We start from the raw sequence: 57,671 nt of genomic DNA, 5'->3' as shown, positions 1-57,671 counted from the left end.
CGAGTTGGAGGACAAGCTCGACAAACTAAAGGCAGCCATCTTCACGCTAGTGGATACCCCCAACGCGATCGAAGCTACAGTCCTCAACCACTGCCGTCGACGCATCGATCGGGCTCTCAAGAAAGTAGATCTTAGCAATGCAGCAACAACCGCCGATCTTGCGCAGACATTTGCGCAGCGGGTGGCGGGGGTTGACGTAGTCGCTATCGCAGCGGCTGCGGAGGCGCATCTCCGACTTGCGATACAGACTCGTGATCTGCCGTCGCTCCTGACCATTTACTCGAATAAGGGCGGCTTGGTGAGCCTTGCCGCATCCCATCTGAAGCGAACTTCAAAAGCTGAATTTGAAAACTGGCTCGCCCGAGTGCTTAGGAACGATCAAGCTCCCGCCGTGAAAGCCGCTATCCAATCGGTCCTTCCGGCGCTGCAGGCCAGCTAGTGGCCACCGCCACCTAAGGTTCGGTTGGGGAGTTGGCACAGACTGAAGCCTTCCCATCGGCAACCCGATCTCTGGGGGCTCGACAGGTGTTCCAGCGCGGTGATACAGAATCCACTGAAAGCGGCGTCCACTTTCTTTGATTTTATTGCTATTTTCGCGCTGAGCGCCCGGTCCTCTCCTGGGCACCACTCTTTCTCTCAAGCAGGAGAAAGAGTCATGATCTCGCAAGGTCTTACGGCGCACTCGCCTTCACGGGGCGGCTCTGCATCCGCCCGTTGCGATGATCCATCCCTCCACTACCAAGTAGGGATTTTTCCGGCTCGATTGTCGAGCGTCGGCGCAAGCTGCGCCAGGTCGTACGACCGGGCCGAGGCACGATACGCCAGCCCCGATCGCTACGCCTTCGAGCAACCCGATGAATCCTTGTCAGGACGACAGAGCTGCGCTGGATCACGGCCTGACATAGGTCCAGCCTCGCTCCTGTAATTCCATCACATGGACGACGCCGGATTTCACCACCGTCGCCTCGGGAATAAGGGAAATTTCCTTGTTCTCCGCCTTGCTCATATTGCCCTGGGTATTGCCGCAGGCTTTGAAGGAGATCGCCGGGGTGCTCGCCGCGATGGCCTTGATGCGCGCTTTCACCGGAGACGTGTCGTCGCGCAGCATGTTCAGGCCGGGCCCGAAGGTCACGATTTCGACCTCCACTTTCTCGCCACGCTCCTGATAGTACTGCGCGACGTTGGTTGCGTTGTTGAGCGCCAAATTCATCGTCCCGGCTTCATTCGTATTCACCTGCAGGACGAGCCGGTGCGCCTTCTTTTCAACAGAAGGTCGCTTGGATGTTTGCACCGAGGTTTGCTTCACGCCCTCCGCTGCCGCGGGTGCAAAGGCGATGAATAGCGCGACACCAGCCACCAGAGTGGAGCCGACAACGTCTTTAAAGCTGATCGTCATTGTCTTTCGCCCATGAGTTTGAGGACTATCCGGGACCCGGTTTGGCGGCCTGGCGCGGCCAGTTGCAGGCGGCGGCCACCTTGCTGCGCACCGCCTTCAGGCCGCGAAGGGAGAAATGCCCGTCATGGACGGCGCCGGATCGGGCGGAGAGGCGGATCGCCAGCTCGCCCTCTTCGGGGAGCGACTGCAGCAAACTCACAACATCGCCCCTGAACGCGATGCCCGTCCCAAGCGAAGCCCTGCCGGCTGCAACCCGCACGGGCTGCCCGCTATTGAGACGGTAGGACAGGTCGTAATCAGTGTCGCCGCTGGCGAGGGCCGGCCCCCCGACCACCATCTCCGTCCGGCCGCCCCGGCAGAGAACCGAGAGCTGCGCCAGGGCCCTACCAGCGTTGTCGCGGGACAACGCGGTGGCGGTGACGATCGGCGCATAGTCCACCGGCGACGTCGTCTCGCTGATGACCCAGTCGTCGCCGGCTCGCGTAAGCTTATCCAAGCAGACCACTCGCTCCGCCTGCTCGAGCTGCGAGCAGGCGCGGGACCGGGTCATGGGATCGGCAGCGCTCTGGGCGAGAGCGGTCTGGCTCACCACCGCGAACGCTACTGTCACCATGATCATTCTCATCGTAACGCTCGCGGAGCGGAGGCCCGGCGGTCGAGCCACTCCTGCGCCGCGGCAAAACGGGTTAGACCGGGGACCGTCGCGGCGAGATTGATCGACTTCCATTTCTCGTCGAAGCCCGGCCCCTGAAGCCTCTCGATACGGCTGAACAGGAGGTCGACGAAGCGGGCGACGCGGTCGTAGCGGTTGGTCCGTTGGGCCCAATTGAACGCGACCAGCGCCGTCGGCACCGCAATCGTTGCCACCCGCTCATTGGGCTTGATGAGGCCGGGATATTCGCGGGCCTCCAGCATGGCGGGAAGATAGTAGTCTTCGAACTTGCTCTCGTATGGGACCGCAAGGAACTTGAAGCCGGGCTCGAAGCGTCCGCGCACGAAGGCGTCGACCGGCTTGGACGTGATGAAAACGACGGCGGCGATCTCACCCTTGCGCATCTGCTCGAGAGCGACCGGATGAGGAATGAACAGTTTCTCTGCAGTGATGCCGAGGCGGCTGAAAATCATGGGCCCCGAATAGGCGGCGGCCGTGCCCAGCGTATTGAAGTTCACTTTCTTGCCGTTCAGGTCCTGCAGGGTCTGTATCTCGGGTCGGACAAGGATATGCAGTTCCGAGGGGAAGAGATTCAGCACGTAAGTGATCTTCTGCCGGATCTGGGGGACCTGGATCCTGTATTCTTCCAGCGCATCGGTGTTGATGATCGCCGTATCGACACCACGCAGATAAAGCAGCGCATTCAGGTTTTCCGTAGCGCCACGGGTGACGATCGGCAGCACCAGCATGTTCGGCCCGTCATCGACGACGCGGGCCATCTCGGCCCCGAGACGCAGCGGCGCACCCTCGATCAATCCTGCAGCAAGACCGACCGTCCATGCGTTGATCTTCTCCTGTTCCGTCGCGGGCGCAGGTCCGCGCGACGGCACGGCAATACTGCGGGTGTTCGCCTGGGACGTCTGCGCCTGCAGACCGGTTGGCTGGAACGTCGGCGCAAGCGCCATCAACGCCGCCAGCAGGAGCCCGAATCGTCCCGGCAAAATCTTCATTCCCAACTCCACTTTTGAGCGTGAAATCCAAAGGCGGGGAGCATCGCCTTCGTCAGGCGCTACTGGAGCAGCGCGCCGACGCGATCCTTTGCCTCCTGAATGCCGCCGGCCTGCGCCTTCACGTAAAGCTCGCGGGCCTTCGTCACTTCACCGCGCGTGCCATAGGTTCCCCAGGCTGAAAGAATGCGGGGATCGTAGGTCTCCGCGAGCATGAAGCTCGCTCGTGCGCTGCCCATCTCGACCGCGCGCTCGAGCACGATCCGCGCAGAGCCGATATCCCCCTGGCCAAGCAGCGCACTGGCGCGAGCGATCAGCCGTATCGCCTCCTGGCTGGCATGCGCCTCCGCGACCACCGGCTGTTCCGCCTCGATGACCGCCGCCTCCTGCGGAGACCGGGCGTCCTGACTGATCGCCAAGGGTTCGGTCGCTGCGGGCCCGGAGACGCCCAACAGCGCCGCTCTCGATTCCAAGGTCATTGCCGCAACGCGATCGCGCTCCTGCTGCAGGGTTTGGCGCAGTTCCGCGATTGTCGTCTCTGCTGCCTGTCTGGACTGGCCTGCTTCGGCCTGCGCCTTGCGCAGTTGCGCGGCCAAAGCCTCGCTGCCCTGCCGCGCCATCGACACTTGGTTGGCCAGCGCGACACCGCGTGCGCGCTCCTCCTCAAGCGCTTGACGTTGTTCTGCTTTGGTTGTCGTCAAGGCCTGCCGCGCAGCCTCGACCTCGGCGAGGGCAGCCACCTTCTGCTGCTCCAGCTGGAGAGTTTGCGCAGTCCTCGCAGTTTCCGCCTGCTTGAACTGTGCGGCTTCGCTGACGGCCTTGCGCAGTTGCGCCGTCAGCGCCTCGCTGTCCTCGCGCGCGGCCGAAAGCTGGCTCGTCAGTGCCACACCACGCGCGCGCTCCTGCTCGAGCGCTTGACGATGTTGCCGCGTTGTCGTGGCCAGCGCCTGCCGCGCGGCCTCCGCCTCGGTTGCCAGAACAGCCGCCTTCTGCTGCTCCTGCTGGAGGCGCTGAGCACTCCGCACGGTCTCCGACTGCTTGAGCTGTGCGGTTTCGCCGACGACCTTGCGCAGCTGCGCCGCCAGGGCATCGGTTTCCTGCCGCGCCGCCGACAGCTGGTTCGCCAGCGCCGCGCCACGCGCGCGTTCCTGCTCGAGCATTTGGCGTTGTTGCGCCGTAGTCGCGCTCAGCTCCCTGCGGGCCGCTTCAGCTTCGGCCAGTGCTGCCGCCGTCCGCTGCTCCTGTTCGAGAGTTTGTGAGGTTTTGGCGGCATCCGCCTGCTTGTATTGTCCGGCTTCGGCCACCGCCTTGCGCAGCTGCGCCGCAAGCGCCTCGCCTTCCTGCCGTGACGCCGATAACTGGCTCGCCAATGCGGCACCGCTCACGCGTTCCTGCTCGATCGCTTGATTTTCGCGCGCGCGGGTTGCGCTCAGTTCCGTTCGCGCGGCTTCGGCTTCCTGCATGAGGGCGGCCGTTCTCTCGCGCTCCTGCGCCAATGCATGGTCATTCTCGGTCACCTGGGTGCGCAGCTGCGCGGTGAGATTTTCGATTACGCGCCGGGCCTCAGCAAGCTCCTGCGATATTGCGACGACCCGCTCTCCGTTCTGCGATCGCTGGATTGCGGGTTCCGAGGCTTCGGCAATCCCTGGTGCGCGCCCCTGCGCGCCGGCGGAATCGGCATTGCTCAGAGGGAGCGCCGTATTCGAGACCTGGCTCGGCGCCAAACCAGCCCGCGCAAACTGGGTGGGCTTCGGTTGGTCCAGGTCAGGGATCACAATGACAAGCAGCAGACCCGCCGCGGCGGCACCGCTCGCCAGCGCGATATAGCGGCGCCGACGTCTCGCACGCGCGGCCTGGGAGGATTTACCGCGTTGATCGCTCCTCGCAGGAGCTGGCTCTCGGGCGCCGGTGACTGCCGATATGTCAGCGCGATCGGGTTTGGCGAGCGGCTTTGCGCCATCCCACTGACCAACCCAGTGAGTGGCAGTATATGGCTCGGTCGCGTCACCCTTTCCGATGACGATTTGCCGGTCTTCCTGTGCGCTCTCTGTCACGTCGCGCATGTAACAGACGCCTGTTCAATTGGCGGCACCACGCCCTCGCAGCGATCGAGATGACCCCGGTTCGGAGGAGAACAGAAGGCGGGCATAGGGGCAGGCGATCGCACTAACGGGGTACTCCGCCTATGCTGCGCGCCCGTATGCGGCCCGGCGGCGAGTCCGCCCTTCTCCCAGGCGTCGAAGACGAGGAGTAGGCGGCTTCGGATGTGGCGACGATTCAGCGCGCTTGCTGCTGGATGAGATAGAAGGCTATCCGAACGTCCGCATGGACAAGGCCACCCGGCTTTCCCCGTGCAGCGATGACGGTCTCGGGTGGTCACAAGCGCCCGCTTCAATCCATCAGCAGCTTGGCATCCCGGTTGAATTTGCAGAGCGTCGGGCGACTGGCGCGTTCACATTTTCCTTAGAAAGAGTCGTAACTTCGCAGGGTCTCACGGCGCATTCGCCTTCACAGCGCGGCGATACATCCGCCCCTTGCGATGATCCATCCCTTCAGTGGGGATTCTCCGGCTCAATCATCATGCGCTAGCGCAAGATGAGCTGAGCGTGCGATCCCGGATTCTGATGGTACATCCTCCTGAATCGTCAGGGCGCGGATGCACCATCAGATTCCGGGTCCGCAGATCTAGCGCGCGAGCTTCGCGCGCATGTCCTTGACCTGGGCCGGCGTCACCGCCGGGGCGGCGTTGCCCCAGCTGTTGCGGACATAGCTGAGAACGCTCGCAACCTCGGCATCGCCCAGATTCCAGGCGAAGGACGGCATCGCCGGGGTCGTGGGCCTTGCCTTGGTACTTCCGGCCTGGCTGCCCTCGAGCACGACCCGGATCAGCGAGGTCGGGTCATCGCCGTTGACCACCGGCGCCTTGGCCAGTTTCGGGAACAGGAAGGGTGCGCCCTCACCCGAGCTGACATGGCAGGCCGAGCAACGGTCGGTGAAGACGGCCTTGCCGGCCAGCATCAGGGGATCGCCGGCATCGAGCGGCCGCGGCGGGGCGGTGCCTGCCCCCTTGATGTCCTTGAGATAGGTCGCGACCGCGTTCAGATCGGCATCGGTCCAATATTGCGTCGAGTTCGCGACGACCTCGGCCATCGGGCCAGACGCGATGTCGAAGCGGTTCGCTCCCGTCTTCAGATAGGCGACGATATCCTCGGCCGCCCAGCCGCCGATGCCCTTATGGGCGTCATTGGTGATGTCGGGCGCGACCCAGCTCTGCAGGTTCCCAGCCCGCAGGAACTGGTCGGTCTTGTCGGCGCCGAGCAGGCTCTTGGGCGTATGGCAGGTGCCGCAATGCGCCGGGCCGTTGAGGAGATAGGCGCCGCGATTCCATTCGGCTGACTTGGCCGGGTCGGGCTTGAACTCGCTGGGCGAGAAATTCAGCAGGTTCCAGCCGATCATCACCGTGCGGATGCTGAACGGAAAGGGCAACTGGTTCGAGACAACGCGGTTGCTGACCGGCTCGATCTTCTGCAAATAGGCCCAGAGATCGGCGATATCGGCCTCCGTCATCGTGGAATAGGCCGGATAGGGCATCGCCGGATAGAGCCGCTTGCCGCCCTTGCCGACGCCCTCCTTCAGCGCACCGCGAAAATCGGCATAGCTCCAATTGCCGATGCCGGTCTCGCGATCGGGCGTGATGTTCGATGGGATCAGCTTGCCGAAGGGCGTGTCGAGCGGCGCCCCGCCGGCGAAGGGCCGCCCGCCCGGCTTCGTGTGGCAGGCGGCGCAATCGGCCAGGACGGCCTTGTAGCGGCCCGCATTGATGCGGTCGAACAGGTCGGAGGCGAAGCCGCTCGCGCTGACGAGAGCGGCTGCGATGACGCCGGCGAGAAGCGCTGCCTTCTTCATGCCTGCACCAGCTTGCCGGGGTTCTTCAGATAGTGGTTGCGGATCGCATCCGCAGCCCAGAAGGCGAGCGCGCCGACAGGGCCGGTCGGGTTCTTGCCGGCGTTCTGCGGGAAGGCCGAGGCGCCGACGACGAAGACATTGGGCACGTCCCAGCTCTGCAGATGGCGGTTGACCGCGCTGGTGTTGGGATCCGTCCCCATGATCGCGCCGCCGGTGTTGTGCGTGCTCTGATAGGGCACGGAGTTCCAGCCCTTGCGCGCCCGGCCGACCACCGCCTGCTTGCCGCCGAGCGTGGTCGCGATCTGCTGCATGCGGTCGCTGACCCAGTTCGACATGCGGATGTCGTTGTCGGGGAAATCGAAGGTGACGCGCAGCAAGGGCCGGCCGAAGCGGTCCTTATAGGTCGGGTCGAGGTCAAGATAATTGCCGCGCGCGGCATAGGACGAGCCCTGCGAGCTGAAGGTCAGCGTATTCCCGTAATTCTCCTTGGCCGCCTTCTTCCAGGCGCTGCCCCAGCGCGGCGTGCCCGGCGGCGTCGGCCGGTAGGCGATCGGCCGGCCATTGGTCGGGATGCAGTTGATGCCGGCGCCGCCGACGAAGTCGAGAGCGGCATGGTCGAAGGCATCGCCATTGTAGTCGTCGACCGTCTGGCCGAGCGCGCCCGCCGCGATGAAGGGGTTGAAGTTCTTGCCCTCGAAGAAGACCTGGGTCGAGGCGTTGGTCTGATAGGCATAGTTGCACCCGACCGTGCCCGTGCCGGTCGCGGGGTCATAGGGCGTGCCGATCTTGGAGAGCAGCATCAGCCGGACATTGTGCAGGCCGTAGGCGTTGAGCAGCACGATATCGGCGGGCTGCTCGCAGAGTTCGCCGGTGACGTCGACATAGGTCACGCCCTTGGCCGTCTTGCCGTCGGATGCAAGATCGACCTTGAGCACCTCGCATTCCGTGCGCGCCTCGAAATTCGACTTGCGCATCAGCACCGGCAGGATCGTGGTGTGGGCGCTGGATTTCGAATAATTGGCGCAGCCGAAACGCTCGCAGAAGCCGCAGAAGGTGCACTGCCCCATCGCGATGCCGAGCGGATTGACATAGGCCTTGGAAAGATTGGCCGAAGGCGTCGGGAAGGGATGCAGGCCGATCGAGCGGGCGGCTTCCGCAAACAGCGTCGGCGCATAGGTCATCTGCATCGGCGGCAGCGGATATTCCCGGCTGCGCGGCCCCTCGAAAGGATTGCCGCCGGCCTCGATCCTGCCGTTCAGATTGCCGGCCTTGCCGGAGATGCCGGCGAGATATTCGAAGCGGTCGAACGCATTCTCGAGCTCGTCATAGGTCACGCCCCAATCCTGCACCGTCAGATCGGCGATGCGGCTCGCGCCATAGCGCTCGGTCAGATGCGTCTTCAGGACGAAATCGCTCGGGAAGAAGCGCCAGGTGTGGCCGTTCCAGTGCGTGCCCGCGCCGCCGACCCCGGTGCCCGGCAGGAACGAGCCGTAGTCGCGCATCGGCAGCGCCGTCTGCGAGATGTTGTTGCGCATCGTCATCGCTTCCTGCGCCGGCTGCAGGAACAGGTCCTTGCGGATGGCGTAGCGCAATTCGTCCGGCGCATAGGCGACGTTGAAATCGGTCGCGGTATCGCGCCAGGGTCCGCGCTCGATCGCGACGACATCGAGCCCGGCATCCGTCAATTCATGCGCCAGGATCGCGCCGGTCCAGCCAAGGCCGACGATGACGACATCCTTGCGGGGCAGTTTCCTCACCATGCGTGCCTGATCCTGCCGGTTACTTGCTGCCGACCTTCCACTCCGGCCGCCCGGCGATCGACAGCGGCGGCAGAGGGAAGGGCTGGTTATGGGCCGTGACATAGTCGCGGTAATCGTAGCGGGCGCCGGGGAAGCCGAGCAGCTTCCAGCCCGCCATGTCCTTGTTGCCGCCATAGATCGGGTCGGCGAAGAAGCCTTCCATCGAGTTCTGCAGCAGCAGGTTGAAGAAGCCGGCGGCGGCGGGATAGGCGACCTTGCCGGCGTCGAAATCGGCCAGCACCTTGTCCTGGTCGGCGGGAGCGAGATCGGCGAAAGCCTTGCCGGCAAATTGAGATCGGACATGCTGCGCCAGCGCGGCAAGCCCGGCGCGGTAGCGTGCCACCGGCGCCTCGGCGCCCTGATAGCCCTGCGTCGGCAGGCCGGGCAGGAACGGGCCTTGCGTATAGAGCCGCTCCGACGAGCCGTAGCTGCCGGCAAGCTGGCGGTCGATGAAAGTAGCGCAGCCGGCCTCCTTGCCGCCGATGCTGAGATCGTCGGCCGGAATCAGGCGGTCGACGATGGCCTCGACCATGCGCGCCTCGTCGGCTGTGAAGACGTACCAGCGCCCGCCGGGCAGCGGCTGCGGAGGCAGCGCCGCGAACGGTTTCCAAGGCAAGGTTCCGGAGTGCTCGGCCGCCTTCGCCCCTGCGATGGAGGCCACGAGCAAGGTCATGCCTGTCGAAGACAGGAAACCGCGGCGACTGGGGCGAAACGGTGTGGATGATGTCATGCCGGCCTCGACTGTCCGCATCGCTGGTCGGACAAGCCGCAGCCACTGCTAACCAGGCGAAGCTCTACTTTTGATTGAGAACAATCAACATCCGATCAGAGCGGTACCGCCATCCGCAGGATGCATGGGGCAAGCCCAAGGGAGCGGCCGAGCATGCTGGCGGCCCTCTTCCATCGCTGCGCGTCATATGCTGAGACATGAGGGGCGATCGGCTTGTCTCGACGCAACACCGGGCCGGCTCAAGCAATTGCGAAGCAAGCCATCACGAAGGATGTAAGGCATTCCAATGCAAGTTTTCGATCACAATACCCAGCCCCTGGAAAAATGGCGCGACGGCGTGATGACCCTGATGCGGGTCTCGGCAACGGTGCAGAGCAAGCAGCTATGCATCTTCGAGCAGTTTTGCGATCCAGGCCTGGGAGCCCCGATGCATCTTCATGCGGTCGAGGAGGTGCTTGAGGTTTTCGAGGGTACGGCCGAAATCTACCTGCGCAATGAGAGCATGATCGTGACGGCCAACCAGTCCGTACTGATCCCCGCCGGCGCCCGCCACGGCTTCAAGAATGTCGGCACCGGCATTCTGCGCGTGCGCGCGACCTTGGCCGCCGCCATTTTCGAAGCGTCCTATGACGATCGCAACGAATTGTCGCGGCGTTATGTGCCGGAGGATGCGTGACGCCTCCCTGCGTGCGATTGGGCGCTTAGCCTACTTCGCTTTCGACGCGGCGTCCTGGATGAGCGGAACGATGAGACGGTCGATATCGCCCGGCTCCGGGATGTGAATGTATTCGATCGCGCGGACCGAAGCCCTGAGACCGCTCAGCACCGAGTCCGTGCCCGAGGCGAAGACGATGACATCCGCATCGTCATGAGCCAGGGGCGCATCGCCTGAGCCGGCTCCCGCCGAGCGCAGGTTGGAGACATGGGGGGCGAAGCGCTGCACGCCCGCCTTCATGATCGGCAGGAATTCGGGAAACCGCGCCACCAGGAGCACACGCGCCATCGGGTCGATTGAGGCGAGCGCACGCCTGGTCTCCTCCGAGGGGATGAAGCGGATCGAGACCACGCGCGCGCCCGGCAGGATGCTGGCGACCTCGCGGTGCCGGTTGACGAAGGTAACGACGAGATCGGCCGAGGCCGCGCGCGCCTGAACCGCGCGATCGCGCTGGATCGCATCGATCGTCATCGGCTCCACCGTGGCGCCCTGCCCGAGGCGCGCCGCGATGGCATGGGCGTAGCGCGCCGTCGGCCCAGCGAACAGGCCAACCATGACAACGCTGGCGCTGCGCCCGAGCCTGGCCCGCGAGGCCAGCCGAGCATGGATCAACGAGGCGAGGTCGGAGGCGCGCAGGCCCAGCGCCATCCCCTCGTCGATCAACGCATCGATGCGGCGATGAAGCGTCATCAGGTCAGGCCTTCCGGCAAGACGGGCCTGGCTGCTCCCGGCCACGTTGGTACCGGCTCCGGCGCGCGTCTCGATGAGTCCGAGCCCCTTCAGATCGCCATAGACCTGGCTCACCGTCATCGGGGCGACGCCGACCCTCGCGGCCAGGTCGCGGACTGACGGCAAGGCTTCGCCGACAGCGAGATCGCCGCAGGCGATGCCGTATTCTATCAACCCCTTGAGCTGCTGACGGATCGAAATCGGCAGGTCGCGATCGATCTTGAATTCCATGCCCACCTGCCTCGATCGAGTGTTCTAGTTTGATATAGCAGGTACACTGGCCAGCAGCCCTGACAAGCCACCGGGCATTCGCGCCTCCGAGCCGGGCGATGCAACCCGCACGCGATTGACACCGCTTTGCCGGCCATGGGAGTGTTCTAGTACGATGTTACGCTCGGCCCGCCCGTCCGCCAGAATCCACGCCCCTCGGCAGCCTTCGGCGGCCGCGGCGCGAACGGCTTCGGCCTCGTGAGCGGATATGTCCTGAAGCGCCTCGCCGCGATCGTGGCGCTGGCATTCGGCATCAGTGTCATCGCCTTCCTGATCATCCGATTGATACCGGGCGATCCGGTCGTGGCCATGCTCGGCACGAGCGCGGGAGACAAGGCGCTGATCGAGCGCCTGCGCGAACAGCTCGGCCTGACCCAGCCCCTGCACCTGCAGTATTTCGTCTGGATCGGCCATGTGCTGCGGGGCGATTTCGGCTATTCCTACGCCAACCAGCAGAGCGTGAGCTCACTGCTCGCCTCCAGCTTTCCGGCCACGATCCAGCTCACGCTCGCCGCGCTGACGCTGTCGCTCAGCGGCGGCACCGCGCTCGGCATATTCGCGGCCCTGAAGCGCAACCAATCGGCCGACACCGCCAGCATGGGGCTCGCCCTGGTCTGCATGTCGGTCCCGAGCTTCTGGCTGGGGCTGCTCCTGATCCTCGCCTTCGCCGTGACCTGGCCGATCTTCGACGTCGTCGGCGGCACCTCGCTGAAGGGGCTCGTGCTGCCAGCCGTCACGCTGGCACTCGGATCATTGGGCTTCAACGCCCGCTTCGTGCGTTCGAGCATCATCGCGGCGCTGTCACAAAATCACGTCACCACCGCCCGGGCCAAGGGCGTGCCGGAGTTCAAGGTCTTCGCCAGGCATGTGATGCGCAATGCGCTTCTGCCGATCCTGACCATCACCGGCCTTCAGGTCGGCCAGCTGCTTTCGGGCTCGGTCATCGTCGAAACCGTGTTCTCGCGCCCCGGCGTCGGACGCCTGCTGATCCAGGGCATCCTGGCGAAGGATTACATGACCGTTCAGGCCATCATCCTGATCATCGCCATCATCTACGCCGTCGCGAACTTCATCGTCGACATGCTCTACCCCGTGCTCGATCCGCGCGTCGCCAATCGCTAGCTGGGATCGCAAGCCATGCCGGACCTCGCCTCAACCGCAGCAACGCTTCCCGCCGGCCAGGGCGACCCCGTCGCCGCAGCGCCGTCGGCCTGGTCGCGGCGGCGGGCCATTCTGCGTGCGCTGCGTCATCGCAGCCTGTCGACCGGCCTGCTGATCTGCACCGTCCTGACGCTGGCTGCGTTCTTCGCTCCCCTGCTGACCTCGATCGACCCGACCATGCAGGATCCGATGGCGACCTTCACGCCGCCCTCCCTGGCCTATCCGATGGGAACCGACGCCTTCGGCCGCGACCTCCTCGCCCGCGTCCTGTTCGGTGCGCGCACGACCATGCTGGCGAGCCTTGCGGTGGTGGTGCTCGGAGCCCTCTTCGGCACCGTGACCGGCCTGGTTGCCGGCTATTTCGGCGGCGCGATCGGCTTCGTCATCATGCGCCTCAACGACCTGCTGCTGGCCTTCCCCGGCATCCTGCTCGCCCTGACCGTCACGGCGATCCTGGGGCCGGGCCTGGTCAACGGCGTCATCGCGATCGCGGTGATCCTCGTCCCGGTCTTCGCCCGGCTGGTGGAAGGGGCGACCGTCGAGGTCCGCAACCTGCCCTTCGTCGAGGCCGCGCTTTGCGGCGGGGCCTCCCCCTTCCGGATCATATCCCGCCACATCCTGCCCAATGTGATGTCCGGCGTCATCGTGCTGACCACCACCTGGCTCGGCATCGCCGCACTCTGGATCACGGCTCTCGGTTTCATCGGGCTCGGCGTGCAGCCGCCGACGCCCGAGCTCGGCGCCATCCTGAATGACGGCCAGAACTACATCACGCTCGCCTGGTGGATCACCGTGTTCCCCGGCCTGTTCCTGTCCCTGTTCGTCGTCAGCGTGAACCTGATCGGCGACGGGCTCAGGGACGAACTCGATCCGACGCTCGACCGCAGCTGATACCCCACGATTGGCATGCCTCACGATTGGAGAGATGAGATGAGTGAACGACGGCGCAACACCGGAATGAAGACGGCGCTCGCGAGCCTTCTCGCCGCCTGCAGCCTGGCCTTCGGAGCAAGCGCGCTCCAGGCGCAATCGGCCGCCCCGAACAAGCAGGCCAAGCTCACGGTCGGCTGGGCCGAGCCGATCGACACGCTCAACCCGGCCACGACCGGCGCGCGCAATGTCGGCCCGCTCCTGGCCAACATCTTCGACACGCTGATCTGGCTGACGCCCGATTTCAAGATCGTGCCGCATCTGGCGACCAAATGGACGATCTCGGAGGACGGCAAGACCTATAGCTTCACGCTGCGCGAGGATGTGAAGTTCCATGACGGCACGCCCTTCGATGCCGAGGCCGTCGTCGCCAACATCAAATACATCACCGACAGGAGCACCCAGTCCAAGGTCTCGATCGGCCTGCTCGGCCCCTGCAAGACGGCGACCGCAACCGCCAAATACACCGTCGAATTCAGTTGCGAGACACCCTACGCGCCCTTCCTGGGGCAGCTCGGCGTGCCCTATCTCGGCATGCAGTCGCCCAAGGCGATGGCCGAATACGGCAAGGATCTCGGCCTGCACCCGACCGGGACCGGCCCGTTCTCCTTCGTCAGCTACGAGCCCAATCAGAGCCTGATCCTCAAGCGCAACGAGGACTACAACTGGGGTCCCTCGGTGCTCTCCCACAAAGGCCCGCCCGATATCGCGCAGGTGCTGTTCCAGATCGTGCCGAACCCGCAGGCGCGGGTCAGCCAGTTCCAGAGCGGCCAGTCGCAGATGATGCAGCAGACGCCCGGCGTCTACTGGAATGCCTTCCAGAAGATGGACAGGTACACGGCGATCCCGGTTCCGATCACCGGGCTCGGCATCTTCGCGCCGATCAATGCGAGCAGGTTCCCGACCGACGATCTCGCCGTCCGCAAGGCGATCCATTACGCGATCGACAAGAAGGGCGTGATCCAGCTCGCCGAGGCCGGCGCCTTCCCGCCGAGCCTGACGCCGCTGCAACCCAGCATGATCGGCTACGATGCCGCGCTCGAAAGCGTCTATTCCTATGACCCGGCCAAGGCCGAGGCCGTGCTCAAGGAGGGCGGCTGGACCAAGGTGAACGGGTTCTGGGAGAAGGGCGGCAAGCGCCTGACGCTGACCGTGACCGCGATCTCGACCTCGACCTCCTATCCGCTGCTTGCCCAGGCGATGCAGGGCTATCTGCAGAAAATCGGCATGGAGGTGAATGTCCAGCAGCTCGCCTCGCCGGCCTGGCTCGCGGCCAATATCAACGGCGATATGTCGCTGACGCCGCTGCAGTATATCGGCGTCGATCCCGACGCGCTGCAGACCTGGTTCACGCCCGGCCAGTACTTCAACTGGAGCCATTTCTCCGACCCCAAGCTGACCGCCCTGTTCAAGGACGGCCAGCAGGAGCGCGACCCCGCCAAGCGCCTGACGATCTATCATGAGGTCCAGAAGATCCTGATGGACCAGGCCGTCATGCTGCCGATCCGCCAGAACATCGACCTCGTGATGACGACGAAGAAGCTGACCGGCGTGACCTATACGGGCGGCGGCTTCGAATATCTCGGCGCGGCCTCGCTGGCCGACTGAGTGCCCGGAAACTCAGAATCCGGGCGCGAGCAAGCTGATCGCGCCCGGATGACCCGACATGACGAGACAGGAGTTCGCCAGTGACGACGCTCATTCGGGCCGACAGGCTCATCGATGGAACCGGCGCGGCGCCCGTGCAAGACGCCGTGCTCGTGGTCGAGCAGGGCAGGGTCGTGGCCGTCCATGCCGGAGGCATCCCGGACGGGCTCTCGACGGAGAAGGCCGAGATCCTCGATTTCCCCGGCTGCACCATCCTGCCCGGGCTGATCGACACCCATGTCCATCTCAACCTGCCCGGTGACGGCACCACGCTCGAAGTGGCGATGCGCGAGCCCGAGGGCGTGCTGATGGCGACCTCGACCTTCGCCGTCGGCAAGGCGCTCGCAGCAGGCATCACGACGGTGCGCGATGTCGGAGCGCTCAACGGCACGGCGATCCATCTGCGCCGGGCGCTGGAGCTCGGCCATGGCGACGGCGCGCGTGTGCTCGCCTGCGGCCAACCCATCACCATCACCGGCGGCCATACCTGGTATTTCGGCGGCGAGGCGGATGGCGAGGACGGCCTGCGCCGCAAGGTCCGCGAGATGGCGAAGCTGGGCGCGGATTTCATCAAGGTGATGGCGAGCGGCGGCGGAACGCTGAACACGCAATCCTGGAAGCCCTCCTTCACGCCCAGGGAGCTTGCCGTCATGGTCGACGAAGCACATCGCAGCGACCGCAAGATCACCGCGCATTGCCTGTGTGCGGCCTCGATCGACGATGTCGTTGCGGCCGGCTTCGACCAGATCGAACATGCCGGCTTCATCACCGACGGCAAGGGCAACCAGTCCTACGACCCGGCCGTGGCCGAGCGCCTCGCGCGATCGGGCATTCCCGTGACCAGCACGCTGGCGGTCGGCGGAGCCGTGCTCAGGGCAATGCTCGCCAAGGAGGAGCGCACGCCAAGCGAGGAGGCGTTCCTGGCGCGGTGGCGCAAGACCTTCGCCGCCAATCTCGACCAGTTCCGCAAGCTGCGCGAGGCGGGCGTGACATTCGTCGCCGGCACCGATGCGGGCTGGCGCTTCACGGCAATCGACGATCTGCCGCTGGAGCTGGCGCTGATGCATCAGGGCGGCATGAGCGCCATGGAGGCGATCATTGCCGGCACGGGCCTGGCCGCGACGGTCATCGGCATCGACGATCAGGTCGGCAGGCTGGCGCCGGGCCTCGCCGCCGATGCAATCGTCGTTCGCGGCAACCCGCTCGACGATCTCGGGGCGCTGCGCGATATCCGCTTCGTCATGCAGGGCGGACAGCCGAAACGGCGCCTGGACCGCGTCGCGACCTGAGAACGTTCCCGCCCGTCCAGCTGGGATCGCGTTACGAGCGGCGGCTCATGCCGTCGCAGCGCTCATAGCGCGCCAGAAAGAGCGCGATCCCCTCCTCGATCTGCTCCTCGATTTCGGCCTTCGGAGGCAGTTCCAGAGACAGCATCCCCCTGACGTCGAGATCGCCCCGGACGATGCTCACGAATTGGCGCGCGGCCAGGGGTGGATTGGGGACATCGAGGAGCCCCTTTTCATCGGCCAGGGTGAAGAAGCGCGCGAGCCTTTCCGTCACCACCACTGGCCCAGCCTCGAACACGACGCGACCGATCCCTGGAAAACGCGGGACCGCCCCGATAGCCGCGCGCCACAACTGCACGCATCGCGAGGCCGTGAAAATGTCGATGAAGTTCCCGGCGACGCGGCGGAGCGCCGTCGGGACATCGTCAACCTCGACATCGGAGAGCCAGATCGTGTCGGTGACGCGCTTGGCTTCATCGGTCAGCACGGCCTCGAACAAGGCTTCCTTATTGGCGAAATGAACATAGAGCGTCGCCTTGGAGACGCCGGAGCCCCGCGTGACCATGTCCATGGTGACGGCGTCGAAGCCGTATTCGAGAAACAGATCGCAGGCCGCGACCAGGATCTGCTCCACCTTCCGGCTGCGGCGATCGTGTCGCGCCTCGACATTTTTCATGTCACCTTCCGGCGGATTGGTATTGCGGGTGCCTGGCGTCATGCCGTTTTGCCCCTTTTTGAACTGTACCGTTTAGTTTCCTCTTGACTCGTGACAGGGCGCAGGGCATCCGTCAACGAAATAAACTGAACTGTTTAGTTTAGAGAGTGTTCGATGACACAGTCTCGAGAAGGCAGGCTCGATCACGTCGCATTCGGACGGAAACATCCGAATGCGAAACACGTGATCGATTCCAAGAGTTTAGAGCAATGCTCCGGCGAACAACCGGTACCCACTTTTTCGCGCAATGCACTCGATCACGTCGCATTCGGACTGAAACGTCCGAATGTGAAAAACGTGATCGATTCCCAGAGTTTAGAGCATTGCTCACGCGAAAAACCGGTGCCCACTTTTTCGCGCAATGCTCTATGGCGACCGCGGCGCGGCGCCGGGTCCGGTTTGGGCCTCTTTGCGCTGCTGGCGCTCGCCGGCTGCCAGGATTCCGCGCCGGTTGATGCGCAACCGCCATTGGCCGTGCTGACACAAACGGCCAAGCTCTCACCGCGCGCCCAAACCGTTTCGCTCACCGGCGAGATCAAGGCCCGCATCCAGAGCGATCTGTCCTTCCGCTTCGCCGGCCGCATCGCGACGCGCAGCGTCGATGTCGGGGACCGCGTCGTGGCCGGCCAGGTTCTGGCCACGCTCGAGACCACCGAGCAAAAGGCCGACACGGATTCGGCGACGGCGAGCGTGCAAGCCGCCGAGGCGACGTTGCGCCAGGCGAGCGCCACCTTCGAGCGGCAGAAGTCGCTGCTCGCCAACGGCTATACGACGCAGCGCAGCTACGACAATGCGAATGAAGCCTATCGGGCAGCACAAGCGTCGCTCGACAGCGCGAAGGCCAATCTCGCCACCGCACAGGACCAGCTCTCCTACACGGCCCTGCGCGCCGAAGCGCCCGGCATCATCACCGCGCGCAATGCCGAGGTGGGGCAAGTCGTCGAGGCGGCGCAAGCCGTCTTCACCGTCGCCCGGGACGGCGCGCGCGATGCGGTTTTCGACGTCTATGAGGCGCTTCTCGTGCAGAAGCCGGCCGACGGCAATGTCGAGATCGCCTTGATCTCGAACCCTGCCATCAAGGTCGCAGGCACGGTGCGAGAGGTCGCGCCGGTCGTCGACCCCGCGACCGGCTCGGTGAGGGTCAAGATCGGCCTCGATCAGCCGCCGCCGGAGATGACGCTCGGCGCCGCCGTCTCCGGGGTCGGCCATTTCCAGCCCAGGGATGTCTTCGCGCTGCCATGGACGGCATTCTTCACGCAGGGAGGCAAGGCGGCAGTCTGGGTGGTCGATCCGAAAAGCCGCGCCGTCTCGCTCAAGCCCGTCGTCATCGACATCTACCGGACCGGCGAAGTGCTGATCGCCAGCGGATTGAGCGCCGGTGATATCGTGGTCACCGGCGGGGCGCAGCTGCTCAGGCCGGGCCAGATCGTCGCGCCCACCGAGCAGCAACCGACGGCGTTCCTGCCGGCCAGGGTGGGGAATGCAGGATGAAACACATCGCCACATTCGCTGCCGTCGGAGCCGCCCTGGCGCTCGCGGGCTGCAATTCCGAGACAAACTCGAACACGAAAGCGGCGCCGCCTGCGCGCCCCGTGCTGTCGATCGTCGTGAAGCCCAATAGCGACAAGATGATCGGCTTCGCCGGCACGATCCAGCCGCAATATCAGACGGAACTGGGCTTCCGGGTGCTGGGGCGCCTGATCGCGCGCAACGTCAATGTCGGCGATCTCGTCAAGGCCGGGCAGAACCTGGCCCAGCTCGACCCCTTCATCCTTGCGCTTGCGGTCCGCACCGCCGAAGCCGATCTGGTGAAGGCGCGCGCGCAGCTCGCCAACGCCACCGCCGCCGAAAGCCGGATCTCGATCCTGCTCGGGCGGCAGGTCTCGAACCAGGCGGATTTCGACAGCGCGCAGCAGGCCAAGGAAGCGGCCGACGCCGCGGTGCAGCAGGCCGAGGCCGGCCTGGCGAAGGCCCGCGAGCAGCTCGGCTACACCACGCTCAGCGCCGATATCGACGGCGTGGTGACCACGACCGACGCCGAGGTCGGGCAAATGGTCGCCGCCGGCAAGCGCGTGGTTTCGCTCGCCCGGACCGATATTCGCGAAGCCGTGGTCGATCTTCCCGACGATCGCGCACAACTCCTGGCAGCAGGCGCACCATTCGAGGTTCATCTCCAGGCCGATCCGCTGATCAAGGCCAACGGGAAAGTCCGCGAAATCGCGCCGCAGGCCGACGCCGCGACCCGGACCCGGCGGATCAAGGTCACGCTCGAGCAGGCCAGCGAGGCCTTCCGCCTCGGCGCGACGGTGACGGCGACGCCCTTGGAGGCGACGGCTTCGACGATCAATGTGCCGCTCTCGGCGCTGCTCGAGCGCGACGGCGCAACGCGTGTCTGGATCGTCGACACCGCCGCGAAGACCGTGAAGACAGTGCCGGTCCAGGTCGCGGAGCGCAATGGACGCAGCGCCCGGATCGCCGGCGGATTGGAGGCCGGCGCCCGCCTTGTCGTCGCAGGCGTGAACAGCCTGTCCGAGGGACAGGTCGTCAAGATCCAGGCCGACAAGATCGATGAGAGGACTACCCGGTGAAGAGCTTCAACCTCTCCGACTGGGCGCTGCAGCACCGCTCGCTCATCTGGTATTTCATGATCGTGGCTTCGGTCATGGGCCTGTTCTCATATTTCAACCTCGGCCGGGCCGAGGACCCTGACTTCACCATCAAGACGATGATCATCCAGGCGCGCTGGCCGGGCGCCACCGTCGAGGACACGATCAGCCAGGTCACCGACCGGATCGAGAAGAAGCTCGAGGAGCTCGACAGCTTCGACTACGCCAAGAGCCTCAACATGCCGGGGCAGACGACGATCTTCGTCAACCTCAAGGACACGACCAAGGCCAAGGACATCCCGGCGATCTGGGTCAAGATCCGCAACATGATCGCGGACATCAAGGGGCAGTTTCCCGACGGCATCGTCGGGCCCTTCTTCAACGACAATTTCGGCGACGTTTACGGCAATGTCTACGCCTTTACATCGGACGGGCTGAGCCAGCGGCAATTGCGCGACTATGTCGAGGATGTCCGCGCCAAGGTCCTGACAGTCCCCAATGTCGGCAAGGTCGATCTCATCGGCGCGCAGGACGAGGTCATCTATCTCGAATTCTCGACGCGCGAGATCGCGGCGCTGGGCATCACCCAGCAGATGGTCGTCGACACGCTGAAGGCGCAGAACGCGATCTCGCCATCTGGCACGATCGAGGCCAAGGGCGAGCGCATCAGCGTGCGCGTCGGCGGCCAGTTCACCTCCGAAGACAGCCTGCGCGCGATCAATCTGCGCATCAACGACCGCTTCTTCCGGCTTGGCGACGTCGCCAGCATCAGCCGCGGCTATGCCGATCCGCCGTCAGCGCTGTTCCGCGTCGGCGGGCAGCCGGCGATCGGGCTCGCCATCGGCATGAAGCCCAACGCCAACCTGCTCCATTTCGGCGAGGCGCTGAAGGCGGAGATGAACAAGATCGAGGCGGAGCTGCCGATCGGCGTCGGCGTGCATCTGGTCTCGGACCAACCCGCGATCGTCGAAGAGGCGGTCGGCGGCTTCACCAAGGCGCTGGCCGAGGCGGTCGCGATCGTGCTCATCGTCAGCTTCCTCAGCCTAGGCGCGCGCGCCGGCTTCGTGGTGGCGCTGACGATCCCGCTTGTGCTCGCCATCACCTTCGTCTTCATGGAGCTCAGCGGCATCTCGCTGCAGCGCATCTCGCTTGGCGCGCTGATCATCGCGCTCGGCTTGCTCGTCGACGACGCCATGATCGCGGTCGAGATGATGGTGGCGCGGCTCGAAGTCGGCGACACGCTCCAGAAGGCCGCGACCTATGTCTACACCTCGACGGCCTTTCCGATGCTCACCGGCACGCTGGTGACGGTGGCGAGCTTCATTCCGGTCGGCCTCAACGGCAGCGCCGCGGGCGAGTTCACCTTCACGCTCTTCGTCGTCATCGCCGTGTCGCTGCTCGTCTCCTGGGTGGTCGCGGTGCTGTTTGCGCCGCTGCTCGGCGTCACGCTGCTGCCCAAGACGATGAAGCAGCATCACGAAGGACCGGGACGGCTGACCCGCGCCTTCAACCGACTCCTGCGCGCCTGCGTGCGCTGGAAATGGCTGACGATCGCGGCGACGGTAGCGCTGTTTGTCCTTTCGGTCGGCGGTATGCGCTTCGTCCAGGAACAGTTCTTTCCGTCCTCCGACCGGCGCGAGCTGATCATCGACTGGACCGTCCCGCAGAACGCCTCGATCACGCAGACGCGCGACCAGATGGACCGTTTCGAGAAGCTGGCCCTCATCGGCGAGCCCGATATCGAGCATTGGTCGTCCTATGTCGGCCAGGGCGCGGTGCGCTTCGTGCTGTCCTACGACGTCCAGCCGTCGAGCCCGAACTTCGGGCAGATCGTCATCGTGACCAAGGACATCGCCGCGCGCGAACGCCTGCGCCCCAAGCTTAAGGCCATTCTCGCCCGCGATTTCGTCGGTACGGACGCCTTCGTCCATCTGCTCGACATCGGTCCCCCGGTCGGGCGCCCGATCCAGTACCGGATCAGCGGGCCCGACATCCAGACAGTGCGCGCTCTGGCGCAGAAAGTCGCCAGCACGATCGGGCAGAACAAGGACCTGGGCGATATCGTCTATGACTGGAACGAGCCCGGCCGTGTCGTGAAGGTCGACGTGCTGCAAGACAAGGCGGCCCAGCTCGGCATCACCTCGGAGACGATCGCGACCGCCCTGAACGGCGTCGTCAGCGGCGCGACCACGACGCAGGTGCGCGACAGCATCTACCTGATCAATGTCATGGGCCGGGCGCGCGACGCCGAACGTTCCTCGATCGACACGCTGCAGAACCTGCAGGTTCAGAGCAGTGCCGGCAAAACGGTCCCGCTCGCGGCGATCGCCAATTTCCGCTACGAATCCGAGCAGCCCGTGGTCTGGCGGCGCGGCCGCCTGCCGACGGTGACGGTCAAGGCCAACGTCATCACCGCGTTGCAGCCGGCGACCGTGGTCAAGGCGCTCGAACCGAGCCTGCGCGAGATCATCTCGACGCTGCCGGCGGGCTACAAAATCGCCACCGGCGGTGCGGTCGAGGAAAGCGCCAAGGGCCAGGGACCGATCGTCGCCATCGTGCCCGTCATGCTCTTCGCCATGGCCACGATCCTGATGATCCAGCTGCAGAGCTTCCAGCGCTTGTTCCTGGTCGTCGTCGTGGCGCCGCTGGGGCTGATCGGCGTGGTCTCGGCACTGGTGCCAAGCGGTGCACCGCTCGGCTTCGTCGCCATTCTGGGCGTGCTGGCGCTGATCGGCATCCTGATCCGCAACTCGGTCATCCTCGTCGTCCAGATCGAGCATCTGCGGGAGGAGGGCCGAGATGGCTGGACCGCCGTGGTCGAGGCGACCGAGCACCGCATGCGGCCGATCCTGCTCACCGCCGCCGCCGCCAGCCTCGCGCTGATCCCGCTCGCGCGCGAGGTCTTCTGGGGGCCGATGGCCTACGCCATGATGGGCGGCATCATCGTCGGAACGGTGCTGACGCTGCTGTTCCTGCCGGCGCTCTATGTCGCCTGGTTCCGGCTGAAGGAGCCGAGCGGCGAGCCGGGAGCGTCGACCGAGACGGCCCACCCCACCGCTGCCGGCTGAGCGCGGGCACCCGGCCGCCTCACTCCGCCTTCAATCCCTTGTGAATGGCGCAGATATAGTCCGGCCCGATCCCGCAGCAGCCCCCGATGATCCTGGCGCCGCGGCGGCGCCAGTCCTGGGCCCAGCCGAGATAGCGTTGCGGAGCGACATCCTCGCGCAGCGCCGAGATGCCTTCATTGGCTGCCGCCTCGCCCGTCTTCTCCGGGAAGGCGTTAGCGTAGACGCCGATCGCGATATCGCTGCCGCCGAGCACCTGCGCGGCGATATCGACGGCAGGCCCCATCACCTCGGGCCGGCTGCAGTTGAACAGCACCGCTTGCGCACCCGCCTGCCTGACCGCGGCGATCGCATCGGCCACGGCTTCGCCCGAGCGCAGCCGGGCCTCGGTCCGGTTGATCTCGTCGTCCTGCAGCGTGAACGAAACCCAGATCGGCCGTCCGGTCGGGGCGACCGCGGCGCAAGCCGCCAGGGCCTCCGCGATGCAGCTCTGGGTCTCGGCCAGGAAGAGATCGACATGCGGCAGCAGGGCCTGCACCAGACGATCGAGCATCACCGGCGCACGCGCGGCGTCGAACAGCTCCGGCTGATAGGATCCGAACATGGGCGGCAGCGAGCCCGCGACACGTATGACGCGGCCCGTCCGTTCGACCTCCTCATCGGCCGCCTGCCGCGCCAGCTTGCCGGCGAGCGCCGCCAGCCGCGCGCCGTCACGCACGAAGCGCTCTTCCCCGATATGGAACGGCACCAGCGCATAGCTGTTGGTGGTGACGATCTGCGCCCCGCTGGCGATGAACGAGCGATGCGCCGCGAGCACCGTGTCGGGCGCCTCCATCAGGGCCAGCGCCGACCATTCGGGCTGGCGGAACGGCGCGCCCATGCGCTCCAGCTCCCGCCCCATGCCGCCATCCAGCACGGTTACACCAAGGCTCGTCGTCATCTCACTCTTCCGATCCGATAGAGCCTTGCGCGAAAAAGTGGGTACCGGTTCTTCGCTGGAGCAATGCTCTAAACTTTGAGAATCGATCACGTCGCATTCGGACGGAACCGTCCGGATGCGACGTGATCAAGGGGATTTCAGCGCGCGGAGCGCCTGGCTTCGAGCGCGGCATATCCCTTCAGGTCCTCTTCGAGGCTGACGGCGATATGCTGCCGCACGGCGGCTTCGGCCTGGAGCGGCGAGCCGCTCAGGAGGGCCTCGACCAGGGGGCGATGGCTTTCCTCCAGCGGATAGCGCTGCGGCCAGTGCTCCTCCGACCAGCGATAGAGCCACTCCATCTTGGCGGACAGGGCGGCGTATCGGTGGATCAGATGCTGGTGCCCGGTCAGCTCGACGATGGCGCGATGCAGATCGAGATCGGCGGCCACGCGCTGATCCAGCGGCTCCGCTTCCGCAGGCCCGAGCCTTGCGAAAGCCTCCCGCAGGCGCTGCGCTGCGGCTTGCGTCGAGCGCTCCGCCACGATGCGTGCGGCCAGGCCCTCCAGCGCCTCGCGCAGCGTATAGATCTCCCATATGACCTGCGCGTTCAGCGGCGCCACCCGCCAATTGGAATATGGCGCGCGCACGACGAGCTCGTTGCCCTCCAGGGCGAACAGCGCCGTGCGGATCGTGCCCCGGCCGACGCCCAGCCGGTTGGAGAGCGCGACCTCGGTCAGCGTCTCGCCGGGAGCAAGCCGGCCGCGCACGATGTCCTCCTGGAGGCGCAGCGTGGCGATGTCGGCCAGACTCAGCCGCTCGATGGGCAGTGAGAGGTGGGGATCGGACGACACGGCGCACCTTCAGTTCAATCGACGGGACCTGCAGTTCAATCGACAGGACCGGCCTGGCCCCGGACGAAACGGCGACAGCGCTCGGAAACCGGATCGAGGAAGACCTGCTGCGGCGGGCCCGCCTCCTCGATGCGGCCCTCATGCAGATAAATGGCGTGGCTGGAGACCTCGCGTGCGAAGGCCATCTCATGCGTCACGATCAGCATGGTGCGCCCCTCCTCGGCCAAGGCGCGGATGACGCGCAGGACCTCGCCCACCAGTTCGGGATCGAGCGCCGAAGTCGGCTCGTCGAAGAGCAAGGCGCGGGGCCGGCTCGCCAGCGCCCGGGCGATCGCCACGCGCTGCTGCTGGCCGCCGGAGAGATGCGCCGGCCAGGCATCGCGCTTATCCGCCAGGCCGACCTTGGCGAGCATGGCCTCGGCCTCCTCGCGGCATTCCGCGCGGGGCCTGCCCTGCACATGCAGCGGCACTTCCATGACATTCTGCAGCGCGGTCATATGCGGCCAGAGATTGAAGCTCTGGAACACGAAGCCGATCTGCCCGCGCAACCGGCGGATCTTCTGCCTCTCCGCACGCGAGAACCGGTGCCCCGCGCCGGTCAGGACAATCGTCTCGTCCCCGACCGTGACCTCGCCCTGATCGGGAATCTCGAGGAAGGGGATGCAGCGCAGCAAGGTGCTCTTGCCCGAGCCGCTGGAGCCGATGATCGAGATGACGTCGCCGTCGCGAGCCTCGAGATCGATGCCGCGCAGCACCTCCTGCCTGCCGAAGCTCTTATGGATATTGGTGAGTCGGACCGTAGTCGGATTCATGCCGGGCTCCGGTCGAGGGCGGGGCTGCGATGGGTCGAAAGCCGGTCTTCCAGCCAGTGGACGAGGCGCGTGATCAAGGTGACGAGCACGAGATAGATCACCGCCGCGCAGAGGAAGACCTCGATCGCGCGATAGCTCTGCGAGACCTCGGCCCGGGCAAGGCCCGTCACCTCCATCAAGGTCACGACGCTGGCGAGCGAGGTCGCCTTGACCATGCTGGTCACCTCCGCCCCATAGGCGGGCAGCGCCTGGCGGAAGGCCAGCGGCAGGACGATGCGGCGCAGCATGGTCGGGCGCGACATGCCGGCGACCTTGGCGGCCTCGATCGCCCCGCTCGACACGGCGCGCAGACCGCCGCGCAGGATCTCCGAGGTGTAGGCGGCGTCGTTCAGCATGAGCGCCAGGACAGCGCAGACATAAGGCTCGCGCAGGAGCGGCCAGAGCAGCGAATGCCGCAGCGCCGGAAACTGGGCGAGCCCGTAATAGATCAGGAAGATCTGGATCAGCAGTGGCGTGCCGCGAAAGATGTAGACGTAGAAATTCGCAAACTGCGCGCCGAGCCAGGACGAGGCCCGCAGGCCCGAGAGCAGGAGCGCGAGGATGGCGCCACCGCTCAGGGACAGCACCGCAAGGCTCAGCGTCAGCGGCAGGCCTGCCAGCAGCTTCGGAAACACCGCGGCGATGAAAGCGAGATCCACGCCGCTAGCCCCCCACCCGCATGGCCGGCTGGCCGCGCATGGCCCGCCATTCCGCGATGCGGAAGACGAGCCCCGAGACCGTGGTGATCGCAAGATAGATCGCGCCGCCGGCCAGGAAGAACAGGAAGGGCAGTTCCGTCGAATTCGCCGCGACGCTGACGGCGCGCAAGGTCTCGACCAGGCCCGTCACCGAGACGAGCGCCGATTCCTTGATCACCGACTGCCATTGATTGCCTAAGCCCGGCAGGGCCGTTCGCAGCGCCTGCGGCGCGATGATGCGCCGGAACATGGTCCAGCGCCTCATGCCCGTGACCCGCGCAGCTTCCAGCGTTCCCGATGGGATCGCATGGAACGCGCCACGCAGCACCTCAGCCTGCGCCGCGCCGGAGATCAGCCCGATGGCGAGAGAGCCCGCGACGAAGCCGCTGATCTCGACGGGACCGGTATGGCCGAACTGGTTGGCGATCGCAGTGACGATCTGGCGGCCGCCGAAATAGAACAGGTAGATCACCAGCAGATCCGGAATCCCGCGCAGCACCACGCCGTAGATATCGGCGGCGCGACGCAGCGCAGCGGGGCCTGCGATCTTGGCCCAGGCGCAGAGCGTGCCCAGGACGAGCCCGCAGGCGAAGGCGCAGGCCGAGACGGCAAGCGTCGTCAGCCCCGCGGTCAGCAAAGCGTGTCCCCAGCCTTCGGGACCGAAACCGAGCAGGGTGAACGCCTCGCCCATCTGCGCCGTATCGTCCGCTGCGTCAGAGCGCGGGCGTGATGTCGATCTCGAACCATTTCAGCGCGAGGCGCTTCAGCGTGCCGTCTTCCGCCACGGATTTCAGCGCCTTGTCGAAGAGTTCCTTCAACTCGGGATCGCTCTTGCGCAGCCCGACCGCCGAGCCCTGCCCGAGCAGGCCGCCGGCGAAGACATAGCCGGAGGCGATCATCTCGCCATTCGACTTCTTGGCGGAGGCGTTGAGGTTGATCGCCGAGGCCATCACCGCGTCGACGCGCCCGCTCTTCAGATCGAGGAAGGTGTCGGGCCCGGACGAATAGGTGCGGATGGTGACGACGTCCTTGAGGTATCTGGTCAGGAAGTCGTTCTGGATCGTCGCAACCTGGACGCCGATGGTCTTGCCGGCGAGCGGCTTGGCCATCTCCTCGACCGCCGCCTTCGTCGCAGCCTCATCGGCCAGCTGGATCCGCGTGCCGGTGCCCGGCAGCGACTTGATGGCGCCGTCCTTCATGATGGCGAGGCCCGACGGAGCCGCGGCATAAGGCGTCGAGAAGGCGATGACCTCCTGGCGCTTGGGCGTGATCGAGACCGCGTCCATGATCGCGTCGTATTTGCCGTCGGTCAGCCCGGCGATCATGCCGTCCCAGGCCTGGGCGATCATCTCGCATTTGATGTTCATGCGCGCGGACAATTCCTGCAGCAGCTCCGGCTCGAAGCCGATCAGGCGGCCATCGGGCGCATGCATGTTGTAGGGGGGAAAGGCGCCTTCGGTGGCGACGCGGATGACCTTCCATTCCTTGGCGCTGGCGCTGCGAGGCGCGGTGCCAAATACGAGTCCGGCGGCGGCACCGAGGCCGAGGGTGAGGAAAGACGAACGGGTGATCTTCACGCCGGAATCTCCAACGAAGGGGTTTGAACAGGGATAGGCATCACGACAGGACATCGACGGCCGTGCGCACGAGCGCTGCGACACCCAGGCCGATGCAACGCTCATCGGGCTGGTAGTCGGAGTTGTGCACGCGGTCGTTGCGGCCGGGCTGGGACGCGCCCACCAGCAACTGGCAGGACGGGATGCGCTCGGAGAAATAGGAGAAATCCTCGGCACCGAAGCGGCCCTCGAGCTGGTCGATCCTGTCCGCCCCGAACTGGGCCGAGACGGAGCGAACCGCGGCATCGACCACGCCGTCGTCATTCACCAGGGCAGGCGCGCCGCGGATATAGGAGATCTCGCAGGTCACGCCCATCGCCGCGCCGACGCCCTCGCAGATGCGGCGGAACGTGGTTTCCATCGTGTCGCGCGAGGCCGCCGAGCGGCAGCGGACCGTGCCCTGGAACATGCAGCTGTCAGGAATGATGTTGTGGGTCGAGCCGCCGGCAATGTGGCCGATCGTCAGCACCGCCGACTGCGAGGGGTCCATGACGCGGGAAATCGCCGTCTGCAGCTGCATGATCATGGCCGAGGCCGCGACGATGGGATCGACAGCCGCATGGGGGCGCGCGGCATGGCCCGAGCGGCCATGGACGATGACGTCGAACTCGTCGCTCGACGCTGTCGAGGCGCCGCGGACATAGCCGAAACGACCGACCGGCATCTCCGGCCGGTTGTGGAAGGCGAGCGCCATCGCCACGCCGTCGGCGGCACCGTCGGCGACCATCGCGGCTGCTCCGCTCTCGACCGTCTCCTCGGCAGGCTGGAAGACGAGGCGGACGCTGCCGCGCAGCATCGGCGCCAGGTTCTTCAGCACCATGCCCGCGCCAAGCAAGGTGGCGGTGTGAATGTCATGGCCACAGGCGTGCATCTTGCCGGGAATGGTGCTGGCGAAGGGCAGGCCGGTCAGCTCCTCCATCGGCAAGGCATCCATGTCGGCGCGGATCAGCAGGCACGGCCCGGGTGACCCGCCCTCGATCTCCGCGACCACGCCGACGCGGCCGACGCCGCGCTGCGGCTTCAGGCCGATCCGCTCCAGCTCCGAGGCGACCAGCGCCGCCGTCCGCACCGTCTCGAAGCCGATCTCGGGATGGGCGTGGATATCGCGGCGCAGGGCGATGAGCGCCGGCTCGATCGCCTCCACCTGGTCGGCGATGGCGCGGGTCAGTTCGTTCGGGCGATCGTGGGACATCAGCACGCTCAAGGCCATTCTTGAAAATTGCGCCGGCATCTAGCCATAGATCGACCCCTCTCGCAATATGATCGAGGATCGACAATCGACAATATCGGCCTATCCTGCGCGCAATGATCCGCACGATGAGACTTCCGATGCACGCCGCCACGGTGCTGGCCCAACTCGACCATTACCTGGACCCCGTGACCGGAGGGCTCGTGCCATCGATCCATCCAGCGGTCACGTATGTCCCGCCTGGCGGCGCGGGGTTGTGCACCGGTTCGACCGCCTCGCGCTATGCGCGCTCCGGCAATAGCGGCGCCTCGCTCGCAGAGCGCGTATTGGCCCAGCTCGAAGGCGGAGCCGCCGCTGCGGTCTTCGGCTCCGGCTCGGCGGCGGCCCAGGCGGTCCTCGCCAATCTGCGTCCGGGCGATCACCTCGTACTGGATTCGGCGGCCTATTATGAATTCGGCGCCATCATCGAGACGTTCGGCCAGCGCTGGGGCGTGAGCGTCACCCGCGCGGATATGTGCAGCCCGGAGGCGGTGCGGCAAGCCATCCGCCCGGGCGAGACGCGGCTGGTCTGGGCGGAATGTCCCAGCAACCCGCTCTGGCGCGTGCCGGATATCGCCGCGCTCGCGGCCATCGCGCATCAGGGCGGCGCGCAGCTCCTGGTGGACGCGACGGTCGCGACGCCGGTGCTGTGCCGGCCGCTGGATTTCGGCGCCGATCTCGTCCTGCATTCCGCGACCAAATATCTGAACGGCCATGGCGATCTCGTCGCGGGCGCGCTCATCACGGCGCAGACCGGGACGGCGTGGCGGGAGATCCTCTCCTCCCGGGAAACACATGGCAGCATCCTTCCCCCCTTCGAGGCCTGGCTGCTGCTGCGCGGCATGCGCTCGCTCGCCTTGCGCGTCGAGCGCGCCTGCGCGACCGCACTCAAGATCGCCACGACCCTGGCCGCGCATCCCGGGGTCGGCGCGGTGCATTATCCCGGCCTGCCCGGCGACCCGCATCATGAGCTGGCGCGGCGGCAGTTCCTGGGCGGCTTCGGCGGCATGCTGTCCTTCGAGATCGCCGGCACGCCGGCGGATGCGCTGGCCCTATGCGAGCGGACAGCGGTGTTTCGCCGCTCGACGTCGCTGGGCTCGACGGAGAGCCTGATCGAGCATCGGCGCAGCACAGAGGGCGAGCGATCGACGTGTCCGGACACGCTGATCCGGCTCTCGATCGGCCTGGAGCATGCGGAAGACCTGATCGCCGATCTGCAGCGCGCTTTGAGCGGCATGCGCCGCATGGCGGAGACGCGCTTGACCGAGATGATCTAGAAGCAGTGATGGTCGCTGCCCCGAGCGATTGTCTGAAAGGACCGGCCTTGGCATTCCTGAGCGAGAGCGAGCCCGCGCGCGGCGTTCCCCTGGCCGTCGTTCCCGGCATTTCCCGCATCGTCGCCAGGAATCCGAGCCTGATGACCTATCACGGCACGAACACCTATCTGATCGAGACCGGCGACGGCTTCATGGTTCTCGATCCCGGCCCCGATGATGTCGGCCATCTCGACGAGATCCTGAAGGCGACGGGCGGCTCCGTCTCCGCGATCCTGCTCAGCCACACCCATTCCGACCATCTCGGCGCAACGGCGGCGCTGAAGGCCCGCACCGGCGCGAAGACCTATGCATTCCATCTCAGCGCCGACGACGCCTTCATACCCGACATCCTGCTGCGGGACGGCGACAGCGCATTGGGCATGCTCGCCATCCACACCCCCGGCCATGCCAGCGACCATCTCTGCTTCGCCTATCGGGACGGGATCCTGTTCAGCGCCGACCATGTGATGTCCTGGTCGAGCAGCATCGTCTCCCCGCCGGGCGGCGACATGGCCGACTACGTCAGAAGCCTGCGCCTGATGATGGCCCGCGACGACCGGCTCTATCTGCCGGGGCATGGCCCGCCCTTGCCCGATCCCAGGCCCTATGTGCATGAGCTGCTCGACCGCCGGCTCAAGCGCGAGGACGAGATCGCCGCTGCTCTCGCCGCGGGACCACTGGGCACCCGGGACCTGGTCGACCGACTCTATTCCAAGACCGATCCCTGGCTGCAGCTCGCTGCCGAGCGCAACGTGCTGGCCCATCTCCTCAAGCTGAAATCCGAAAGGCGCGTCGAGGAGAAGGGGGAACTCTGGGCTGCCACGGGGGCGTGAGCGCCGCTTCCGGCGGCAAACCGATCACGCCCAAAGGTCGTGCCGTCGCGATGACGACATGGGCAAGCGGCAGCCCCGCCCTATTCTCGCTGGGATCATGCGCATCACGGGGATGGATCGAGCACAGGCCTGCCCATGAACAAGCCGGGGCGGCTCAATGGACAAGAAGTAAGCCGTGGAGATGATCGCGATCATTCTGGTCCTGCTGCTGGCCGTCGTGGTCAGCGGCATGCTCGCGCGGCTTTCTCCTGCACCGCTGCCGCTCCCTCTCGTCCAGATCGGGCTCGGCGCGCTCATCGCCTCCGTGGCCGATCTCAGCGTCCAGCTGCAGCCCGACATCTTCTTCCTGCTGTTCCTGCCGCCGCTGCTCTTCCTCGATGGCTGGCGCATCCCCAAGGAGGGGCTGTTTCGGGACAAGGGCACGATCCTGGAACTCGCTTTGGGCCTCGTCCTCTTCACCGTGCTGGGCGTCGGCTTCCTGCTCAACTGGCTGTTTCCGGCCATGCCGCTCGCGGTGGCCTTCGCGCTCGCCGCGATCCTCTCGCCGACGGACCCGATCGCGGTCTCCGCCATCGCCGCCCGGGTGCCGGTTCCCAAGCGACTGATGCACATCCTCGAGGGTGAATCGCTGCTCAACGACGCCTCGGGCCTGGTCTGCATGCGCTTTGCCGTCGTAGCCGCGCTGACCGGGAGCTTTTCCCTGGTCAGCGCCTTCGGCACCTTCCTCTGGGTCGCGATCGGCGGCATCACGATCGGCGTCGCGGTGACCTGGAGCACGACACGCGCGGTGGGCTGGGTGACGCGCCGACTCGGCGAGGAAACCGGCTCGCAGATCCTCATCAGCCTGCTGATCCCGTTCGGAGCCTATCTCCTGGCCGAGCATCTGCATTGCTCCGGCATTCTCGCGGCCGTCGCGGCGGGCATCACCATGAGCTATGCCGACCAGAGCGGACAAATCCTCGCGATCACGCGCGTGCGCGGCCATGCCGTCTGGGACACGGTCCAGTTCGCCGCCAATGGCATCATCTTCGTGCTGCTGGGCGAGCAGCTCCCTTTGATCGTCGCAGGCGCAGCGAAAGCCGTGCGCGAGACCGGGCACCATGACCCTGTCTGGCTCATCGCCTATGTCGCCGTCATCACCTTCGCGCTGGCTGCGCTCCGCTTCACCTGGGTGTGGGTGTCTTTGCGCTTCACGCTCGCGCGGGCGGCGCGCCGCGGCGAGAAGCGCTATGTGCCGGGCTTGCGCCTGGTCGCGGCGACCTCGCTCGCCGGCGTGCGCGGAGCGATCACGCTTGCCGGCGTGCTGACACTGCCATTGACGATGAATGACGGCTCGGCCTTCCCGGTCCGCGACCTCGCCATCTTCCTGGCAGCCGGCGTGATCATCCTGTCGCTGGTCGCGGCGAGCATCGGCCTGCCCTTCCTGCTCAAGAATCTGGAGCTGCCTCCCGAGCCCTCCCACCAGGAAGAGGAGGACAGGGTTCGCAACGCCGCCGCCGAAGCGGCGATCAAGGCGCTGGAGAAGGTGCAACACAAAATGGGCAGCGGCCGCAACGATGCCGACCTCTACGTCGAAGTCGGCGCCCGCCTGATGGAGCTCTACCGCGAGCGCATCGACGGACGCTCCAAGATCGGCGCGGAAGCCGATCTCGCCCGCAAGGCCGATGCGATCGAGCGCGAATTGCGCCTTGCCGGCCTGCGCGCCGAGCGGGATGAAATCTACCGCGTCGCCCGGGCGCGCGGCACCTCGGACGAGATCGCCAGAAAGCTCGTCAGGGAAATCGACCTGCTGGAGGCGCGGTTCGGCCCGGCGTGAGCATCAGCCACAACGCCAAGCGCGTGATCGTCACGTGCGGAGGGAAATTGCCTCCTTCGCAGGCAATCTCCGTCGATCGGGAAAACGCTGCCACCCCGATAAGACTAAAGATTGATACTCCAGGGCCGCGCACCCGACATTCTCGGTTGCCCACGCAACCAGTTCGCCATAAGCCTTTGAAGACTTGGTATGTCCTGCCAGCCGCGGGAATGTGCCCTTGACTGTCCGTCGAGGGAGCGCCTTGCATCGCAGGCCGCCGACGAAAAGTTTAGAATAACAAAAATAAGCATCAATTCCGAGCAAATCGGAAGATTGAACCGTGCAATTGGGATGGAAACCATGACGATGAAGAAATGGCTCGCCGCCGCAGCTTTCAGCGCGGCCATGACCGGGGCGGCCTACGCCCAGCAAACCATCAAGATCGGCATCAGCGGCCCCTACACAGGCGGCTCGGCCGCCATGGGCGTCAGCATGCGCGATGGCGTGAAGCTCGCGGCGCAGGAGATCAACAAGGCCGGCGGCGTGCTCGGCAAGCCGATCCAGCTGATCGAGCGCGACGACGAGGCCAAGAACGAGCTCGGCGTCCAGATCGCGCAGGAATTGATCAACAAGGAGCAGGTCGTCGCGACCGTCGGCTTCATCAACACCGGCGTCTCGCTCGCCTCGCAGCGCTTCTACCAGGAAGCCGAAATCCCCGTGATGAACAACGTGTCGACCGGCACGCTGGTGACGCAGCAGTTCAAGGCGCCCGAGCACAAGGCGAACTACGTCTTCCGCAACGCCGCCAACGACACCATCCAGAGCTCTATGATCGCAGAAGCCGTCAAGAAGAACGGCTACACCAAGGTCGCGATCATCGCGGACTCGACCAATTACGGTCAGCTCGGCCGCGCCGATCTCGAAAAGGCGCTCGCCGAGCGCGGCCTAAAGCCGGTCGCCGTCGAGAAGTTCAACATCGGCGACACCGACATGACCGCGCAGGCCCTGCGCGCCAAGGACGCCGGGGCCGATGTGGTGCTGACCTATGCGATCGGCCCCGAGCTGGCGCAGACGGTCAATGCCGTCGTCAAGCTCGGCTGGAAGGTGCCGGTCATGGGCTCCTGGACGCTGTCGATGGCGAGCTTTATCGATGCCGCCGGCGCCAATGGCGAGGGCGTGATGATGCCGCAGACCTTCATCCAGCTGCCCTCGACGCCGAAGCGCAAGAGCTTCATCGAGGCCTATCAGGCCGCCTACAAGGTCGACCGCATCCCCTCCCCGGTCTCGGCCGCCCAGGGCTATGATTCGATGTACCTGCTGGCTGCCGCGATCAACCAGGCCAAGTCGACGGACGGTCGCAAGATCCGCGAGGCGCTCGAGAACCTGACCACCAAGGTCGAGGGCGTCGTCACCACCTATGACAAGCCCTTCAGCGCCACCGATCATGAGGCGATCACGGCCAACATCCCCGTGCTCGGCATCGTCAAGGGCGGCCGCGTCGTGCCGGCCAACCCGGCCGATCTCGAAGGTGCGGGCGCGCTGCGGGTCAAGCCGAAGTCCTGAGCGGCGGCTTTCGCTGGACACCGACCCTCCCCGCCCGGCGGGGAGGGTTCTTCATTATCGGGCGGAGTGTCGGTCCCTCCATGCAGAACTTCTTCCAGATCCTCGTCTCCGGCATTTCCGTCGGCATGATCTACGGCGTCATCGCCTTCGGCTACCAGCTCACCTTCGCCACCTCCAAGACGCTGAATTTCGGCCAGGGCGAGGCGCTGACATTGGGCGCGCTTGTCGGCCTGACCTGCGTGAACGTCCTGATCGGACTGCATCTGGGCACGCTCGCGGCCTATCTGATCGCCCTGCCCTTCGTCTTCGCCTTCGGCCTCGCCCAGGGCGCGGTCGTCGAGCGGCTCGGCGTCAGGCAAGCCATGAAGACCAAGTCAGAGGCCGGCTGGATCATGGCGACGATCGCGCTCGGCATCATCTTCAAGAACATGGCCGAGAACATCTGGGGCAAGGACCCGCTGAAGTTCCCCTCGCCCCTGAGCGAGGACCCGCTGACGATCGCGGGCGTCAATATCCGCCCGATGGAGATCGCGATCGTGCTCGGCGCGCTCGCGATGATGCTCGCCGTCGAGGCCTTCAATCGCCGCTCGATCTACGGCAAGGCGGTGGTGGCAACCTCGAACGATCGCGATGCAGCCGGGCTGATGGGCATCAACACGCCGCTCGTCATCACCTTCTCCTACGCGCTGTCCTCGCTCGCCGCCGCGCTCGCCGGCGTGCTGATCGCCCCGATCACATTGACCGGCGCCAATATGGGCGCGGCGCTGGGCCTGAAGGCCTTTGCAGTCGCGATCATCGGCGGATTGTCGAGCGGGCTCGGCGTCGTCGTCGGCGGCCTGATCCTCGGCATCACGGAAAGCATGACCGGCTTCTATTTCGACACCGGCTACAAGGATGTCCCGGGGCTGATCCTGCTGCTGCTCGTCCTGTCGCTGAAGCCCGCCGGGCTCTTCGGCAAGACCGCGATCAAGAAGGTCTGAGCCCGCCATGAAGACGCTTCTCTTCATCGCCGGCGTCGTCGCGCTGTTCGCGCTGCCCTTCGTCGTGACCTCGTCCTACTACCTGCCCTTGATCACCACGATCGTGATCTATTCGATCCTGGTGCTCGGGCTCGACATCGTCTTCGGCTATACCGGCGAAGTCTCGATCGGCCATGCCGCGCTGTTCGGCGTCGGGGCCTATACGGCGGGCCTGCTGTCCCTGCATTTCGGCCTGGGCTTCTGGTGGGCGCTGCCGGCCGGCATCGTCATCACGGCCCTGTTCGGGGCACTGCTCGCTTTGCCGGCGCTGAAGGTCACCGGCCCCTATCTCGCCATGGTGACGCTCGCCTTCGGGACGATCGTCGTCACCCTGATCAACGAGATGACCGATCTCGGCCCTTGGCTCGGCCATCTCAACCTGACCAACGGCCCGCTCGGCATCGAATTGCGCACACCGCTCTTCATCGATCTGCGCGACTATATCGACCTGTCGCTGAAGCGGTTGAGGGAGGTCGAGTACTACTACATCTCGGCCATCGCGCTGGTGCTGACGGTGGTGGTGATCAACCGCATCATCGCCTCGCGCTACGGCCGGGCTTTCGAAGCGCTGCGCGATTCACCGATCGCCTCGGATTGCATGGGCGTCAGCGTCTACAAGCACAAGGTCCTGGCCTTCGTCATCAGCGCCGGTTTCGCCGGGCTGGCAGGCGCGCTCTATGCCTATTTCCGGCAATATATCGCGCCGGAAGCCTTCAACTTCGCCACCTCCATCGAATTCCTGCTCGCCGTCGCCATGGGCGGGCGCAAATCCAGGATGGGGCCGATCATCGGCTCGGCCATCGTCGTCTTCCTGCCAAACATCCTGGCCGATCTCGAACTGTTCCGGATCACCGCCGGGCTGATCGCGCTCGGCGCCGTCGTCGGCGGCTTCTCGGCCTGGCGCAACGATCCGAGCCAGGCGCACAGCATCGGCGTCGCGGTGACGCTCTGCGTGCTGTTCTTCGTGTTCTCGCTCTTCCTCGAGCGCATCGTCGACTACAAGCTCACCATCTACGGGCTGATGATCCTGTTCGTGGTCTATTACCTGCCCGACGGCATCATGGGCTTCGTCCGGCAGCTGCTCACGCGCCTGTCGTTGCGGCGCGGCGGCCGGTCGCTTGTGGCCAGGGAAACCGGCAATGAGGCGCGGGTCTGGGGCGCGACCGCGACCAGCACGCCGCCTGGAGGCACCCTGCTCGATGCGCGGGCCGTGCTGATGCAGTTCGGCGGCCTGAAGGCGCTGAACGCCATCGACATGGCGGTGAAGCCCGGCACCATCCACGGGCTGATCGGCCCCAATGGCTCGGGCAAGAGCACGATGATGAACGTGCTCACCGGCATCTACACGCCGACCGGCGGCGACATCCTCTTCGAGGGCAAGAGCCTGGTCGGCCGGAACTCGCCCGAGATCGCGGAGCAGGGCATCGCCCGCACCTTCCAGAACGTCCAGCTCTTCGGCGAATTGACCTGCCTGGAGAATGTCATGGTCGGCCTGCACCACACCTATCGCAGCGGCCTCTTTGCCGTCGCCCTGGGGCTGCCGCAGGCGCGCCGGGAGGAGAGCGCCGCGCGCGAGCGCGCAGCCAGCATCCTGCAATTCGTCGGGCTCGACGCCCTGGCGAATGAGGAGGCGCGCAACCTCCCCTATGGCAAGATGCGGCTGCTTGAGATCGGCCGCGCGCTGGCGCTCGACCCCAAGCTCCTGCTGCTCGACGAGCCGGCCGCCGGCCTGACCGCGCCCGATATCAAGGAGCTCATCGAGATCATCCGCAAGATCAAGGCGCATGGCATCACCGTCGTCCTGATCGAGCATCACATGGATGTGGTGATGAGCATTTCCGACACGGTGACGGTGCTCGATTTCGGCCAGAAGATCGCCGAGGGCGTGCCCGCCCAGATCCAGGCCGACCCGCGCGTGATCGAGGCCTATCTCGGCGGCAGCGCCGCCACGGCCCATTGAAGGGACGAGACCATGCTCCAGGTCCAGAATCTCGTCGCCGGCTATGGCAAGGTGCAGGTGCTGCACCGGCTCTCGATCTCCGTGCCCAAGGGCCAGCTCGTCACGCTGATCGGCTCCAACGGCGCCGGCAAGACCACGACGCTGCGGGCGATCTCCGGCATGATCAAGCCCGATGCCGGCGAGATCCTGCTGGCCGGGCGCAGCATCGCCGGCATGGCCTCGCACGAGATCACCAGGCTCGGCATGGCCCACTCGCCCGAAGGCCGGCGGGTCTTCCCCGCCTTGAGCGTCGACGACAATCTCGAGCTCGGCGCATTTCCGCGCCTGACCGGCGCGCGGCCCAGGGGCGATGTCGAGCATGACCGCCAGCGCATGTTCGAGCTCTTTCCGCGCCTGAAGGAGCGCCGCGCCCAGCTCGCCGGCACTCTCTCGGGCGGCGAGCAACAGATGCTGGCGATGGCGCGGGCGCTGATGCTGGGGCCTGAGGTCCTGCTGCTCGACGAACCCTCGATGGGGCTCGCGCCGCGCCTCGTCGAGGAGGTCTTCGCCACGATCGCACGGCTGAAGGCGGCCAGGATCACCATGCTGCTGGTCGAGCAGTTCGCCGCCGCTGCGCTCGATGTCGCCGATTACGGCTATGTGCTGGAAAACGGCCGCCTGGCCAGCTCCGGCGAGGCCACCAGCCTGAAGAACGACCCGGCGGTGCGTGCTGCCTATCTTGGCGGCAGCCATTAGGAGCGACGAGGATACGGGCCGATCCGCTCATCGACTTGGCAGGTCTGTTCGCTTGGCATGCCGGTTGCTGGCCCCTCCGAGACCTGCCGCGTCGCTTGAGGTTTCCGGGTTCGATGCTTGCGCCTGCCCCATCCGCAGCAGCCTCACCGCCGCGATCTATCCCGGCACCTGGGAGGACGCCTGACGCGGCGTGCCGGCCTCTGCCTTGATGAAGAGCGCCGATATCGATGTCGCCTTGCCGCTGGTCGCGCCGGGCACAGCGGCCGGCGGCTTCCTCGCCTTCATCTCCCCGATGGACAATGTCCCGGTTTCGCTCTTCCTCTCGAACGCGCGCACCGGCATGCTGCCGATCCGGATGTGGGGCATGATGGAATCGACGCTGGACGTGCACATCGCCGCGATCGCCGGCGTTCTGATTCTGGCGACGCCCGATGACCGTGATGGACCGCTTGACCGGACTGACGAAACGCATCAGCGGATGACGAGTGGAGGCTGGCCTTGACCTATGACCGCGACCTGATCGGCTACGGCGCCAACCCTCCCGACCCGAAATGGCCGGGCGGCGCACGCATCGCCATCAACTTCGTGATGAATTACGAGGAGGGTTCGGAGCCCTCGATGCAGGATGGCGAGGGCTATACCGAGACGGCGCTGACCGAGTCGAGCAGCCTCAGCATGGCGGTGAAGGGGCGCGATCTCGCCGGCGAGGGCATGTTCGCCTATGGCAGCCGCGTCGGCTTCTGGCGCTTGATGCGGCTTTTCCAGGAGCGCGGCCTGCCTTTGACCGTGTTTGGCTGCGCGCTCGCGATCGAGCGCAACCCGGAGGCTGCGGCCGCGATCCGGACCTCGGGTTTCGATGTCTGCTGCCATGGCTGGCGCTGGATCAAGCATTACGAATTGAGCGAGCAGGAGGAGCGCGAACATATCGCCAAGGCGATCGCCTCGCTCGAAGCCACGGTCGGCGAGCGCCCGCTCGGCTGGTATTGCCGCTATGGGCCGAGCGTGAACACGCGCAGGCTCGTGGTCGAGGAAGGCGGCTTCCTCTATGATTCCGACGCCTACGATGACGAATTGCCCTATTGGAAAGTCGTCGAGCGCAAGCCGCATCTCGTCGTGCCCTATTCGCTCGCCAATAATGACGGCAAGTTCGGCTCCGGCTACTTCGCGACCTCGTCCGACTATTTCGACTGGCACAAGGACGCTTTCGACATGCTCTATGCCGAAGGCGCGACGCAGCCCAAGATGATGTCGGTGGGCCTGCATATGCGCCTGATCGGCCATCCCGCCCGGGCCGCGGGGCTTGCGCGCTTCCTCGACTATGTCCAGGCCCATGAAGACGTCTGGATCACCGGCCGTCTCGACATCGCCAGGCATTGGGCGAAGACGCATCCCTTTGCCGGCACCCTCGCCTGAAGGAACCTATCTTGGCCTCGCATGATCTGATCGTCGCGCTCGGCGACACGCATTACCGCGTCGAACGGCCCTTCGGCTCCTGGCCGCAGAACACCGGCTTCGTCACCGATGTCACGGTCGATTCCCGAGGCCATGTCTTCGTGATGCTGCGGCACGACCCGCTGATGCACCCCAACGATCCCCGCGTGATCGAACTGGCGCCCGACGGGACCTATCTCGGCGGCTGGGGCGGCGATCTGATCGCGGATTCCCATATGCTGACGGCGGATACCTCCGGGCGCATCCTCTGCGTCGATCGCGACATGCACGAGATCATCATCTGCTCGGCCACGGGCGAGCGGATCAGCGGGCTCGGCCAACGCGGCCAGCCGCTCGCGCCCTTCAACCACCCCACCGACATCCATGTCTCGGCCTGGGGCGAGATCTATGTCGCGGATGGCTATGCGGCGAGCCGGGTACACCGCTTCTCCGCCTATGGCGTTCATATCCAGAGCTGGGGCGAGCATGGCAGCGGCGACGGCCAGTTCGGCTGGCCGCACGCGATCTGGACGCATGCCGATGGTCGCGTGCTGGTCGTCGACCGGACGCATGACCGCGTCCAGATCTTCGACCGCAACGGCAATCATCTCGGAAACTGGACCCATTTCCGCGACCCTGTGGCGATCTGGGGCGACGAGGACGGCAACAGCTATGTGACCGATACCCAGCCGACCCTGCAGAAAATCGGCCCCAAGGGCGAGAAGCTCGGCCGCTGCCGCCCGTTCCTGAACGGCGCGCATGGCATCTTCGGTACGCCCGAGGGCGATATCCTGCTCGCCGAGAGCAGCCCCAGCCGACTCACGCGGCTGCGGCGGCTTTGACGACGATAATGGCGCGGAGGATCGGGCCCCGTGATCAGCGTGGCAGCGGAGGCACAGCCGCGCTGAAGGCGCGGGCGATCTCCGCCCGGGTTGCGATCCAGATTATCTCGCACCGCCCGGCAGGCAGGCGCAGGATGTCGCGGAAGGCGGCGAAGCGCGCCGGGCGCCCGACGATGCGCAGATGGAAGCCAATATTAAGCAGGCGCGGCAGGCCACGCACCGCCTCATCCTCGACATAGTCGACCATCTCGCGGGCGCGCCGTTAGGCCATTGAAATCGGGCCAGACGCCGCCATAGCCAAGGAGACCGCGTTCGCTCATGACGGCAAGCCTAGCTGCGACCGGCGCCGCGGCCAATCGCGTGCAATGGGCTTTCGCCCGCCATCATGACTGCGGGGCGATGCCTCAGAGACCGTTTGGAAAGGTGAGCCCTCACCCTGAGGAGCCGCGAAGCGGCGTCTCGAAGGATGCTCCAGATAGTTCCGGAGCCTCCTGGAGCATCCTTCGAGACGCCATTCCCAAGGGAATGGCTCCTCAGGATGAGGGCTCGCGGAGCTTCCAAACAGAAGCCTCTCAGATCTCGGCCGCATCCAGCCGCCGGTACAATGGCAGAGCGAGCGGTGCGATCCGGCGCACGATGCTGCGGAAGGGTTGCGGCCTCGGCTCCGAGAGGGGCAGGCCCAGCGTCTCGATCGCCACGCCCTGCGCCGCCCGGGCGAGCTCGCGCCCAAGTGAGATGGACAGCGCCACCGCCCGGCCGTTGCAGCCGACCCAGCCGAAGCCGTTCGGCCCCAGGCGATGGATGCGCGGGAAGCCCGGCACCTGCGGCGCCAACAGGTTGTCCGGGGTCATGCCGACATAGCCCGACCAGACATAGTCGAATTCGACATCGCCGAGCTGCGGCCAGAGGCGCTTCAGGCGCTCCGCCACAGCCGGACGCAGATTGGCGCCACCTGCTCCAGGGAAGACCGCGGCGCCACCGGTGACCAGGCGATTGCGGGCGTCCCAGCGCGCGAAGTAGAGCTCGCGATGGGTGTCCGACATCGCCTGCCGGGCCGGGATCACGGTCTTGGCGATGTTGTCGCTGAGCGGCTTGGTCGCCATCTGCCAGGACAGGACGGGAATGACCTCATTGGCAATCCCGGGCGCGAGGCCCTCCTCGAATTCGCCGGTATAGGCATTGGTCGCCAGCACCAGCGCTGGTGCCGTGACGGAGCCCCGCGCGGTCTTCACGCGCCAGCGGCCGCTCTCATGCGCCATCGCTGTCGCGGGCGAGCGAGCGTGGATGACGGCTCCGAGCTTCATTGCGACCTCGGCGAGGCCACGGGTGAGCGCGAGCGGGTTGATATGGCCGCCGGTCGGGTTCCAGAAGCCGCCGAACCAGGCCTGCGAGCCCAGCATCTCAGCGGTCGCAGCGCGATCGAGAAGCTCGACCGGCGCTCCGATCGCGGACCACTCCCTGACCCGTTTCTCGGCGAGCTTGAAGCGGCCGGGCGAATGCACCGGCTGGACCCAACCGGCCTGCTCGGCCTCGGCCGGGATGTCGTATTTGCCGATGAGGTCGAACAGATACTGGGCGCTGTCGCGCAGCACCGCGTTGAAGCGCTCGCCGGCCGCGCCATGGCGCTTGATCATGGCGGACGGGTCGTGGCCGGCAAGCGTCGGGATGACCTGGCCGTTATTGCGCCCCGAGGCGCCCCAGCCGGGCTCGGCAGCTTCCAGCACCACGACGCCGATTCCAGCCTCGCGCAGATGGATCGCAGTCGAGAGGCCGGTGAAGCCGGCTCCGATCACCACGACGTCAGTGGCGACATCCCCTTCCAGCGCGGCAAGGACCGGGCCGGGTTGAGCGGTCGCAGCCCAAAGCGAGGGCGGCCAGGTGACGTAAGGAGAATCTGTCATGGGGTGGGTCTCGTCAGGCGGAGACGAAGGCGCAACGTGGTGCGCCTTCGGGCGAAGAGCGCCATCCTCGCCTCGCTTTGCCACTGCCGCAAGTCGGCGCCTTCTCCAAAGGCGACCGGGGCGAGATGTATTTACTACAAATCTGCTGGAAAAGAGAATTAACTGATCGTTCTTTCGCGTCTTCTTTCCTTCTGTTGAAAGTTTCATCTTCGAAACGCTATGTGTGAAGCGCAGCGCGATCTGCCGGAAACGCTTTGGCGCGCCGGTTGCGCGGCCGGGCCCGTTCGGCTGAACTCGGCACCCGTTGGCTTTGGATTCAAGGGGGCGTCATGCCACTCAAGCATGTTCTCGGTATCGACCACGTCATGGTTACGGTGCGCGACCTCGACGCGTCGGCCGCCGCCTGGAAGCGCCTGGGGTTTACGGTCTCGCCGCGCGGCACGCATTCGCCGCATCTCGGCTCCGGCAACTACACGATCATGTTCGGCGAGGATTATATCGAATTGCTCGGCATTCTCACCGAGACCGAGCACAACAAGCCGATGCGGGACTTCCTTAGGACCCGCGAAGGTGTGGAGCGCGTGGCCTTCACGACCGACGATGCCGCTGCCGGCGTCGCCGAATTGCAGGCGCGCGGTATCGCCGCGGACGGGCCGGTGCATTTCGGCCGACCGGTCGAATTGCCCGGCGGACGCGTCGGCGAGGCCAAATTCAACGTCTTTCGCTGGCCGCTGGACGAGAATCCGGGCGGCCTGCGGATTTTCGCCTGCCAGCACCTGACGCGCGAGACGGTCTGGGTCCCGGAGTGGCAGAGCCACGCCAATGGCGCGACCCGCATCCGGCGGGTCGACGTTCTCACCGCCGATTCCAAGGCGGCAGCCGCGCATCTGAGCCGGCTGATCGACGAGCCAGCCTCCGAAGTGGAGGGCGGCTGGCAAGTGCCCTCCGGCGGCAAACGCGCCGATGTGCTCTTCTTGGAGGCTGCCGCCTTCGCCCAACGCTACCCGCAGGCGGCGCGCGCTGGGGCCCCGCCCGAGGGGCTGGCTGCGGTCGTGCTGGAAAGCACCGATATCGCTCTGACAAAGGCTGCGCTCGGCGCACAGGCGCTCGCCCATGACGGCGCCGTCAGCGTGCCGGCGAGCGCCGCCAACGGCATCATCGTGAGTTTCACCCAACCCTAGAGACCGTTTGAAAACTGCAGCCCTCATCCTGAGGAGCCGCGGCACGCGGCGTCTCGAAGGATGCTCCAGATGGTTCGGGAGCCTCCTGAAGCATCCTTCGAGACGCGCTCCTGCGGAGCGCTCCTCAGGATGAGGGCTCGGGAGGCTTCCAAACAGCCTCTAAACCGCCGGGCCTGCGTTTCGAGCAGACCTCGACTTGTCCCAATCCACACCATGCCTCATCGTCAGGCGACGTTGACGGCCCCGCCAGGAGACCCTCCATGGACATGACCCGCCGCGCCGCGCTTTTGACCAGCGCCGCCATTGCCGCGAACGTGCTGAACCCGATGCGCTCCTTCGCGCAGGCGACGCCACGCAAGGGCGGGGTCTTCACGGTGCATTACGGCGCGGAGCAGCGCCAGTTGAACCCGAGCCTGCAGGCCTCGACCGGCGTCTACATCATCGGCGGCAAGATCCAGGAGCAACTGGTCGATCTCGATGCGGCCGGCCAGCCGGTCGGCGTGCTGGCCGAGAGCTGGGAGGCCGCGCCCGACGGCAAGACCATCACCTTCAAGCTGCGCAAGGGCGTGAGCTGGCATGACGGCAAGCCCTTCACCTCGGCGGATGTGCAGTTCACCGCCATGGAGATGTGGAAGAAGATCCTGAATTACGGCACGACGCTGCAGCTCTTCCTCACCGCCGTCGACACGCCCGACCCGCTGACCGCCGTGTTCCGCTATGAGCGGCCGATGCCGCTGGCCCTGCTGCTGCGGGCGCTGCCCGATCTCGGCTACATCTCGCCGCGCCATCTCTATGAGGGCAAGGGCGACATCCGCCAGAACCCAGCCAATCTCGCGCCGATCGGAACCGGCCCGTTCAAATTCGTGACCTATGAGCGCGGCCAGCATGTCATCGCCGACCGCAACGCCGATTACTGGCGGCCGAACGCGCCCTATCTCGACCGCATCGTCTGGCGCGTCGTCACCGATCGCGCGGCGGCAGCCGCCCAGATGGAAGCCGGCCAGATCCATTACAGCCCGTTCTCAGGCCTGACGATCTCGGACTCCGCCCGCCTCGCCAAGGATCCGCGCTTCATCGTCTCGACCAAGGGCAATGAAGGCAATGCCCGCACCAACACGGTGGAGTTCAACTTCCGCCGCAAGGAGCTCGCCGATATCCGCGTCCGCCAGGCGATCGCGCATGCGCTCGACATCCCCTTCTTCATCGAGAATTTTCTGGGCGATTTCGCCAAGCGCGGCACCGGGCCGGTGCCCTCGGTCTCGACCGATTTCTACCCGGCCGATAACGGGCCGCAGTACCCGTTCGACAAGAAGCTCGCAGCCAAGCTCCTCGACGAAGCCGGCTTCAAGGCCGGCACGGGGGGCACGCGCTTCTCGCTGCGGCTGCTGCCCGCGCCCTGGGGCGAGGACATCTCGCTCTTCGCCACCTTCATCCAGCAGTCGCTCTCCGAGGTCGGCATCAAGGTCGAGGTCGTGCGTACCGATGGCGGCGGCTTCCTGAAGCAGGTCTATGACGATCACGCCTTCGACCTCGCCACCGGCTGGCACCAGTACCGCAACGACCCGGCCGTCTCGACGACGGTGTGGTATCGCTCAGGCCAGCCCAAGGGCGCGCCCTGGACCAACCAATGGGACTGGACCGATCCGGTGATCGACAAGATCATCGACGACGCCGCCACCGAGGTCGATGTCGCCAAGCGCAAGGCGCTCTACGGCGATTTCGTCCGCCGGGCCAATACGGAACTCCCGATCTGGACGCCGATCGAGCAGATCTTCCTGACCGTGATCAATGCCAAGGCCCGCAACCACTCCAACACGCCGCGCTGGGGCTCCAGCTCCTGGCATGATTTGTGGTTGGCGGAGTGAGCGCCTCACCTCCCGAACCCGTCGCTTCCGGCCGATTTCCATGCGCGTTCTCGTCCTAGCGGGGCGGCGGCTTGCCGCCTCGATCCCGACGCTGGTCCTGATCCTGATCGGCGTATTCCTGCTGCTGCAATTCGCACCGGGCGACACGGTCGATGCGATGATGGCGCAGATGGGCGGCGGCGATGCGGCGACCGCCCGCGAGCTGCGCCGGTTCTATGGCCTCGACCTCTCGGTCTGGGCCCAGCTCGGCAATTATCTCTGGCGATTGGTCCGGTTCGATCTCGGCTTCTCCGCCATCTACGGCAAGCCGGTCGCGACCGTGATCGCGGAGCGGCTGCCGGCGACGATCCTGCTGATGACAGCCTCGCTATCGCTTGCTTTCTTCTTCGGGCTGATCCTGGGCGTCGTCGCCGCGCGCGGCGTCAACCGCTGGCCGGACACGCTGATCTCGACGCTCGGCCTGGTCTTCTATGCGATGCCGACCTTCTGGTTCGGCTTGATGGCGATCGTCGTCTTCGCGATCTACCTGCAATGGCTGCCCGCCGGCGGGTTCGAGGACATCACGATCGCCCATGCCGGCCTGTCGCGCGTGCTCGACATCGCGCAGCATCTCGTCCTGCCGACATTGACGCTCGGCCTGTTCTACATGGCGATCTATCTGCGCATCATGCGCGGCTCGATGCTGGAGGTGCTGAACCTCGATTTCGTCCGCACCGCCCGGGCCAAGGGTATGGACGAGACACGGGTCGTGGTGCGCCATGTCCTGCGCAACGCGCTCCTGCCGATGGTGACGCTGATCGGCCTGCAGGCCGGCACGATGCTGGGCGGCTCGGTCGTGGTCGAGAGCGTGTTCTCGTTGCCGGGGCTCGGGCGCCTCGCCTATGAATCGGTGGTGCAGCGCGACCTCAACACCTTGCTCGGCATCGTCTTCGTCTCGGCGCTGCTGGTGATCGCAGTCAATTTCATCGTCGACCTGCTCTATGCTCGGCTCGACCCGCGCATCACCACGGGGGCCTGAGGCGATGGCGCTGGTGAAACTCTATGTCCGCAGCCCCTCGGCCGTCATCGGCCTGTTGCTGCTGCTCGCCGTGCTCGCCATGGCCGCTACCGCGGGCTGGCTTTATCCGAAGGATCCGCTGGCGCTCGCCGGGCGGCCGCTGGTCTGGCCGTTCAGCAATCCGCGCTTCCTGCTCGGCACCGACAATTCCGGCCGCGACATCGCCGCCCAGATCTTCCATGGCGCGCGCATCTCGCTCCTGATCGGCGTGGTCGCCACAGTGATCTCGATCATGATCGGCATCACCATCGGCGCCTTTGCCGGCTATTACGGCGGCTGGGTCGACACTGCGCTGATGCGCGTCACCGAAGCCTTCCAGACGCTGCCGAACTTCCTTTTGCTGCTGGTCCTGGTCGCGGTCTTCGGCTCGACCATCACCACGGTGACAGTCGCGATCGGCATCGTCTCCTGGCCGGCCTCGGCGCGGCTGACGCGGGCTGAATTCCTGTCGCTGCGCAACCGCGAATTCGTCCAGGCCGGACGCACGCTCGGCCTCAAGGACGCCAAGCTGATCTTCGGCGAAATCCTGCCCAACGCCCTGCCCCCGGTGGTCGTCTATGCCAGCGTCGTGATGGCGGTCGCGATCCTGCTGGAAAGCGCTCTCGCCTTCCTCAAGCTGTCGGACCCCAATGTCGCCTCCTGGGGCAATCTCATCGGCGCCGGCCGCGATGTGCTGCGGGTGCAATGGTATGTCTCGGCCATTCCCGGCATCGCGATCCTGGTCACCGTGCTCGCCGTCTCGCTGGTCGGCCAGGGGCTCAACGATGCGCTCAACCCGAGGCTCAAAGGCCGATGAGCCCGATCCTCGTTCTCGACGCCGTCAGCGTGAAGCTGCCGAAGGGTGCGGACCGCTCGCACGCCATGACGGAGGTGACGCTTTCGGTCGCCGCCAATGAAATCCTCTGCGTCGTCGGCGAATCCGGCTCCGGCAAGTCGATGACCGCCAATGCGATCATGCGCCTGCTGCCGGGCGGCGTGGAGATCGATGGCGGGCGCATCCTGTTCGAGGGGCGCGACCTCGCCGGCGTCAGCGAGGCGCAGATGCGTCGGGTGCGCGGCGCCGGCATCGCGATGATCTTCCAGGAGCCGATGACGGCGCTCAACCCGCTGCGCTCGATCGGCGACCAGATCGGCGAGATGTTCGAGATCCATACCGAGCTGTCGAAGGCCGAGATCGGCGCACGCGTGCTGGCGTTGCTCGAAGAGGTGCGCATTCCCGATCCCGTGATCGCCGCAAAAGCCTATCCGCATGAACTCTCCGGCGGCCAGCGCCAGCGCGCCATGATCGCGATGGCGCTGGCGCTCGACCCCAAGCTGCTGATCGCCGACGAACCCACCACGGCGCTCGACGTCACGACGCAGGCGCAGATCCTCGAGCTGATCCGCGACCTGCAAAAGCGCAAAGGCACGGCCGTGCTGTTCATCACCCATGATTTCGGCGTCGTCGCCGAGATCGCCGACCGGGTCGCGGTGATGAGCCAGGGTCGCGTCGTCGAGCAGGGCAGCGTCAGCGCCGTGCTGGAGAACCCGCAACACGCCTATACCAGGCAGCTCATCGCGGCCGTGCCGCCGCTGAAGGCCCCGCCGCCACGCGCGCTTTCCGCAGAGCCGATCCTGAGCATGGCGCATGTCTCCAAGACCTACCGCACCGGCGGCTTCCTGGGGCGCGGGCAGCGCGTGACCCATGCGGTCAAGGATGTCTCGCTGGTGCTGCCCAGGGGCGGCACGCTCGGCATCGTCGGCGAATCCGGCTCCGGCAAATCGACGCTCGCGCGCTGCCTCGTGCGCCTGATCGATCCAGACAGCGGCGAGATCCGCCTGAACGGCCGCGATCTCGCTTGCCTGAGCCGCGAGGAGATGCGGGCCGAGACCCGCCATATCCAGATGGTGTTCCAGGATCCCTTCGCCTCGCTCAACCCCCGCCGCAAGGCCGGCGAACTGGTGGCGCAGGGGCTGATCGTGCATGGCACGCCGCGCGCGCAGGCTCTGGCCCGCGCCGGGGAGCTCTTCGCACTGGTCGGGCTCGACCCGTCGGCGACCGACCGCTATCCGCATGAATTCTCCGGCGGCCAGCGCCAGAGGATCGGCCTTGCGCGCGCCCTGGCGCTGGAGCCGGATGTGCTGGTGGCGGACGAGCCCGTCTCGGCGCTAGACGTCTCCGTCCAGGCGCAGGTTCTGAAGCTGCTCGCGGAACTGCGCCAGCGGCTGGGCCTGTCGATCGTCTTCATCACCCATGACCTGCGCGTCGCGGCGCAGGTCTGCGATCTCGTCGCGGTGATGAAGAATGGCGAGGTGGTCGAGGCGGGCCCGATCGGCGAGGTCTTCGGCAATCCGCAGCACGCCTATACGCGGGCGCTGCTCGCCTCGATCCCCGGCCGTGACTTCGGACTGAAGCGCGAAGCCGCGACGGCGTAATACTGACGGCGTTTGGCCCCGACTTATGGCTGAGCCGCCGCCGTCATTCCGGGGCGATCCGAAGGATCGAGCCCGGAACCCAGAACCGATGCCACTGCTCGGGAAGGCGCATGGCACCGGCTCGCTTCACGACGACCGGCATCGGTTCTGGGTTCCGGGCCCAATTTCTCTACCGTACATTGGCTTTGCCATGTCCCGGAATGACGGCGGAGGACAGCGCCGTCGGTCAGACGGCATAAGGTCAAAGCTTCGCCGCGATCGCAGACAGGCTCACTGCCCGCGGAAGATGGGTTCGCGCTTGCCGAGAAAGGCTGCGGCGCCCTCGCGGAAATCCTGCGTCCGCGTCGCCTCCAGAAAGCACCGACGTTCGTTCTCCAGATGCGCCTCCAATGGCGTGGCGAGCGCATCGTCGATCAGGCGCTTGAAGCTGCCATAGGCCTTCGTCGGGCCTGCTGCGATGCGCGCGGCGATCTCGCCTGCGCGGCTTTCGAGCTCGGCTTGCGGCACGACCTCGGCGACGATGCCGGCTGTGAGCGCGGCCTGCGCATCGAGGACCTGTCCGAGCAGCATCATGGCGAAGGCGCGTCCGCGCCCGACCTTGCGCGGCAGGAACCAGGTGCCACCGCAATCGGGCGGCGCGCCGATGCGATCATAGGCGATGACGAAGCGGGCCTTGTCGCTCGCCAGCAGGATGTCGGCGCTGAGCGCGATGCTCAGACCCGCACCGGCAGCCGGCCCCTGCACGACGGCAAGGACAGGCGCGGAACAGGCGCGCAAGGCCAGGATCGCGGGGTGCAGCGCTCCGAGCAGGGCGTCGACGACCTGAGCCGGTTCGTCGCCGAAACTCGCGACATCGCCGCCTGCCACGAAAGCGCGCCCCGCACCGGCGAGCACGATGCAGCGCAAGCCAACCTGCGCGACGACGTTGGAGACAGCCTCCCGAAAAGCCGTCGCGGTCGCGACATCGATGGCGTTCAGCACATCGGGACGGTTGAAGGTGATGCGGGCGATGCCGCTTGCCACATCGAAGGTCGCGGTGACCGGCGTCTCGGCCATGATCGGCCTCCTTTTCTGCATTAGTGCGGTTTTCGACCTGACTGAACCGTCATTGCGAGCGCAGCGAAGCAATCCAGGAGCGGCAGAGCTCCACGTCCTCCTGGATTGCTTCGTCGCTTCGCTTCTCGCAATGACGGGTCCGCGTTTCACTCAGATCGAAAACCGCTCTAGCCCTTAGCGGGCCGCGCCGTAGAGGCTCTCGATCTCATGAGCGTATTTCGTCTGGATGCTGGAGCGGCGGACCTTCATCGTCGCCGTGACCTCGTCATCGTCATGGTCGAGCTCCTTCGTCAGCAGATGGAAGCGGCGGATATGGGAGACCTGGGCGAGCTGGGCATTGGCCGCGGCGATCTCGCGCTCGATCAGCTCGCGCACGCTGGCATGTTCGGCGAGGCTGCGGAAATGGGTGTAGGTCAGCCCGGCCTCCTCGGCCCATTGCCCGACCGTCTCGGCATCGATCTGGATCAGGGCCGAGACATATTTGCGCGCCTCGCCGATGACGATGCATTCCTTGACGAAGGGGCTGGCCTTGACCGTGTTCTCGATCTCGGAGGGGCTCAGGTTCTTGCCGCCGGCCGTGATGATGATGTCCTTGAGACGGTCGACGATCTTGAACTGGCCTTGGACGATCTCGACGACATCGCCGGTGTGCAGCCAGCCATCGGGCGCGATAGCGGCTTGCGTCGCCGCTTCGCCCTTGTAGTAGCCGGAGAAGACGATGTCGCCGCGGACGAGCAATTCGCCCTCGTCGCTGCGGGCGAGTTCAGCGCCAGCGACGGCCGGGCCGACGCAGAGCGGCACGAGGTCCGACAGGCGCTGGCCGGCCGCCATGCCCGAGGTCTCGGTCGCGCCATAGACCTCGACCAGCGGCACCCCGATGGTGCGGAAGAAGCGCACGATCCTGGCCGGGATCGGCGCCGCGCCCGTCATCGCGACATCGGCCCGGCGCAGGCCGATATAGTTCTGCAAGGCGCGGAAGATCAGCCAATAGGACAGGGCGAAGGTCAGGCGCTGCGCCAGCGTGCGCTTCGCGCGCGCGACCTCGGCGAAGGGCTCGCAAGCCGCAAAAGCGCGCTCGAACAGCTTGAGGCGAAAGCCGCCGGCCTCGGCCAGCTTGATATGGATCGCCGAATTGAGCTTTTCCCAGATGCGCGGCACGCCCAGGAACATGCTGGGCGCGACCTCGCGCAGATCCTCCTGAACGGTGCGGATCGACTCGCCGAAGCTCACCAGCGAGCCGTTATAGACCGGCGCCATCGTGGTCAGCATCTGCTCGGCGACGTGGCAGAGCGGCAGATAGGACAGGTGGCTGGTGGCGGCCGTCAGCCCGATCCGCTCCGAGACGGCGAAGGCCTGGGCGCGGATGTTGCGATAGCTCAGCATCGCGCCCTTGGGCTTTCCGGTGGAGCCGGAGGTGTAGATGATCAGGCCGATATCGGAGAGGGACTGCTGCGCCAGTACGGCATCGATCGCGCGCTGCCCGTCTTGCCGCGAGGCGCGGCCGGTATCCTCCAGGCTCGCGAAGCTGGTGACGAAATCGGCGGGATAGGAGCGGATGCCCTTGGTCTCGACCACCACGATGCGGCGTAAGCCAGGCAGTTCGTCCCGGCGCTCGAGCACCTTGTCGACCTGCTCCTGATCCTCGCAGATGACGATCTCGGCGTCGGAATGGCCGAGCACATAGGCGACCTCATTGGCCGGGCTGGTCGGATAGACGCCGACCGCGACCGCGCCGACGAGCCCCGCGCCGAGCTGGGCCAGCACCCATTCGAGCCGGTTCTCCGAGAGGATCGCGACATGGCCGCCCTCGCTCAGGCCGAGCGTGCGGAAGCCTGCGCCCACGGCTGCAGCGCGCTCGAAATAGTCGCGCCAGGTCACGGGTTTCCAGATGCCGAAATCCTTCTGGCGGATCGCGACACGTTCGGGGATCAGGCGCGCCTGCTCGCGCAGCATCTGGGGAAGGGTGAGTTCAGGCAGCGTCACGGGCGCGTCCTCAGGAGAGCCAGCGCTTGCGGCGCTTGTAGTGCTTGATGTCGCGGAAGCTCTTATGGCCGGCCGCGCCCACCCCCATGCCGAGATAGAACTCACGCACATCCTGGTCTCGCATCAGCGTCTCGACCGGGCCGTCGATGACGATCTTCCCGGTTTCCATGATGTAGGCGTAGTGCGAGACGGCGAAAGCGACGGCCGCGTTCTGCTCGACCAGCAGCATGGAGGCGCCCTGTTCGCGGTTGATGCGGGCGATGATGGTGAAGATCTCCTCGACCAGCATCGGCGAGAGGCCCAGCGAAGGCTCGTCGAGCAGGATGAGCTGCGGGTCGGCGATCAGCGCGCGGCCGATCGCCAGCATCTGCTGCTCGCCGCCGGAGAGATAGCCGGCGAGCCCCGAGCGACGCTCGTGCAGGCGCGGGAAATAATCATAGACGATGTCGAAGCTTTTTGGCGGGGCCCGGCGTCCCGTCAGCGCGAAGGTCGCAGCCGTCAGGTTTTCCTCGACGGTCAGATCATCGAAGATGCGCCGCCCCTCCATGACGTGGAATAAGCCCTTGCGGACCAGCGCATGCGGGGCGAGCGGGGCGATGTCAGCGCCGTCGAAACGGATGGCGCCGCCGGTGACGGCGCCATCCTCCAGTTCGAGCAGGCGCGAGATCGCCTTCAGCGTCGTCGACTTGCCGGCGCCGTTGGAGCCGAGCAGCGCGACGATCCGGCCACGCGGCACACAGAGCGACAGGCCGCGCAGGACCTGCACGGTCTTGTTGTAGATGACCTCGATGTTTGACACATCGAGGATCGGCGGCGCAGCGCTCGTCATCGTCAGCTCGGCTTCGAGACGTTGATCCAGTCGCCCTGCCCGACCATGACCTTCCTGGCAGCGTCGTACTGGTAGACGCGGCCGACCGGGATCGAATTGCCGGTGATCGTGATCGGTGCGCCGATCAGGCCGCCGGTATCGAAGTCCTTGATCGAGTTGAGCGCGGCCTTGAGGTTGGTCGCGGTCATCTCCTGCTTGGCGTCGAGACAACGCTTGCCCGCTTCGCAGAACAGCATGGCGGTCAGGAAGCCCTGCATATAGGCGGTCGAGACATATTCGGGCCGCATCTGCCGGATCTTGGCCAGCATCGGCGCCTTGGCATCCTCGTCGAAATAGTAGCGATAGGGCATCACGCCCATGAAGCCGTTGGCCGCCTCGCCGACCTTGGCCCAGAGCGAATTGTCCATCGACCAGAAGGTGCCCATGAACTTGGTCTTGAGGCCGAGCTGCTTGGCCTGCGTCATGAACTCGGGCAGGGGCGCCAGCACATAGCCGTGGAAGATGGTGTAGTCGGGGTTGGCGCGGCGCAGTTTCAAAACCTCGGTCGAGACGTCGACCGAGGTCGGCGGGGTGACGATCTTCTCGGCGATGCTGAGACCGAGCTTCTTGGCCATCGCCTCGGTGGTCGCGATCGGGTCGCGGCCGAACTCGGTGTCGGAGTTCACCAGCGCGATCTTCGCGCCGGGTTGCGTCTTGGCGATATAGGTCAGCAACACGCTGATCATGTCGGAATAATCGGGACCGGCGATGAACTGGTTCGGATAGGCCTTGGCGTCGTTGAGCTCGGTCGCGAAGGAGGCGCCGGCCATGATCATCGAACCCTTGCGGTTGAGCTCGGGGTTGATCGTCTTCGCGAAGCCGGTGGAGTCGCTGTAATAGAAATTCGCCGCGTTCGAGCCGGTGAGCTTGTTGAACACGGCGACCGACTGGTCGACCTTGTAGGCGGTGTCCTCATAGACATAGCGGACCTTGCGGCCACTGACGCCACCGGCCTCGTTGATGAGCTTCACATAGTCGGCGATGCCGTCATTGATGCCGATGCCGGCGAAGGCGAAGACGCCGGTAAGCGGGATCGACCCCGCGATGACGATCTCATTGGCCTGGGCGAGCCCGGGCCGGATGCCGGCGGCGAGCCCGCCCGCTGCGATGCCGGCGGCGAGAGCCTGTCGTCTGGTGATGGTCATGGTTGCAGTCCTCTCTTGGTTTTTCGTTGTCAGGTCTTGAACGGCCAGAGGTGGAAGAAGCGGCGGATGCGCCGCCAGATCTCGGCGAGACCATGCGGCTCCAGGATCAGGAAACCGATGATCAGCGCCCCGAAGACGATGGTGCGCACCGGCGAGAGCAGCGCGACCGCATTGGGCATCCAGGGCGAGAGCAGGCCGACGACGAGCTTCAACGCCTCGGGCACCAGCGTCATGAAGACTGCGCCCAGGATGCCGCCGAGGATCGTGCCCATGCCGCCGACGATGACGGCAGCGAGGAAGAAGATCGAATAGACGAAGGGGAAGCTCTCGGGCGTCACCACGCGGAAGAAATAGGCCCACAGGCCGCCCGCGACACCGGCGTAGAAGGAGGAGAGGCCGAAGCTCATCAGCTTGTAGCGCAGCAGCGGAATGCCCAGCACCTCGGCCGAGATGTCGCGGTCGCGGATGGCGATGAAGGCGCGCCCGATGCGGGTGCGGAAGAGATTGGCGGCGGCGAGCACCATGATGCAGGTGAGCGGCGTGATGACCCAATAGAGCGCGAAGGGCCTGGCCAGTTCGAGGCCGAAGAGCTGCGCCGGCGGGATGCTCAGGCCGCGTGTGCCGCCGGTGACCGTAGTCCAGTTCTGGAAGACGAAATGCAGGATGAAGGAGGCCGCGATCGTCGCGATGGCGAGGTAGAGCCCCTTGACCCGCAGGCTGGGCACGCCGACCACCATGCCGACCATCGCGGTGACGAGGCCGGCCGCCAGCAGGTTGAGCAGGAAGGGCGTCCCCAGTTTGGTCTCGGCCAGCGCCACGACATAAGCGCCGACGCCCATGAAGGCGGCCTGGCCGAGGCTGACCAGCCCGGTATAGCCGGTGAGGATATTGAGCCCCGTCGTCGAGACGATATGGATGCCGACGAGGCAGGCGAGATAGAGCCAGTAATCATTGGCGGCGAAGGGGAAGGCCAGCAATGCGACCGCTCCGAGTGCCAGCCACAGGCGCTGCACGGCCGTGTCGAACAGCGCCTGATCGGCGCCATAGCTGTCCTTGAGCGCACCGATCCGCATCAGAGTCGCTCGATCTCGACGGTGCCGAACAGCCCGTAGGGCCGCACCATCAGAATGAGGATCAGGAGGCCGAAGGTTGCCAGCAACTTGTATTCGCCGCCGATGAAGGTGCCCGACCAGGCTTCGACGAGGCCGACAATAAGGCCGCCGACCAGCGCGCCGGCGATCGAATCGAGCCCGCCGACGATGACCACGACCAAGGCCGACAGGCCGAAGACGCCCATGGTCGGCGAGATGCCGCCGACCGCGCCGACGAGGATCCCTGCGCCCGCGGCGGCCACGCCGGCAACGATCCAGGCGGCGGAGAACACTTTCGGCACGTCGATGCCGCAGGAATAGGCCGCGCCCTGGTCGGTCGCGGTGGCGCGCAGGGCGACGCCGCCGCGCCAGAAGCGGAAAGCCAGCACGAAGGCGGCGATGACGATGCTGGCGACCGCGAAGCCGATCGCGATCTTGCGCGAGACATAGGCGTCGCCGATGAAGAGCGGCGTGGTGCCCATGAAATCCGGCAATTGTGTCGGAGCCGCCCCCCAGATGATCTCGACGAGGCCGACGAGCACCGAGCCCAGACCGATCGTGACCATGAAGACCGAGATCGCGCTCTCGCCCAGCATCGGCCGGATGATCGTGCGCTCGACGATGGCCCCGAGCAGGCCGCCGCCGATCAGCGCCAGCGGGATGGCGAGCCAGACCGGCAGGCCGAAGCCGGCGGCGAAGGAGAAGAACAGATAGGCGCCGACCATCAGCATCTCGCCGATGGCGAGGTTCACCACCTTGGTCGCCTTGTAGATCAGCACGAAGGCGAGCGCGGTCAGCGCCAGCAAGGCGCCGGAGCCGAGCCCCGCCAACGTCACCTCGCAGAAGAAGAGCCAGTCGAACTCCATCACGCCGCCTCCGTCCCGGCGATGCGCGCCTTGAGCTGGCCGATGTCGCCGGCGCCGAGATAGGCGCGGATGACCTGCTCATCGGCGGTGACCTCGGCAGGCGCGCCGCGCGCGATCACCTGCCCGAAATTCAGCACGACGACATGGTCCGAAATGTCCATGACGAGGCCCATATCGTGCTCGACCATCAGGATCGTCACGCCCCATTCCTCCTTCACGTCGAGGATGAAGCGGGCCATGTCCTCGGTCTCCTCGCGGTTCATCCCCGCGACGGGCTCGTCCAGCATCAGGATCTTCGGGCGCATGGCGAGTGCGCGCGCCAGTTCGACACGCTTGCGCAGGCCGTAGGCGAGCGAGGCGACCGGATGGTTGCGGATGTGGTTGATCTCGAGGAAATCGATCACCCGCTCCTCGATCTCGGCGCGGACCTCGATCTCCTCGCGCTGGGCGCGGCCCCAATAGATGAGGCCGTCGAGCAGATTGGTGCGCATATGGACGTGGCGGCCGAGCTTGATGTTGTCGAGCACGGTCATGCCGCGAAACAGCGCGATGTTCTGGAAGGTGCGGGCAAGCCCGAGCCGGGCGCGCTCCGGCGGATGCAGGCGGGAGATATCGCGCCCCTCGAAGCGGATCGCGCCGGCCTGGGGCCGGTAGAAGCCCGAGATGCAGTTGAACAGCGAGGTCTTGCCGGCGCCATTGGGCCCGATGATCGCCGTGATCGAGCCCTCGGCCACATCGAAGCCGACATCGGACAGAGCCCTGAGCCCGCCGAAATTCAGCGTCAGGCCGCTGACCGACAGCGCCGCATCGCCAGTGCTGGTCATCGCCGCAACCTGCGGCCGGCCGACCCGGTCCTCATCCTCGTTCTCCTCCCCATCGAACCCGCGTGCCTTGGGCATCTTCGGGTGAGTTCATTTCAGTAAGGCGGTCGCAGGACGCTCCGCGCATAGACCCGCTCGACCGGCTCATCGAGATCGCGCCCGGCGCGCTCGAAGCCCTTGCGCCAATCGGCGATATGCCGGCTCATCCAGAGCGCCGCCTGCGCGGCATCGCCGGCCTTGAGCGCATCGATCAGATGACGATGCGCCGCGACGAGCCGCCCCGCGCCTTCGGGAACCCGCCGGACGATCAGCTCCGTCGTCGGGAAGAACAAAAGCCCGGCCGGTTCGCGCGCCAGTTCGAGCACGCGATTGCGCGTCGCCTTCGCCAGCAATTGGTGGAATTCGGTGTCGAGATGGGAGAGGCGGGCAGGATCGTCCTGCGCCGCTTCCGCCTGCGCCTGATTGGCTTCCAGCAATGCGATGATTGCGGCATCGGCATTCTCGGCCGCCTGCTCGGCGGCCGCGATCTCGAGCACGCGCGCCGTGGCCCAGAGCTCGCGGAAAGTGACCTCGTGCAGGATCAGCGCCCGGCTGATACGGGAGGACAGGCCGCTATAGCGCGGCAGGCTGGCATAAAGCCGCCGGTCCGCGCCGCGCCGCACCAGCCCGCTTTGCTCCAGCACGCGGATCGCCTCGCGCACCGTCGAGCGGTTGACGCCGAACTGGGCGCAAAGCGCGGCCTCCGTCCCAACGCTGTCGCCCGGACGCATGCGGCCCGACATGATCTCGCGCTCGATCGCATCGGCGACCAGCTGATAGGCGGACGCCACCTCAATCTTGTCGAAGCGTTCGAGGGCGGCGACCATCTTCATTCCTTGCCGAGCATTACCGAGCGACGCTTGTCCCTTTGTCCGACAAAGTCAATGTGCGGAAATTCCCTGACGAGCCTGCCAAGATTTGAGTTTGTCGGACAAAGTCGAACTCGTTAGCGTCGCCGCCAGCGGGCGGCGTTTTTCCAAGAATGAGCCCTACATATTCACCCCAGGAGGGTCCGATGCCCGAGGCCTATATCGTCGCGGCGGCGCGCACCGCCGGAGGGCGCCGCAAGGGCCGCATCTCGGGCTGGCACCCGGCCGATCTCGCCGCCGTCA

General features: G+C 65.9%; 51 protein-coding genes (1 of these 51 only partly in view). 25 read left to right on the top strand and 26 right to left on the bottom strand.

The features are described 5' to 3' along the window. Positions 1-4: 4 nt before the first annotated feature. Positions 5-439 carry a hypothetical protein gene (locus tag CYD53_RS30535; RefSeq protein ID WP_210202383.1) on the top strand — a complete coding sequence of 145 codons (435 nt, stop codon included), beginning with the start codon at positions 5-7 and terminating at the stop codon, positions 437-439. Positions 440-889: 450 nt separating this feature from the next. On the opposite strand, the gene CYD53_RS19795 is transcribed toward CYD53_RS30535, so the two are convergent. The 7 genes from CYD53_RS19795 to CYD53_RS19765 all read right to left on the bottom strand — a co-directional run bounded on the left by CYD53_RS19795 (position 890) and on the right by CYD53_RS19765 (position 9,490). Continuing rightward, positions 890-1,396, bottom strand: a complete 507-nt coding sequence (locus tag CYD53_RS19795) for a DsrE family protein (RefSeq protein WP_103719786.1) — start codon at positions 1,394-1,396, stop codon at positions 890-892. 25 nt (positions 1,397-1,421) lie between these two features. Continuing rightward, on the bottom strand, positions 1,422-1,892 hold the full coding sequence (locus tag CYD53_RS19790) for a hypothetical protein (protein WP_425428322.1): 471 nt from the start codon (positions 1,890-1,892) through the stop codon (positions 1,422-1,424). Positions 1,893-2,017: 125 nt separating this feature from the next. Continuing rightward, entirely contained in the window at positions 2,018-3,058 is a 1,041-nt protein-coding gene (locus CYD53_RS19785) for a TAXI family TRAP transporter solute-binding subunit (protein WP_103719784.1), read from the bottom strand. Between the two features lie 59 nt (positions 3,059-3,117). Continuing rightward, the gene (locus CYD53_RS19780) at positions 3,118-5,118 is read right to left on the bottom strand and encodes a coiled-coil domain-containing protein (RefSeq protein ID WP_146055956.1); all 2,001 of its coding nucleotides are present in this window, start codon (positions 5,116-5,118) and stop codon (positions 3,118-3,120) included. A gap of 622 nt (positions 5,119-5,740) precedes the next feature. Beyond that, positions 5,741-6,961: a cytochrome c gene (locus CYD53_RS19775; RefSeq protein ID WP_103719782.1), complete on the bottom strand. Its 1,221-nt coding sequence runs from the start codon at positions 6,959-6,961 to the stop codon at positions 5,741-5,743. Next, the gene (locus CYD53_RS19770) at positions 6,958-8,721 is read right to left on the bottom strand and encodes a GMC family oxidoreductase (protein ID WP_103719781.1); all 1,764 of its coding nucleotides are present in this window, start codon (positions 8,719-8,721) and stop codon (positions 6,958-6,960) included. The genes CYD53_RS19775 and CYD53_RS19770 overlap by 4 nt, the downstream gene beginning before the upstream one ends. Before the next feature lie 19 nt (positions 8,722-8,740). Then, positions 8,741-9,490, bottom strand: a complete 750-nt coding sequence (locus CYD53_RS19765) for a gluconate 2-dehydrogenase subunit 3 family protein (protein WP_103719780.1) — start codon at positions 9,488-9,490, stop codon at positions 8,741-8,743. A gap of 286 nt (positions 9,491-9,776) precedes the next feature. On the opposite strand from CYD53_RS19765, the gene CYD53_RS19760 reads away from it, so the two are divergent. Continuing rightward, positions 9,777-10,166 (top strand): cupin domain-containing protein, encoded by a 390-nt coding sequence (locus CYD53_RS19760; protein WP_103719779.1) that lies wholly within the window; start codon positions 9,777-9,779, stop codon positions 10,164-10,166. A 30-nt stretch (positions 10,167-10,196) separates the two neighbouring features. On the opposite strand, the gene CYD53_RS19755 is transcribed toward CYD53_RS19760, so the two are convergent. Beyond that, positions 10,197-11,165, bottom strand: a complete 969-nt coding sequence (locus CYD53_RS19755; RefSeq protein WP_103719778.1) for a GntR family transcriptional regulator — start codon at positions 11,163-11,165, stop codon at positions 10,197-10,199. A gap of 237 nt (positions 11,166-11,402) precedes the next feature. On the opposite strand from CYD53_RS19755, the gene CYD53_RS19750 reads away from it, so the two are divergent. The 4 genes from CYD53_RS19750 (at position 11,403) to CYD53_RS19735 (ending at position 16,231) form a co-directional block, all read left to right on the top strand. After that, positions 11,403-12,326, top strand: coding sequence for an ABC transporter permease (locus tag CYD53_RS19750; RefSeq protein WP_103719777.1), 924 nt, complete (start codon positions 11,403-11,405; stop codon positions 12,324-12,326). Between the two features lie 15 nt (positions 12,327-12,341). Continuing rightward, positions 12,342-13,256: an ABC transporter permease gene (locus CYD53_RS19745; RefSeq protein ID WP_103719776.1), complete on the top strand. Its 915-nt coding sequence runs from the start codon at positions 12,342-12,344 to the stop codon at positions 13,254-13,256. A 39-nt stretch (positions 13,257-13,295) separates the two neighbouring features. Continuing rightward, entirely contained in the window at positions 13,296-14,903 is a 1,608-nt protein-coding gene (locus tag CYD53_RS19740) for an ABC transporter substrate-binding protein (RefSeq protein ID WP_181011946.1), read from the top strand. An 80-nt stretch (positions 14,904-14,983) separates the two neighbouring features. Beyond that, complete coding sequence (locus CYD53_RS19735) at positions 14,984-16,231, top strand: amidohydrolase family protein (RefSeq protein WP_103719774.1); 1,248 nt, start codon at positions 14,984-14,986, stop codon at positions 16,229-16,231. 31 nt (positions 16,232-16,262) lie between these two features. Here CYD53_RS19735 and CYD53_RS19730 read toward each other — a convergent pair whose 3' ends face one another. After that, positions 16,263-16,904, bottom strand: a complete 642-nt coding sequence (locus CYD53_RS19730; RefSeq protein ID WP_181011945.1) for a TetR/AcrR family transcriptional regulator — start codon at positions 16,902-16,904, stop codon at positions 16,263-16,265. A gap of 438 nt (positions 16,905-17,342) precedes the next feature. Between CYD53_RS19730 and CYD53_RS19725 the strand changes: the two genes are divergently transcribed. From CYD53_RS19725 to CYD53_RS19715, 3 genes are read left to right on the top strand one after another with little or no spacing between them, the layout of a single operon-like run. Then, positions 17,343-18,434, top strand: coding sequence for an efflux RND transporter periplasmic adaptor subunit (locus tag CYD53_RS19725; RefSeq protein WP_245928338.1), 1,092 nt, complete (start codon positions 17,343-17,345; stop codon positions 18,432-18,434). Further along, positions 18,431-19,531: an efflux RND transporter periplasmic adaptor subunit gene (locus CYD53_RS19720; RefSeq protein WP_103719771.1), complete on the top strand. Its 1,101-nt coding sequence runs from the start codon at positions 18,431-18,433 to the stop codon at positions 19,529-19,531. Before CYD53_RS19725 ends, CYD53_RS19720 begins: the two co-directional genes overlap by 4 nt. Beyond that, complete coding sequence (locus CYD53_RS19715; protein WP_103719770.1) at positions 19,528-22,617, top strand: efflux RND transporter permease subunit; 3,090 nt, start codon at positions 19,528-19,530, stop codon at positions 22,615-22,617. Before CYD53_RS19720 ends, CYD53_RS19715 begins: the two co-directional genes overlap by 4 nt. A 19-nt stretch (positions 22,618-22,636) precedes the next feature. Here CYD53_RS19715 and CYD53_RS19710 read toward each other — a convergent pair whose 3' ends face one another. From CYD53_RS19710 to CYD53_RS19680, 7 genes are all read right to left on the bottom strand, one after another. After that, entirely contained in the window at positions 22,637-23,554 is a 918-nt protein-coding gene (locus CYD53_RS19710) for a homocysteine S-methyltransferase family protein (protein ID WP_103719769.1), read from the bottom strand. 137 nt (positions 23,555-23,691) lie between these two features. Further along, the gene (locus tag CYD53_RS19705) at positions 23,692-24,384 is read right to left on the bottom strand and encodes a GntR family transcriptional regulator (RefSeq protein ID WP_103719768.1); all 693 of its coding nucleotides are present in this window, start codon (positions 24,382-24,384) and stop codon (positions 23,692-23,694) included. 35 nt (positions 24,385-24,419) lie between these two features. Beyond that, complete coding sequence (locus CYD53_RS19700; protein WP_103719767.1) at positions 24,420-25,196, bottom strand: ABC transporter ATP-binding protein; 777 nt, start codon at positions 25,194-25,196, stop codon at positions 24,420-24,422. Further along, complete coding sequence (locus CYD53_RS19695; protein WP_103719766.1) at positions 25,193-25,894, bottom strand: ABC transporter permease; 702 nt, start codon at positions 25,892-25,894, stop codon at positions 25,193-25,195. The genes CYD53_RS19700 and CYD53_RS19695 overlap by 4 nt, the downstream gene beginning before the upstream one ends. Before the next feature lie 4 nt (positions 25,895-25,898). Further along, positions 25,899-26,624 carry an ABC transporter permease gene (locus tag CYD53_RS19690; RefSeq protein ID WP_103719765.1) on the bottom strand — a complete coding sequence of 242 codons (726 nt, stop codon included), beginning with the start codon at positions 26,622-26,624 and terminating at the stop codon, positions 25,899-25,901. A 22-nt stretch (positions 26,625-26,646) separates the two neighbouring features. Beyond that, entirely contained in the window at positions 26,647-27,510 is an 864-nt protein-coding gene (locus CYD53_RS19685) for a transporter substrate-binding domain-containing protein (protein WP_181011944.1), read from the bottom strand. A gap of 40 nt (positions 27,511-27,550) precedes the next feature. Next, the gene (locus CYD53_RS19680; protein WP_103719815.1) at positions 27,551-28,741 is read right to left on the bottom strand and encodes a M20 metallopeptidase family protein; all 1,191 of its coding nucleotides are present in this window, start codon (positions 28,739-28,741) and stop codon (positions 27,551-27,553) included. Between the two features lie 125 nt (positions 28,742-28,866). Between CYD53_RS19680 and CYD53_RS19675 the strand changes: the two genes are divergently transcribed. From CYD53_RS19675 to CYD53_RS19630, 10 genes are all read left to right on the top strand, one after another. After that, positions 28,867-30,054 (top strand): trans-sulfuration enzyme family protein, encoded by a 1,188-nt coding sequence (locus tag CYD53_RS19675; RefSeq protein WP_103719814.1) that lies wholly within the window; start codon positions 28,867-28,869, stop codon positions 30,052-30,054. A 47-nt stretch (positions 30,055-30,101) separates the two neighbouring features. Continuing rightward, entirely contained in the window at positions 30,102-30,926 is an 825-nt protein-coding gene (locus tag CYD53_RS19670) for an MBL fold metallo-hydrolase (protein ID WP_103719763.1), read from the top strand. 181 nt (positions 30,927-31,107) lie between these two features. Then, complete coding sequence (locus CYD53_RS19665) at positions 31,108-32,742, top strand: Na+/H+ antiporter (protein ID WP_425428324.1); 1,635 nt, start codon at positions 31,108-31,110, stop codon at positions 32,740-32,742. 339 nt (positions 32,743-33,081) lie between these two features. Then, positions 33,082-34,284, top strand: a complete 1,203-nt coding sequence (locus tag CYD53_RS19660; protein WP_210202381.1) for an ABC transporter substrate-binding protein — start codon at positions 33,082-33,084, stop codon at positions 34,282-34,284. Between the two features lie 80 nt (positions 34,285-34,364). After that, positions 34,365-35,264, top strand: a complete 900-nt coding sequence (locus CYD53_RS19655) for a branched-chain amino acid ABC transporter permease (RefSeq protein ID WP_069689558.1) — start codon at positions 34,365-34,367, stop codon at positions 35,262-35,264. Between the two features lie 7 nt (positions 35,265-35,271). Continuing rightward, the gene (locus CYD53_RS19650; RefSeq protein ID WP_103719761.1) at positions 35,272-37,263 is read left to right on the top strand and encodes a branched-chain amino acid ABC transporter ATP-binding protein/permease; all 1,992 of its coding nucleotides are present in this window, start codon (positions 35,272-35,274) and stop codon (positions 37,261-37,263) included. A gap of 12 nt (positions 37,264-37,275) precedes the next feature. Continuing rightward, positions 37,276-37,998, top strand: a complete 723-nt coding sequence (locus tag CYD53_RS19645; RefSeq protein WP_103719760.1) for an ABC transporter ATP-binding protein — start codon at positions 37,276-37,278, stop codon at positions 37,996-37,998. Positions 37,999-38,188: 190 nt separating this feature from the next. Next, positions 38,189-38,500, top strand: a complete 312-nt coding sequence (locus CYD53_RS19640; RefSeq protein WP_210202380.1) for an ABC transporter permease subunit — start codon at positions 38,189-38,191, stop codon at positions 38,498-38,500. Then, the gene (locus tag CYD53_RS19635) at positions 38,497-39,411 is read left to right on the top strand and encodes an allantoinase PuuE (RefSeq protein WP_103719759.1); all 915 of its coding nucleotides are present in this window, start codon (positions 38,497-38,499) and stop codon (positions 39,409-39,411) included. The genes CYD53_RS19640 and CYD53_RS19635 overlap by 4 nt, the downstream gene beginning before the upstream one ends. 11 nt (positions 39,412-39,422) lie before the next feature. Further along, positions 39,423-40,271, top strand: a complete 849-nt coding sequence (locus CYD53_RS19630) for an NHL repeat-containing protein (protein WP_210202379.1) — start codon at positions 39,423-39,425, stop codon at positions 40,269-40,271. A 34-nt stretch (positions 40,272-40,305) separates the two neighbouring features. Here the strand turns inward: CYD53_RS19630 and CYD53_RS19625 are convergent, their stop codons facing one another. Both CYD53_RS19625 and CYD53_RS19620 read right to left on the bottom strand, forming a co-directional pair. Next, positions 40,306-40,518 carry a polysaccharide deacetylase family protein gene (locus CYD53_RS19625; RefSeq protein WP_103719758.1) on the bottom strand — a complete coding sequence of 71 codons (213 nt, stop codon included), beginning with the start codon at positions 40,516-40,518 and terminating at the stop codon, positions 40,306-40,308. Between the two features lie 325 nt (positions 40,519-40,843). Continuing rightward, positions 40,844-42,172 carry an NAD(P)/FAD-dependent oxidoreductase gene (locus CYD53_RS19620; protein WP_103719757.1) on the bottom strand — a complete coding sequence of 443 codons (1,329 nt, stop codon included), beginning with the start codon at positions 42,170-42,172 and terminating at the stop codon, positions 40,844-40,846. A 329-nt stretch (positions 42,173-42,501) separates the two neighbouring features. On the opposite strand from CYD53_RS19620, the gene CYD53_RS19615 reads away from it, so the two are divergent. From CYD53_RS19615 to CYD53_RS19595, 5 genes are all read left to right on the top strand, one after another. Next, positions 42,502-43,353 (top strand): VOC family protein, encoded by an 852-nt coding sequence (locus tag CYD53_RS19615; RefSeq protein ID WP_103719756.1) that lies wholly within the window; start codon positions 42,502-42,504, stop codon positions 43,351-43,353. A 260-nt stretch (positions 43,354-43,613) separates the two neighbouring features. Beyond that, on the top strand, positions 43,614-45,218 hold the full coding sequence (locus tag CYD53_RS19610; RefSeq protein WP_103719755.1) for an ABC transporter substrate-binding protein: 1,605 nt from the start codon (positions 43,614-43,616) through the stop codon (positions 45,216-45,218). Positions 45,219-45,258: 40 nt separating this feature from the next. Next, positions 45,259-46,236, top strand: coding sequence for an ABC transporter permease (locus CYD53_RS19605; RefSeq protein WP_103719754.1), 978 nt, complete (start codon positions 45,259-45,261; stop codon positions 46,234-46,236). Between the two features lie 4 nt (positions 46,237-46,240). Next, entirely contained in the window at positions 46,241-47,071 is an 831-nt protein-coding gene (locus CYD53_RS19600; protein WP_103719753.1) for an ABC transporter permease, read from the top strand. Next, complete coding sequence (locus CYD53_RS19595; RefSeq protein WP_103719752.1) at positions 47,068-48,690, top strand: ABC transporter ATP-binding protein; 1,623 nt, start codon at positions 47,068-47,070, stop codon at positions 48,688-48,690. The genes CYD53_RS19600 and CYD53_RS19595 overlap by 4 nt, the downstream gene beginning before the upstream one ends. Before the next feature lie 270 nt (positions 48,691-48,960). Here the strand turns inward: CYD53_RS19595 and CYD53_RS19590 are convergent, their stop codons facing one another. The 8 genes from CYD53_RS19590 to CYD53_RS19555 form a co-directional block, all read right to left on the bottom strand. Continuing rightward, positions 48,961-49,746: an enoyl-CoA hydratase/isomerase family protein gene (locus tag CYD53_RS19590; protein WP_103719811.1), complete on the bottom strand. Its 786-nt coding sequence runs from the start codon at positions 49,744-49,746 to the stop codon at positions 48,961-48,963. A gap of 174 nt (positions 49,747-49,920) precedes the next feature. Beyond that, the gene (locus CYD53_RS19585; protein WP_245928337.1) at positions 49,921-51,729 is read right to left on the bottom strand and encodes an AMP-dependent synthetase/ligase; all 1,809 of its coding nucleotides are present in this window, start codon (positions 51,727-51,729) and stop codon (positions 49,921-49,923) included. Between the two features lie 10 nt (positions 51,730-51,739). Then, on the bottom strand, positions 51,740-52,558 hold the full coding sequence (locus CYD53_RS19580; protein ID WP_103719750.1) for an ABC transporter ATP-binding protein: 819 nt from the start codon (positions 52,556-52,558) through the stop codon (positions 51,740-51,742). Between the two features lie 2 nt (positions 52,559-52,560). Next, positions 52,561-53,742, bottom strand: coding sequence for an ABC transporter substrate-binding protein (locus CYD53_RS19575; protein ID WP_103719749.1), 1,182 nt, complete (start codon positions 53,740-53,742; stop codon positions 52,561-52,563). 29 nt (positions 53,743-53,771) lie between these two features. After that, a complete protein-coding gene (locus tag CYD53_RS19570; protein WP_103719748.1) occupies positions 53,772-54,815 on the bottom strand; it encodes a branched-chain amino acid ABC transporter permease in 1,044 nt (347 codons plus the stop codon). After that, entirely contained in the window at positions 54,815-55,699 is an 885-nt protein-coding gene (locus CYD53_RS19565; protein WP_103719747.1) for a branched-chain amino acid ABC transporter permease, read from the bottom strand. The genes CYD53_RS19570 and CYD53_RS19565 overlap by 1 nt, the downstream gene beginning before the upstream one ends. Then, the gene (locus CYD53_RS19560) at positions 55,699-56,598 is read right to left on the bottom strand and encodes an ABC transporter ATP-binding protein (RefSeq protein ID WP_425428321.1); all 900 of its coding nucleotides are present in this window, start codon (positions 56,596-56,598) and stop codon (positions 55,699-55,701) included. The genes CYD53_RS19565 and CYD53_RS19560 overlap by 1 nt, the downstream gene beginning before the upstream one ends. A gap of 17 nt (positions 56,599-56,615) precedes the next feature. Continuing rightward, positions 56,616-57,386: a FadR/GntR family transcriptional regulator gene (locus CYD53_RS19555; RefSeq protein WP_103719809.1), complete on the bottom strand. Its 771-nt coding sequence runs from the start codon at positions 57,384-57,386 to the stop codon at positions 56,616-56,618. Positions 57,387-57,574: 188 nt separating this feature from the next. On the opposite strand from CYD53_RS19555, the gene CYD53_RS19550 reads away from it, so the two are divergent. Then, positions 57,575-57,671: the 5' end (the start) of an acetyl-CoA C-acetyltransferase gene (locus CYD53_RS19550; protein WP_103719746.1), read on the top strand. The gene runs 1,076 nt beyond the window's last position; 97 of the gene's 1,173 nt are visible here — the first part of the coding sequence; it begins with the start codon at positions 57,575-57,577; the stop codon falls past the right edge of the window.

The sequence above is a fragment of the Allobosea psychrotolerans genome, assembly GCF_002917105.1.
Taxonomy (GTDB): domain Bacteria; phylum Pseudomonadota; class Alphaproteobacteria; order Rhizobiales; family Beijerinckiaceae; genus Allobosea; species Allobosea psychrotolerans.
The sequence above is the reverse complement of the archived record's forward strand: the minus strand, read 5'-3'. Positions and strand labels throughout refer to the sequence as shown.

What these genes read in the sequence shown, in the direction of transcription:
- CYD53_RS19655 (WP_069689558.1), top strand. Translation starts at nt 34,365, where the DNA reads ATGCAGAACTTCTTCCAGATCCTCGTCTCCGGCATTTCCGTCGGCATG.
- CYD53_RS19625 (WP_103719758.1), bottom strand. Translation starts at nt 40,518, where the DNA reads ATGGTCGACTATGTCGAGGATGAGGCGGTGCGTGGCCTGCCGCGCCTG.
- CYD53_RS19590 (WP_103719811.1), bottom strand. Translation starts at nt 49,746, where the DNA reads ATGGCCGAGACGCCGGTCACCGCGACCTTCGATGTGGCAAGCGGCATC.
- CYD53_RS19730 (WP_181011945.1), bottom strand. Translation starts at nt 16,904, where the DNA reads ATGAAAAATGTCGAGGCGCGACACGATCGCCGCAGCCGGAAGGTGGAG.
- CYD53_RS19755 (WP_103719778.1), bottom strand. Translation starts at nt 11,165, where the DNA reads ATGGAATTCAAGATCGATCGCGACCTGCCGATTTCGATCCGTCAGCAG.
- CYD53_RS19570 (WP_103719748.1), bottom strand. Translation starts at nt 54,815, where the DNA reads ATGCGGATCGGTGCGCTCAAGGACAGCTATGGCGCCGATCAGGCGCTG.
- CYD53_RS19710 (WP_103719769.1), bottom strand. Translation starts at nt 23,554, where the DNA reads ATGACGACGAGCCTTGGTGTAACCGTGCTGGATGGCGGCATGGGGCGG.
- CYD53_RS19765 (WP_103719780.1), bottom strand. Translation starts at nt 9,490, where the DNA reads ATGACATCATCCACACCGTTTCGCCCCAGTCGCCGCGGTTTCCTGTCT.
- CYD53_RS19665 (WP_425428324.1), top strand. Translation starts at nt 31,108, where the DNA reads ATGATCGCGATCATTCTGGTCCTGCTGCTGGCCGTCGTGGTCAGCGGC.
- CYD53_RS19675 (WP_103719814.1), top strand. Translation starts at nt 28,867, where the DNA reads ATGAGACTTCCGATGCACGCCGCCACGGTGCTGGCCCAACTCGACCAT.
- CYD53_RS19690 (WP_103719765.1), bottom strand. Translation starts at nt 26,624, where the DNA reads ATGGGCGAGGCGTTCACCCTGCTCGGTTTCGGTCCCGAAGGCTGGGGA.
- CYD53_RS19610 (WP_103719755.1), top strand. Translation starts at nt 43,614, where the DNA reads ATGGACATGACCCGCCGCGCCGCGCTTTTGACCAGCGCCGCCATTGCC.
- CYD53_RS19700 (WP_103719767.1), bottom strand. Translation starts at nt 25,196, where the DNA reads ATGAATCCGACTACGGTCCGACTCACCAATATCCATAAGAGCTTCGGC.
- CYD53_RS19605 (WP_103719754.1), top strand. Translation starts at nt 45,259, where the DNA reads ATGCGCGTTCTCGTCCTAGCGGGGCGGCGGCTTGCCGCCTCGATCCCG.
- CYD53_RS19580 (WP_103719750.1), bottom strand. Translation starts at nt 52,558, where the DNA reads ATGACGAGCGCTGCGCCGCCGATCCTCGATGTGTCAAACATCGAGGTC.
- CYD53_RS19600 (WP_103719753.1), top strand. Translation starts at nt 46,241, where the DNA reads ATGGCGCTGGTGAAACTCTATGTCCGCAGCCCCTCGGCCGTCATCGGC.
- CYD53_RS19595 (WP_103719752.1), top strand. Translation starts at nt 47,068, where the DNA reads ATGAGCCCGATCCTCGTTCTCGACGCCGTCAGCGTGAAGCTGCCGAAG.
- CYD53_RS19560 (WP_425428321.1), bottom strand. Translation starts at nt 56,598, where the DNA reads ATGCCCAAGGCACGCGGGTTCGATGGGGAGGAGAACGAGGATGAGGAC.
- CYD53_RS19565 (WP_103719747.1), bottom strand. Translation starts at nt 55,699, where the DNA reads ATGGAGTTCGACTGGCTCTTCTTCTGCGAGGTGACGTTGGCGGGGCTC.
- CYD53_RS19645 (WP_103719760.1), top strand. Translation starts at nt 37,276, where the DNA reads ATGCTCCAGGTCCAGAATCTCGTCGCCGGCTATGGCAAGGTGCAGGTG.
- CYD53_RS19575 (WP_103719749.1), bottom strand. Translation starts at nt 53,742, where the DNA reads ATGACCATCACCAGACGACAGGCTCTCGCCGCCGGCATCGCAGCGGGC.
- CYD53_RS19555 (WP_103719809.1), bottom strand. Translation starts at nt 57,386, where the DNA reads ATGGTCGCCGCCCTCGAACGCTTCGACAAGATTGAGGTGGCGTCCGCC.
- CYD53_RS19745 (WP_103719776.1), top strand. Translation starts at nt 12,342, where the DNA reads ATGCCGGACCTCGCCTCAACCGCAGCAACGCTTCCCGCCGGCCAGGGC.
- CYD53_RS19775 (WP_103719782.1), bottom strand. Translation starts at nt 6,961, where the DNA reads ATGAAGAAGGCAGCGCTTCTCGCCGGCGTCATCGCAGCCGCTCTCGTC.
- CYD53_RS19760 (WP_103719779.1), top strand. Translation starts at nt 9,777, where the DNA reads ATGCAAGTTTTCGATCACAATACCCAGCCCCTGGAAAAATGGCGCGAC.
- CYD53_RS19780 (WP_146055956.1), bottom strand. Translation starts at nt 5,118, where the DNA reads ATGCGCGACGTGACAGAGAGCGCACAGGAAGACCGGCAAATCGTCATC.
- CYD53_RS19615 (WP_103719756.1), top strand. Translation starts at nt 42,502, where the DNA reads ATGCCACTCAAGCATGTTCTCGGTATCGACCACGTCATGGTTACGGTG.
- CYD53_RS19785 (WP_103719784.1), bottom strand. Translation starts at nt 3,058, where the DNA reads ATGAAGATTTTGCCGGGACGATTCGGGCTCCTGCTGGCGGCGTTGATG.
- CYD53_RS19720 (WP_103719771.1), top strand. Translation starts at nt 18,431, where the DNA reads ATGAAACACATCGCCACATTCGCTGCCGTCGGAGCCGCCCTGGCGCTC.
- CYD53_RS19740 (WP_181011946.1), top strand. Translation starts at nt 13,296, where the DNA reads ATGAGTGAACGACGGCGCAACACCGGAATGAAGACGGCGCTCGCGAGC.
- CYD53_RS19795 (WP_103719786.1), bottom strand. Translation starts at nt 1,396, where the DNA reads ATGACGATCAGCTTTAAAGACGTTGTCGGCTCCACTCTGGTGGCTGGT.
- CYD53_RS19770 (WP_103719781.1), bottom strand. Translation starts at nt 8,721, where the DNA reads ATGGTGAGGAAACTGCCCCGCAAGGATGTCGTCATCGTCGGCCTTGGC.
- CYD53_RS19620 (WP_103719757.1), bottom strand. Translation starts at nt 42,172, where the DNA reads ATGACAGATTCTCCTTACGTCACCTGGCCGCCCTCGCTTTGGGCTGCG.
- CYD53_RS19650 (WP_103719761.1), top strand. Translation starts at nt 35,272, where the DNA reads ATGAAGACGCTTCTCTTCATCGCCGGCGTCGTCGCGCTGTTCGCGCTG.
- CYD53_RS19680 (WP_103719815.1), bottom strand. Translation starts at nt 28,741, where the DNA reads ATGTCCCACGATCGCCCGAACGAACTGACCCGCGCCATCGCCGACCAG.
- CYD53_RS19660 (WP_210202381.1), top strand. Translation starts at nt 33,082, where the DNA reads ATGACGATGAAGAAATGGCTCGCCGCCGCAGCTTTCAGCGCGGCCATG.